Source organism: Tsukamurella asaccharolytica (assembly GCF_007858435.1).
Lineage (GTDB): Bacteria > Actinomycetota > Actinomycetes > Mycobacteriales > Mycobacteriaceae > Tsukamurella > Tsukamurella asaccharolytica.
Genome location: NZ_VIGW01000004.1, coordinates 167700 through 224694 on the forward strand (window position 1 = coordinate 167700; position 56995 = coordinate 224694).

At 70.7% G+C, this 56995-nt stretch carries 53 protein-coding genes and 1 pseudogene (2 of these 54 only partly in view); 32 read left to right on the forward strand and 22 right to left on the reverse strand.

The features are described 5' to 3' along the window. Positions 1-1033 carry the 3' portion of an ATP-dependent DNA helicase RecG gene (locus FK529_RS09920; RefSeq protein ID WP_146560824.1) on the forward strand. Its footprint begins 1325 nt before the window's first position, so only the last 1033 of its 2358 coding nucleotides appear in the window; its start codon lies off the left edge, out of view; the stop codon is at positions 1031-1033. On the opposite strand, the gene FK529_RS09925 is transcribed toward FK529_RS09920, so the two are convergent. The 9 genes from FK529_RS09925 to FK529_RS09965 form a co-directional block, all read right to left on the reverse strand. Continuing rightward, positions 1030-1662, reverse strand: coding sequence for a TetR/AcrR family transcriptional regulator (locus tag FK529_RS09925; protein ID WP_193559681.1), 633 nt, complete (start codon positions 1660-1662; stop codon positions 1030-1032). The two genes, FK529_RS09920 and FK529_RS09925, sit on opposite strands and share 4 nt — an antisense overlap. A gap of 10 nt (positions 1663-1672) precedes the next feature. After that, entirely contained in the window at positions 1673-2518 is an 846-nt protein-coding gene (locus FK529_RS09930) for an enoyl-CoA hydratase family protein (RefSeq protein ID WP_146560825.1), read from the reverse strand. A gap of 10 nt (positions 2519-2528) precedes the next feature. Then, positions 2529-3707: an acyl-CoA dehydrogenase family protein gene (locus tag FK529_RS09935; RefSeq protein WP_146560826.1), complete on the reverse strand. Its 1179-nt coding sequence runs from the start codon at positions 3705-3707 to the stop codon at positions 2529-2531. Further along, entirely contained in the window at positions 3704-5668 is a 1965-nt protein-coding gene (locus FK529_RS09940) for an ATP-binding protein (protein ID WP_146560827.1), read from the reverse strand. Before FK529_RS09940 ends, FK529_RS09935 begins: the two co-directional genes overlap by 4 nt. A gap of 8 nt (positions 5669-5676) precedes the next feature. Beyond that, positions 5677-7266 carry an acyl-CoA carboxylase subunit beta gene (locus FK529_RS09945; protein ID WP_146560828.1) on the reverse strand — a complete coding sequence of 530 codons (1590 nt, stop codon included), beginning with the start codon at positions 7264-7266 and terminating at the stop codon, positions 5677-5679. A 49-nt stretch (positions 7267-7315) separates the two neighbouring features. After that, complete coding sequence (locus FK529_RS09950; RefSeq protein WP_146560829.1) at positions 7316-8488, reverse strand: acyl-CoA dehydrogenase family protein; 1173 nt, start codon at positions 8486-8488, stop codon at positions 7316-7318. Then, positions 8485-10227 (reverse strand): acyclic terpene utilization AtuA family protein, encoded by a 1743-nt coding sequence (locus FK529_RS09955; protein ID WP_146560830.1) that lies wholly within the window; start codon positions 10225-10227, stop codon positions 8485-8487. Before FK529_RS09955 ends, FK529_RS09950 begins: the two co-directional genes overlap by 4 nt. Then, positions 10224-11006 carry a TIGR03084 family metal-binding protein gene (locus tag FK529_RS09960; RefSeq protein ID WP_146560831.1) on the reverse strand — a complete coding sequence of 261 codons (783 nt, stop codon included), beginning with the start codon at positions 11004-11006 and terminating at the stop codon, positions 10224-10226. Before FK529_RS09960 ends, FK529_RS09955 begins: the two co-directional genes overlap by 4 nt. A 64-nt stretch (positions 11007-11070) precedes the next feature. Next, a complete protein-coding gene (locus FK529_RS09965) occupies positions 11071-11799 on the reverse strand; it encodes an HNH endonuclease family protein (protein ID WP_231703023.1) in 729 nt (242 codons plus the stop codon). 55 nt (positions 11800-11854) lie between these two features. Between FK529_RS09965 and FK529_RS09970 the strand changes: the two genes are divergently transcribed. From FK529_RS09970 to holA, 13 genes are all read left to right on the forward strand, one after another. Beyond that, on the forward strand, positions 11855-13141 hold the full coding sequence (locus FK529_RS09970; protein ID WP_146560832.1) for a glutamate-5-semialdehyde dehydrogenase: 1287 nt from the start codon (positions 11855-11857) through the stop codon (positions 13139-13141). 47 nt (positions 13142-13188) lie between these two features. Continuing rightward, positions 13189-13638 (forward strand): SRPBCC family protein, encoded by a 450-nt coding sequence (locus FK529_RS09975; protein ID WP_146560833.1) that lies wholly within the window; start codon positions 13189-13191, stop codon positions 13636-13638. A 115-nt stretch (positions 13639-13753) separates the two neighbouring features. Beyond that, on the forward strand, positions 13754-14647 hold the full coding sequence (locus tag FK529_RS09980) for an AAA family ATPase (protein ID WP_146561043.1): 894 nt from the start codon (positions 13754-13756) through the stop codon (positions 14645-14647). After that, positions 14644-16140 (forward strand): vWA domain-containing protein, encoded by a 1497-nt coding sequence (locus FK529_RS09985; RefSeq protein WP_331456322.1) that lies wholly within the window; start codon positions 14644-14646, stop codon positions 16138-16140. The genes FK529_RS09980 and FK529_RS09985 overlap by 4 nt, the downstream gene beginning before the upstream one ends. 31 nt (positions 16141-16171) lie before the next feature. Then, positions 16172-16819: a nicotinate-nucleotide adenylyltransferase gene (gene nadD, locus FK529_RS09990; RefSeq protein WP_146560834.1), complete on the forward strand. Its 648-nt coding sequence runs from the start codon at positions 16172-16174 to the stop codon at positions 16817-16819. Beyond that, positions 16816-17232 (forward strand): ribosome silencing factor, encoded by a 417-nt coding sequence (gene rsfS / locus FK529_RS09995; protein ID WP_146560835.1) that lies wholly within the window; start codon positions 16816-16818, stop codon positions 17230-17232. The genes nadD and rsfS overlap by 4 nt, the downstream gene beginning before the upstream one ends. Continuing rightward, entirely contained in the window at positions 17232-17921 is a 690-nt protein-coding gene (locus FK529_RS10000) for a histidine phosphatase family protein (protein ID WP_146560836.1), read from the forward strand. The genes rsfS and FK529_RS10000 overlap by 1 nt, the downstream gene beginning before the upstream one ends. Further along, positions 17918-18646, forward strand: coding sequence for a diglucosylglycerate octanoyltransferase (gene octT / locus FK529_RS10005; protein WP_146560837.1), 729 nt, complete (start codon positions 17918-17920; stop codon positions 18644-18646). Before FK529_RS10000 ends, octT begins: the two co-directional genes overlap by 4 nt. Next, positions 18643-19497: a DegV family protein gene (locus FK529_RS10010; RefSeq protein ID WP_146560838.1), complete on the forward strand. Its 855-nt coding sequence runs from the start codon at positions 18643-18645 to the stop codon at positions 19495-19497. Before octT ends, FK529_RS10010 begins: the two co-directional genes overlap by 4 nt. 126 nt (positions 19498-19623) lie before the next feature. Beyond that, complete coding sequence (locus FK529_RS10015) at positions 19624-20412, forward strand: SLBB domain-containing protein (protein WP_146560839.1); 789 nt, start codon at positions 19624-19626, stop codon at positions 20410-20412. Then, positions 20409-20594, forward strand: a complete 186-nt coding sequence (locus FK529_RS10020) for a ComEA family DNA-binding protein (protein WP_146560840.1) — start codon at positions 20409-20411, stop codon at positions 20592-20594. The genes FK529_RS10015 and FK529_RS10020 overlap by 4 nt, the downstream gene beginning before the upstream one ends. A 1-nt stretch (position 20595) precedes the next feature. Beyond that, on the forward strand, positions 20596-22209 hold the full coding sequence (locus FK529_RS10025; protein ID WP_146560841.1) for a ComEC/Rec2 family competence protein: 1614 nt from the start codon (positions 20596-20598) through the stop codon (positions 22207-22209). Next, positions 22124-23065 (forward strand): DNA polymerase III subunit delta, encoded by a 942-nt coding sequence (gene holA, locus FK529_RS10030; RefSeq protein ID WP_166436402.1) that lies wholly within the window; start codon positions 22124-22126, stop codon positions 23063-23065. Before FK529_RS10025 ends, holA begins: the two co-directional genes overlap by 86 nt. Before the next feature lie 92 nt (positions 23066-23157). Here the strand turns inward: holA and rpsT are convergent, their stop codons facing one another. After that, entirely contained in the window at positions 23158-23418 is a 261-nt protein-coding gene (gene rpsT / locus FK529_RS10035; protein WP_146560843.1) for a 30S ribosomal protein S20, read from the reverse strand. Positions 23419-23751: 333 nt separating this feature from the next. On the opposite strand from rpsT, the gene FK529_RS10040 reads away from it, so the two are divergent. The 5 genes and pseudogenes from FK529_RS10040 to FK529_RS10060 all read left to right on the forward strand — a co-directional run. Further along, positions 23752-25287, forward strand: a complete 1536-nt coding sequence (locus tag FK529_RS10040) for a circularly permuted type 2 ATP-grasp protein (protein WP_231703037.1) — start codon at positions 23752-23754, stop codon at positions 25285-25287. Continuing rightward, positions 25274-26257 carry an alpha-E domain-containing protein gene (locus tag FK529_RS10045; protein ID WP_146560845.1) on the forward strand — a complete coding sequence of 328 codons (984 nt, stop codon included), beginning with the start codon at positions 25274-25276 and terminating at the stop codon, positions 26255-26257. Before FK529_RS10040 ends, FK529_RS10045 begins: the two co-directional genes overlap by 14 nt. Beyond that, the gene (locus tag FK529_RS10050) at positions 26254-27096 is read left to right on the forward strand and encodes a transglutaminase family protein (RefSeq protein ID WP_146560846.1); all 843 of its coding nucleotides are present in this window, start codon (positions 26254-26256) and stop codon (positions 27094-27096) included. Before FK529_RS10045 ends, FK529_RS10050 begins: the two co-directional genes overlap by 4 nt. 114 nt (positions 27097-27210) lie before the next feature. Next, positions 27211-27897 (forward strand): type 1 glutamine amidotransferase domain-containing protein, encoded by a 687-nt coding sequence (locus FK529_RS10055; protein WP_146560847.1) that lies wholly within the window; start codon positions 27211-27213, stop codon positions 27895-27897. 9 nt (positions 27898-27906) lie between these two features. Continuing rightward, positions 27907-28062, forward strand: a pseudogene (locus tag FK529_RS10060) (RidA family protein); the annotation flags it as partial. 2 nt (positions 28063-28064) lie between these two features. On the opposite strand, the gene FK529_RS10065 reads toward FK529_RS10060, so the two are convergent. Continuing rightward, positions 28065-28679, reverse strand: coding sequence for a type II toxin-antitoxin system PemK/MazF family toxin (locus tag FK529_RS10065; RefSeq protein ID WP_146560848.1), 615 nt, complete (start codon positions 28677-28679; stop codon positions 28065-28067). Between the two features lie 103 nt (positions 28680-28782). Here FK529_RS10065 and FK529_RS10070 point away from each other — a divergent pair, with 103 nt between their 5' ends. Both FK529_RS10070 and FK529_RS10075 read left to right on the forward strand, forming a co-directional pair. Next, the gene (locus tag FK529_RS10070) at positions 28783-29394 is read left to right on the forward strand and encodes a maleylpyruvate isomerase family mycothiol-dependent enzyme (RefSeq protein WP_146560849.1); all 612 of its coding nucleotides are present in this window, start codon (positions 28783-28785) and stop codon (positions 29392-29394) included. Positions 29395-29402: 8 nt separating this feature from the next. After that, on the forward strand, positions 29403-30350 hold the full coding sequence (locus tag FK529_RS10075) for an RNA polymerase subunit sigma-70 (protein WP_158635095.1): 948 nt from the start codon (positions 29403-29405) through the stop codon (positions 30348-30350). 10 nt (positions 30351-30360) lie between these two features. Here the strand turns inward: FK529_RS10075 and FK529_RS10080 are convergent, their stop codons facing one another. Genes FK529_RS10080 through betT form a run of 3 tightly spaced genes read right to left on the reverse strand, consistent with a single transcriptional unit; the run spans position 30361 to position 35606 of the window. Beyond that, the gene (locus FK529_RS10080) at positions 30361-31944 is read right to left on the reverse strand and encodes a GMC family oxidoreductase (RefSeq protein ID WP_146560851.1); all 1584 of its coding nucleotides are present in this window, start codon (positions 31942-31944) and stop codon (positions 30361-30363) included. Further along, positions 31945-33459: an aldehyde dehydrogenase family protein gene (locus FK529_RS10085; protein ID WP_146560852.1), complete on the reverse strand. Its 1515-nt coding sequence runs from the start codon at positions 33457-33459 to the stop codon at positions 31945-31947. It abuts the gene before it with no gap. Continuing rightward, complete coding sequence (gene betT, locus FK529_RS10090; protein ID WP_146560853.1) at positions 33456-35606, reverse strand: choline BCCT transporter BetT; 2151 nt, start codon at positions 35604-35606, stop codon at positions 33456-33458. The genes FK529_RS10085 and betT overlap by 4 nt, the downstream gene beginning before the upstream one ends. Before the next feature lie 134 nt (positions 35607-35740). On the opposite strand from betT, the gene lepA reads away from it, so the two are divergent. Together lepA and FK529_RS10100 are read left to right on the forward strand one after the other, a co-directional pair. After that, positions 35741-37594: a translation elongation factor 4 gene (lepA, locus tag FK529_RS10095; protein WP_166436404.1), complete on the forward strand. Its 1854-nt coding sequence runs from the start codon at positions 35741-35743 to the stop codon at positions 37592-37594. Between the two features lie 10 nt (positions 37595-37604). Then, positions 37605-38543 (forward strand): cation diffusion facilitator family transporter, encoded by a 939-nt coding sequence (locus FK529_RS10100; protein WP_231703024.1) that lies wholly within the window; start codon positions 37605-37607, stop codon positions 38541-38543. Between the two features lie 41 nt (positions 38544-38584). Here the strand turns inward: FK529_RS10100 and FK529_RS10105 are convergent, their stop codons facing one another. Next, the gene (locus tag FK529_RS10105) at positions 38585-39694 is read right to left on the reverse strand and encodes a winged helix DNA-binding domain-containing protein (RefSeq protein WP_146560855.1); all 1110 of its coding nucleotides are present in this window, start codon (positions 39692-39694) and stop codon (positions 38585-38587) included. Between the two features lie 95 nt (positions 39695-39789). Between FK529_RS10105 and FK529_RS10110 the strand changes: the two genes are divergently transcribed. Both FK529_RS10110 and FK529_RS10115 read left to right on the forward strand, forming a co-directional pair. Continuing rightward, entirely contained in the window at positions 39790-40698 is a 909-nt protein-coding gene (locus tag FK529_RS10110; RefSeq protein WP_438947188.1) for an NAD(P)H-dependent flavin oxidoreductase, read from the forward strand. Next, positions 40698-41351: a pentapeptide repeat-containing protein gene (locus FK529_RS10115; protein ID WP_146560857.1), complete on the forward strand. Its 654-nt coding sequence runs from the start codon at positions 40698-40700 to the stop codon at positions 41349-41351. The genes FK529_RS10110 and FK529_RS10115 overlap by 1 nt, the downstream gene beginning before the upstream one ends. Positions 41352-41355: 4 nt before the next feature. Here the strand turns inward: FK529_RS10115 and FK529_RS10120 are convergent, their stop codons facing one another. After that, positions 41356-41694, reverse strand: a complete 339-nt coding sequence (locus tag FK529_RS10120; protein WP_146560858.1) for a hypothetical protein — start codon at positions 41692-41694, stop codon at positions 41356-41358. Then, positions 41691-42083, reverse strand: a complete 393-nt coding sequence (locus tag FK529_RS10125; RefSeq protein WP_146560859.1) for a hypothetical protein — start codon at positions 42081-42083, stop codon at positions 41691-41693. Before FK529_RS10125 ends, FK529_RS10120 begins: the two co-directional genes overlap by 4 nt. Positions 42084-42200: 117 nt before the next feature. Here FK529_RS10125 and FK529_RS10130 point away from each other — a divergent pair, with 117 nt between their 5' ends. Beyond that, positions 42201-44237, forward strand: coding sequence for a M3 family metallopeptidase (locus FK529_RS10130; protein WP_146560860.1), 2037 nt, complete (start codon positions 42201-42203; stop codon positions 44235-44237). A gap of 26 nt (positions 44238-44263) precedes the next feature. On the opposite strand, the gene FK529_RS10135 is transcribed toward FK529_RS10130, so the two are convergent. Next, a complete protein-coding gene (locus FK529_RS10135) occupies positions 44264-46381 on the reverse strand; it encodes an MMPL family transporter (protein WP_146560861.1) in 2118 nt (705 codons plus the stop codon). Positions 46382-46453: 72 nt separating this feature from the next. On the opposite strand from FK529_RS10135, the gene FK529_RS10140 reads away from it, so the two are divergent. Further along, positions 46454-46915: a MarR family winged helix-turn-helix transcriptional regulator gene (locus tag FK529_RS10140; RefSeq protein ID WP_146560862.1), complete on the forward strand. Its 462-nt coding sequence runs from the start codon at positions 46454-46456 to the stop codon at positions 46913-46915. A 71-nt stretch (positions 46916-46986) separates the two neighbouring features. Here FK529_RS10140 and FK529_RS10145 read toward each other — a convergent pair whose 3' ends face one another. From FK529_RS10145 to FK529_RS10160, 4 genes are all read right to left on the reverse strand, one after another. After that, a complete protein-coding gene (locus tag FK529_RS10145) occupies positions 46987-47727 on the reverse strand; it encodes an aminoglycoside phosphotransferase family protein (protein WP_146560863.1) in 741 nt (246 codons plus the stop codon). Between the two features lie 52 nt (positions 47728-47779). Further along, positions 47780-47959, reverse strand: a complete 180-nt coding sequence (locus tag FK529_RS10150; protein WP_146560864.1) for a hypothetical protein — start codon at positions 47957-47959, stop codon at positions 47780-47782. 66 nt (positions 47960-48025) lie between these two features. Beyond that, the gene (locus FK529_RS10155; RefSeq protein ID WP_146560865.1) at positions 48026-51088 is read right to left on the reverse strand and encodes an alpha-mannosidase; all 3063 of its coding nucleotides are present in this window, start codon (positions 51086-51088) and stop codon (positions 48026-48028) included. An 18-nt stretch (positions 51089-51106) separates the two neighbouring features. Next, a complete protein-coding gene (locus FK529_RS10160; RefSeq protein ID WP_146560866.1) occupies positions 51107-53101 on the reverse strand; it encodes a glycoside hydrolase family 15 protein in 1995 nt (664 codons plus the stop codon). A gap of 58 nt (positions 53102-53159) precedes the next feature. On the opposite strand from FK529_RS10160, the gene FK529_RS10165 reads away from it, so the two are divergent. From FK529_RS10165 to FK529_RS10185, 5 genes are all read left to right on the forward strand, one after another. Beyond that, positions 53160-53396: a hypothetical protein gene (locus FK529_RS10165; RefSeq protein ID WP_146560867.1), complete on the forward strand. Its 237-nt coding sequence runs from the start codon at positions 53160-53162 to the stop codon at positions 53394-53396. A gap of 191 nt (positions 53397-53587) precedes the next feature. Beyond that, positions 53588-54646 carry a sulfate ABC transporter substrate-binding protein gene (locus tag FK529_RS10170; RefSeq protein ID WP_146561050.1) on the forward strand — a complete coding sequence of 353 codons (1059 nt, stop codon included), beginning with the start codon at positions 53588-53590 and terminating at the stop codon, positions 54644-54646. Further along, complete coding sequence (gene cysT, locus FK529_RS10175) at positions 54646-55437, forward strand: sulfate ABC transporter permease subunit CysT (RefSeq protein ID WP_146561052.1); 792 nt, start codon at positions 54646-54648, stop codon at positions 55435-55437. The genes FK529_RS10170 and cysT overlap by 1 nt, the downstream gene beginning before the upstream one ends. Beyond that, a complete protein-coding gene (gene cysW, locus FK529_RS10180; RefSeq protein WP_146560868.1) occupies positions 55434-56252 on the forward strand; it encodes a sulfate ABC transporter permease subunit CysW in 819 nt (272 codons plus the stop codon). The genes cysT and cysW overlap by 4 nt, the downstream gene beginning before the upstream one ends. Further along, positions 56242-56995 carry the 5' portion of a sulfate/molybdate ABC transporter ATP-binding protein gene (locus tag FK529_RS10185; RefSeq protein ID WP_146560869.1) on the forward strand. It continues 245 nt past the right edge of the window, so only the first 754 of its 999 coding nucleotides appear in the window; the start codon lies at positions 56242-56244; its stop codon lies off the right edge, out of view. The genes cysW and FK529_RS10185 overlap by 11 nt, the downstream gene beginning before the upstream one ends.

A 56995-nucleotide genomic window follows, 5' to 3' on the forward strand; every position in this document is an offset into this window, starting at 1 on the left:
CGACCGGCTGCGGCGCAAGGGCACCGGTTCCTCGGACGACGACACGGCCGCTGAATCGATGCCCCACCTGCTCGTGATGACGGCGACGCCGATCCCGCGCACCGTCGCGCTGGCGCAGTTCGGCGACATGGCCACGTCCGTGCTGCGGGAACTACCCCGCGGTCGGCAGCCGATCCAGACCTCGGTCGTGCCCGAGGACCGGGAGACGTGGGTCGCGCGGGCCTGGGCGCGGGTCGACGAGGAGGTCCGCGCCGGCCGCCAGGTCTACGTGGTGTGCCCGCGGATCGGCGATGACGCGACCGGAGAGCAGGCGAAGGCCGGCTTCACCGACGAGGACTACGTCTTCGACACGCCGCCGGCCCCACCGAAGGCGCAGGCGCGGAGCGCTTCCCGCGACGATCCTGAACAGGAGGAGGCCAAGCCGAAGACCGTGTCTGCGATCGAGATGTACGACCAGCTGTCCGCCGGGCCCCTCGGCGAGCACCGGATCGCACTCCTGCACGGGCGGCTCCCCGCCGAGGAGAAGTCGGAGATCATGGCGGCCTTCGCCGCCGGCGAGATCGACGTGCTGGTCGCCACCACCGTGATCGAGGTCGGCGTCGACGTCGCGAACGCCACCACGATGGTCGTGCGCGACGCCGACCGGTTCGGCATCAGCCAGTTGCACCAGCTGCGCGGCCGCGTCGGCCGTGGCGGGCTGCCCGGGTTGTGCCTGCTCATCACCGCGTCCGGGTCGGAGCGCACGCTGGAGCGGCTGCACAAGGTCGCCGAGACCGTCGACGGCTTCGCCCTCGCCCAGCTCGATCTCGAGCACCGCGGCTTCGGCGACATCCTCGGCGTCGACCAGTCCGGCCTCGCGCGGCGCCTGAGCTTCCTCGACCTGGCGCAGGACGGCGACGTGCTGCAGGCCGCCCGCGACCTCGCCTTCGAGATCGTCCGCGAGGACCCGGAACTCGAGCGGCATGCGGCGCTGCGCGCCATGAACGAGGTCATCCTCGGCGGCGACCGCGGCGACTACCTCGACAAGGCCTAGGGCCCCGGCGTCGGCTCAGCGCGCGCGACTACCGAGGCGAGTTGCCGGCCCCAGAAGTCGACGACCTGCTCGCGCCGGGCCGCGTCGTCGGAGAGCAGGTCCGCGAGGCCGAGGCCGCGAGCGAGATCCAGCGTCGCCTGCACTGCGCGCCGGGCCTCCTCGTCGTCTCGGCTCACGCCGAGCAATCGCATGGCGAGGGCGAAGACCTCGCGGGAGTGCTTGTTCTCGAAGGGCAGCATCCGCTCGCGCAGCGCGTCGTCGCTCGCGGCGGCAGTCCAGACGTGCAGGGCGGCCTTGAACAGGTCGTCGGTGTAGTACTCGACGATGAGCCGGGCCACGCCGAACGGGCGGTCGGGCCCGTCGGGCACCGCCGCGCCGGCCTGCGCCACCTGATCGAGCCGCTGCTCGCCCATGTATTCCAGCGCGGCGCTGATCAAATCCTCGCGCGTGGGGAAGTGGTGCTGCGCGGCGCCGCGCGAGACGCCCGCCTGCCGCGCCACGCTACCCACGGTGGTGGCGGTCCATCCGCGCGCGGCGAGCGACGCGATGGTGGTCTCCAACAGGCGCTGCCTGGTCTCCCGGCTGCGGGACTGCTGGGGTGCGCGGATGGGTGGGCGGAGGGAGGTCATCGCCAACAGCCTATTCCGCCGGTAGCGGTTCGGCCCAGCTCGGCGCGCGCTTCTGCAGGAACGCGGTGATCCCCTCGATGGATTCGGCGGAGCCGAACAGCCGCGCCGACTGCTCCCCGAGGGAGTCGGCTCGCTCGTCGAAGGAGCGCAGCACGTCGTGCCACAGAATCTGCTTGGTCTCCCGCAGGCCCTGCGGGCTGCACAGCCGCAGCTCGGCCAGCTGCTCCGCGACCGCTGCCGCCGGGTCCGCGACCGCCGCGGTGATGAGGCCGTGACCGGCGGCCTCCGCCGCGTCGAACCTGCGGCCCGTGAGCAGCAGTGTGGAGGCGACCCGGGAGGGCAGGTGCGGCAGCAGGACCAGCGAGACCATCGCCGGTGCGACGCCGATCCGCGCCTCCGTCACCGCGAACGACGCGGCGGGACCGGCGAAGACGAAGTCGCACGCGCCGATGAGGCCGAAACCGCCGGCCCGGACGTGGCCGTCGATCTGGGCGATCACCGGCTTCGGGCACTCGATGATGCCGCGCATGGCGCCGATCATCGCCAGGGTGCGCGACTTCGCGCCGGAACCGTTCGGCCCGCTCGCTCCGCTCCCGGCGCCGGAACCGTTCGGCCCGCTCGCTCCGCTCCCGGCGCCGGACGCCGCCTCCTTGAGGTCAGCACCCGCGCAGAAGGTCGTGCCGGTGTGCGTGAGCACCACGGCGCGGGCCGCGTCGTCCGCGGCCGCTCGCTCCAAACCTGCGCGCAGGTCGGCCAAGAGCCGCTGCGAGATCGCGTTCCGGTTGTGCGGGCTGTCGATCGTCAGATACGCGGCGCCGTTGCGCGTCTCGTACCGGATCAGGGCATCGTCGGTCATGGGTCGCCTACTAGTAGCTCTTGGGCAGGCCGAGGGTGTGCTCGGAGATGAAGTTGAGCACCATCTCGCGGCTGACCGGGGCGATACGGAACAGGCGCGAGGCCACCAGCATCTGCGCGAGGCCGTACTCGGTGGTGAGGCCGTTGCCGCCGAGCGAATGGATCGCCCGGTCCACCGCCTTGGCTCCGGCCTCGCCGCCGGCGAACTTCGCCATGTTCGCGGCCTCGGCGGCGGCGAACTCCTCGCCGGCGTCGTACAGCGTGGCGGCCTTCTGCAGCATCAGCCTCGCCAACTCGGTCTCCACCTTCAACTCGGCGAGCGGATGCGCGATGGCCTGGTGCGCGCCGATCGGAACCTTGAAGACGGTGCGCTCCTTGGCGTACGCCACGGCACGGTCGATCGCGTACCGGGCGGAGCCCACGGAACCCGCCGCGGCCATGATGCGCTCCGGGTTGAGCCCGGCGAAGAGCTGCGCGATGGCGGCGTCGGGCTCGCCGACGAGCGCCTCGGCGGGCAGCCGGACGTCGTCGAAGAACAGCGTCCACTGCGACTCCGGCAGGCCCACCTCCATGGGGATCTTCGTCTTCTGCAGGCCGGGCGAATCGGTGGGCATGAGGAACAGCGCGGGGCGCAGCTTCCCGGTCTTGGCGTCCTCGGAGCGGGAGACGACGAGGATCACGTCGGCCAACTCGACACCGGAGATGAAGGTCTTCTGGCCCGAGATGATCCAGTCGGAGCCGTCGCGGCGGGCCGTGGTGGTGATCCGGTGGCTGTTGCTGCCGGCGTCGGGCTCGGTGATCGCGAAGGCGGCGATCGTCTCGCCCGAGGCGATACCCGGCAGCCAGCGCTGCTTCTGCTCCTCGGTGCCGAACTTGGAGATGATGGTGCCGTTGATCGCGGGGGAGACCACCAGCATGAGCAGCGACGAGCCGACCGCGGCCAACTCCTCGCCGACGATGCCCAGCTCGTACATCCCGGCGCCCCCGCCGCCGTACTGCTCGGCGATGTTCACGCCGATCAGGCCGAGATCGCCCGCGGCCTTCCAGAGTTCGGTGGGGCCCTCGCCGGCCGCGATCTTCTCCCGCATGTACTCGGGGCCGAACTTCCTACCGAGCTCGGAGACCGTCGTGCGGAGCGCCTGGCGCTCCGCGGACTCGATGACATCCATAGCGATGCTGGTGGTGCTCATTCCTTGTTGTCTCCCGTATCTTCCAGCACGGCGACGACGGCGCCGGCATCGATGTTCTGACCGACCGCGACCGCGATCTCGGTGATGACGCCGTCGGCCGGGGCCGAAATGGCGTGCTCCATCTTCATGGCCTCCATCCACAGCACGGGCTGACCGGCGGTGACGTTCTCGCCGACCTGCGCGCCGATCCGCGTGATCACGCCGGGCATCGGTGCGAGCAGCGAGCCGGCGGCCGCCGCGGCGTCGGCGGAGGGCAGCGGATCCACGAGTGTGAGCGTCGCCGCTCCGCGTGCGGTCTCCACTTCGACCACCGTCTGATCGCCGGGATAGGCGGTCACGGCGACGGTGCGCCGCAGGCCGTCCCGTTCGATCGCGACGGTGGCCCGCCCGCCGTCGTCGACAACGGAGGCGACCACGGACCCGTCGGCCGCGAACTCCTGCTCGCCCGAGCGGAACTCCGGCACCAGGGTGCGGGCGCCGAGGTTGCGCCATCCCGGCGCGACGTGCGGCAGCGGGCTCGCGGCGGCGCCCCGTCGGTCCAGGACGGCACCGGCGGCGGACGCGGCCTCGGCCAGCTCGTCCTCGCCCAGCAGCGGAGCAGCGAGACGCGCGAGCCGATCCCCGGTGAGGAAGTCGGTGGCGAAGTCGCCCGCCTTGAAGTCCGCGTCCCCGAGGATCCGCACCAGAAGGTCACGGTTGGTGGTGAGGCCGTGGATCACCGCCTTACGCAGCGCGGCCTCGGTGATCGCGAGCGCCTGCGCCCGGGTGGGGGCGTAGCCGATCACCTTCGCGAGCATCGGGTCGTAGAAGACCTCGACGACGCTGTCACGCGGAGCGAGCGCGCTGTCGAGGCGGATGCCGGGGCGGTCCGGTCCGGAGAACTCGCTGACGACGCCGGGGACCTCGAACCGGTGCACGGTTCCGGCGGCGGGGCGCCAATCATTGGCGGGGTCCTCGGCGTAGAGGCGGGCCTCGATCGCCCAGCCCCGGGTGGCGGGCGGCTCGGGTGACGGCAGCGGCAGGCCGGCCGCGACGTCGAACTGCAGGCCCACCAGGTCGAGGCCGGTGGTGGCCTCGGTGACGGGGTGCTCCACCTGCAGGCGGGTGTTGACCTCGAGGAAGAAGAACTCGCCGGCGTCAGTGGCGAGGAACTCGACGGTGCCCGCGCCGGTGTAGCCGATGGCCTTCGCGGCGTTGGCGGCCGCCTCGTACAGGGCCGTCCGCATGGCGGGGTGGCGCTCGACCAGCGGCGACGGGGCCTCCTCGAGCACCTTCTGGTGGCGGCGCTGGATCGAGCACTCACGCTCGCCCACGGCCCAGACGGTGCCCTGCGAGTCGGCCATGACCTGGACCTCGATGTGCCGCCCGCGTTCGAGGTAGCGCTCGCAGAAGACGGTGCCGTCGCCGAAGGCGGACTTGGCCTCCCGCTCGGCGGCGGCCAGGTCGTCCTCGAGCTCGGCGCGGGTGCGGACCACCCGCATGCCCCGCCCGCCGCCGCCGGCGGAGGCCTTGACCAGTACCGGGAAGTCGCTGTCGGAGACCTGGTCCGGTGTCAGGTTGGTGAGCATCGGCACGCCGGCGTCGGCCAGCCGCGCCTTCGCGGCGACCTTCGAGCCCATCGCGCTGATGGCCTCGGGCGACGGGCCGATCCAGACGATGCCCGCGTCCTGGACGGCCGCGGCGAACTCGGCGTTCTCCGAGAGGAAACCGTAGCCGGGGTGGATCGCCTGCGCACCGGTGGCCTTCGCGGCGGCGATGATCTCCTCGCCCCGCAGGTAGGTATCGGCGGGGGACTCGCCGGGAAGGCGCACGGCCTCGTCGGCCTCGGCGACGTGCGGCGCGCTCGCATCCGGATCGGAGTAGACGGCGACGGCGCGCAGGCCGCGGGCGTGGGCCGCGGCGATGACGCGGCGGGCGATCTCGCCACGGTTCGCGACGAGGACGGAGTCGAATGTCGTCATAGAGTTCCTCACATCCGGAAGACGCCGAAGGCGTCGGTGCCGTGGACGGGGCCGTTGTGGATGGCCGAGAGGGCCATGCCGAGAACGGTGCGGGTGTCGCGCGGGTCGATGATGCCGTCGTCGTAGAGCATCCCGGACATGAAGGCCGGCAGGGACTCCTTGTCGATCTGCGTCTCGATCGCGGTGCGCATGCCGTCGACGAACGCGGGGTCCATCGCCTGGCCGCGGGAGGCGGCGGAGGCCGCGGCCACCTCGGTGACCACGTCGGCGAGCTGCTTGGCGCCCATGACTGCGGAACGGGCGCTGGGCCAGGAGAACAGGAACCGCGGGTTGAAGGCGCGGCCCGCCATGCCGTAGTGGCCGGCGCCGTAGGAGGCGCCCGCGATGAGGGAGAGGTGCGGCACCTCCGAGTTGGAGACGGCGTTGATCATCATCGAGCCGTGCTTGATCATGCCGCCGCGCTCGTACTCGGCGCCCACCATGTAGCCGGTGGTGTTGTGAATGAACAGCAGTGGTGTGTCGTAGCGGTTCGCCAGCTGGATGAACTGTGTGGCCTTCTGCGCCTCCTCGGAGAACAGGACGCCGCGGGCGTTGGCGAGGATGCCGATGGGGTAGCCGTGTAGATCCGCCCACCCGGTGGTGAGCGAGCCGCCGTAGAGCGGCTTGAACTCGTCGTAGTCGGAGTCGTCGACGATGTGGGCGATGATCTCCCGCGGGTCGAAGGGGATCTTCAGGTCGTCCGGGACGATGTCGAGCAGGCCCTCGGCGTCGTAGCGCGGGGGCTTGACCAGGCTCGACGGCGCCGTGCCCTGCTTGCGCCAGTTGAGCCGCTTGACGATCGAGCGCGCGATCCGCGCCGCGTCGAGTTCGTCGCTGGCCAAGTAGTCGCCGAGGCCCGAGGTGCGCGAGTGCATCTCGGCGCCGCCGAGGGTCTCGTCGTCGGAGATCTCGCCCGTCGCGGCCTTCACCAGGGGAGGACCGGCGAGGAAGACCTTGGAGCGCTCCTTGATCATCACGACGTGATCGCTCATGCCGGGGATGTAGGCGCCGCCCGCGGTGGAGTTGCCGTACACGACGGAGATCGTGGGGATGCCGGCCTTCGACAGCTGTGTGAGGTTGCGGAACATCGCGCCGCCGGGGACGAAGACCTCCTTCTGCGTGGGCAGATCGGCGCCGCCGGACTCGACCAGCGAGAGCACCGGCAGGTGGTTCTCCTTCGCGATGTCGTTGAGGCGCAGCGACTTGCGCAACGTCCAGGGGTTCGAGGTGCCGCCCTTCACGGTGGGATCGTTGGCGACCACCATCACCTCGACCCCCTCGACCACGCCGATGCCGCCCACGACCGAGGCGCCGACCTGGAAGTCGCTGCCCCACGCGGCGAGCGGCATCAGCTCGAGGAAGGGCGAGGCGGGATCGAGCACGCTGTCGATGCGCTCGCGGGCGGTGAGCTTGCCGCGACCCCGGTGCCGCTCGACGTACTTCTCGCCGCCCCCAGCGAGGGCCTTGTCGAACTCGGTGGTGAGGTCGGCGAGTTTGCCGAGCATGGTCTCGCGGTACGCGGCCGCATCGGGCGAGGGGGTGCTGCGGAGCACCGTCATGGGTGGAGTCCTTTGCCGTCGTGTGCGCCCGGGGCGCGGTGTGCGGGAATCACTTGTAGCCGAGGCGGTTGGCCGCGAGCGTGGTGAGGATCTGGGTGGTGCCGCCGCCGATGCCGAGGATGCGGACGTCGCGGTAGTGCCGGGAGACCTCGTACTCGGACATGTAGCCGTGGCCGCCGAAGAGCTGCACCGCCTCGTTCGCGACCCACTCGCCGCACTCCACGGCGGTGTTCTTCGCGAAGCACGCCTGCGGCACGAGCTCCGCAGCCGCGGCGGGGCCGCCGGATTCGAGGGCCTCTGCGTACAGGTCGGCGACGTGCCGGCTGTACACGCGGGCCACCTCGATCTTCCGCCGCATCTCGGTGACCGTGTTCTGCACCGCCTGGCGGGTGATGAGCGGGGCGCCGAAGGTCTCGCGGTCGCGCACCCAGTCGAGCGTGAGATCGAGGCAGCGCTGCGCGTGGGAGTAGGCCTGCACCGCCAGCGCGAGGCGCTCGGTGACGAATGCCGCGCCGATGAGGAGGAAACCGCTGCCCTCGGGGCCGACCAGGTTCTCGGCCGGGACCCGCACATCGGTGAAGGAGAGTTCGGCCGTGTCCGAGGCGTGCCAGCCCAGCTTCTTCAGCGGTGCGCTCACCTCGAATCCGTCCAGGCCCTTGGGAATCACCAGCAGGCTGATCCCGCCGGCGCCCTCGCCACCGGTGCGGACAGCCGTGACCACCCAGTCCGCCCGGACCCCGGAGGTGATGAACGTCTTGGCGCCGTTGACGACGTAGTGGTCGCCGTCCTTCCGGGCGGTGGTCGTCAGGTGTCCGACGTCGGAGCCGCCGGTCGGCTCGGTGATGGCGAGCGAGCTGATCTTCTCGCCGGCGAGGACGGGAGCGACCCACTTCTGCTTCTGCTCGTCGGTCCCGGCGAGGATGATGTGCGGCACGGAGATACCGCAGGTGAACAGCGAGGCGAACAGGCCGCCGGAGCCGCCCGCCTCGTGCATCGCCTCGCAGACGATGAGCGCATCGCGGGGGTCGCCGTCCCCGCCGCCGACCGCCTCGGGGAAGGAGACGCCGAGGAGGCCGAGATCGCCCGCCTTCTTGTGGAGCTCGCGGGGAAGCAGCCCGCCGGCCTCCCACTCATCGAGGTGGGGGAGGATCTCGCGCTCGGTGAATGCGGTCACGGTCGCGCGTAGCGCGCGTCGCTCCTCGGAATCCCACAGGTCCGTCATGCCATCTCCTTCGTGGTGTCGTCCGCAGGCACCAGGCCGACGGGCAGGTCGACGAAGCGGCCGCGGAGCCACTCGCCGACGCCCTTGGCCTGCGGGTCGAAACGGTAGCCGTGGGCTACGCCCTTGCCGAGCAGGTCCTCGATGACGAAGTTGAGCGCCTTGAGGTTCGGTAGCTCGTAGCGACGGAGAGGCAGGTTCGCGGTCTCCGGAAGGAGTTCGCGCAGAGCCTGTTCGGTGATATTGCTGCGTAGCCATTCGTAGGCCGCATCGGATTCCGCCCAGACGCCGACGTTGGCACTGCCGCCCTTGTCGCCGCTGCGCGCGCCGAAGACGGTGCCGAGCGGGACGCGGACCGTCGGGCCGGCCGGGCGGGCGGCGTCCGCCCCCGGCTGGGGCGGATCGACGGCGAGTTCCTGGACCACCTCGGGCGGGGCGATGTCGACGACGGTGCCGTCGGGGCGGTGGGCGCGGTGCGGGACCTCCTCGTTGGGCACGTACACCGCCTGGTACACGCCGTACGGGCCGCCGCGCGACGGGGGCGCCGTGGGGGAAGCGCCGGGGTAGGTGGCGAGCGTGAGTTCCACGGCGGCGGAGCTGAAGGCGCGACCGACGCGGTTCGGGTCCGCGTCCCATGCCACGGCGGTCAGCGTGGCCGATGCCGCCGCCTGGGTGGTGGCATCCGGGTGATCGGTGCGCGCGAGGCGGAACTGCAGCTCCGATGGTGCGCCGCCGCTGCGATCGAGCGCGTCGCGGAGCTGCGCCTCCAACAACGCGGCCTTGCGCTCGATCTCGAGGCCGGTGAGCAGGAAGGCGATCTCGTTGCGGAAGCCGCCCAGCGTGGTGGTCGCGACCTTGGTGGTGGTCGGCGGCGCCTCGCCGCGGACTCCGCTGACGGTGACCCGGTCCGGCCCGTCCTGGGCGAGCGTCATGGAATCGAGTCGCAGCGTCACGTCGGGGTTCGCGTACCGCTGGCCCGTGACCTCGTAGAGCAACTGCGCGGTGACCGTGCCGACCTCCACGACGCCGCCCGTGCCCGGCTGCTTGGTGATGGTGAAGGAGCCGTCGGCGGCGATCTCGGCGATCGGGAAACCGGGGTGCAGGAGCTGCTCGATCGGGTGGCGGTCGAAGAAGGCGTAATTGCCGCCCGTGGCCTGGGTGCCGCACTCGATGATGTGGCCCGCGGCGACGGCGCCGGCCAGCTCGTCGAAGTCGGTGCGCTGCCAGCCGAACTCGGCGATCGCCGGTCCCAGGATCACGGAGGCGTCGGTGACCCGGCCCGTGATCACGATGTCGGCGCCTGCGGTGAGGCAGTCGGCGATGCCGAACGCGCCGAGATAGGCGTTGGCGGTCACCGCGTTCGGCACACCGAGCTCGGCGGACCGGGCGAGGAGGTCGTCACCGTCGACCCAGCCGACCTTGAGATCGGTGCCGGATTCGGCGACGGCCTTCTCGACGGCGGCCGCGAGTCCCCCAGGGTTGAGGCCGCCGGCGTTGACGACGACCTTGGTGCCGCGCTCGGCGAGGACGTCGAGGTGCGGGGTGAGGTGCCGCAGGAAGGTCTTGGCGTAGCCGAGGTCGGCGTCCTTGAGGCGGTCGCGGCCGAGGATGAGCATGGTGAGTTCGGCGAGGTAATCGCCGGTGAGGTAGTCCACGGGGGGACCGGCGAGCATCTCGCCGATCGCCGCCGCGCGGTCGCCGTAGAAGCCGGAGATGTTGGCGACGCTGATGGTGCGGCTCATCGACGTTCCCCCTGCGGGGCGCGGCCGGCGCCGGGTGCGCCCGCGAAGCATTGCGCGATGGTGAGCCAGTGGCCGGCGTCCGCCCCTGTGGCCACCAGATCGGTGTCGGCGACGTTGATGCGCTGGGTCGCGAGCCGGCAGAAGTCCTCGAGCGAGCCGGTGACGCGTTGCGCTGCGTCGCCGGGGCCGAAGGTGACCTCCGCGCCGTCGGCGGCGACGAGAAAGACGTCGAAGGGTTCGGCCGGCGGCGTCTCGCCGTTCACCGTGTACGCGAAATCGCGGGTCTTGTAGGCGATCTTCGCGACGTGCGGTAGGGCCTCGGGGGTGTCGAGCTCGGTGCCGGCCGCGTCGGCGATGTCCAGCCCGTGCGCCCAGGTCTCCATGAGGCGCGCGTTCGCCATGGTGGAGGGTCGCATGGGCGGGCCGAACCAGGGCAGCGGCGCGCCGGGATCGGCTGCGCGAAGCGCGTCGGCGAGGTCGGCGCGGGCGCGGTCCCACCGGGCCCGCAGGTCCGGGTCGGCGGCCAGCTCGACGGCGCCGGCGTCGACGAAGCCCATCGGGTCGGCCATCGCGTCCTTCAGGATCGCGGCGAAGCCGTCGGGGTCGGTGGCGGCGACGAGGGAGACCTCGTCGGTCCAGGCCAGGTGGGCGACCTGGTGGGCGACGGTCCAGCCCTCGGCGGGCGTGGAGATCGACCAGTCGGGGAGCGAATCCGCGATGGCGGCGAGGGCGGCCGAGGTGGACTCGAGCGCGTCGAACACGGGGACTGGGGTGGGCACGCCCACACTCTGTCAGTCGCACGCGAAAAAAACAAGCAGCAATGCTTGTTTGCAGTGTCGCGGGTCAGGAGCAGGTCTCCGCCGCCTGATCGATGACGGCCGCTGACGAGCGATCCACGGACAGGCCGTATTCGCGGGCGACGAAAGCGAATTGGCGGACGTACTGGCAGTGGAAGCGCTCGTTCGACGGCATCCAGCGGCCCGGGGGAGAGTCGCGCTTGTTCTCGTTCGCCGGGCCGTCGACCGCGACGAGGTTGCGCGGGTCGTTGGCGAAGGCGGTGCGTTTCGCGTCGTCCCACGACCAGGCGCCCATGTCCCAGGCGTAGGCCAGCGCGACGACGTGGTCGATCTGAACCTTGGCCGAGGTCTTCGCGCCGCGTTCGAACCGGATCGTCGCGCCGCCGTAGGGATCGGCCAGCACGCCCGTCGCGACGGCGCGAGGGCAGCTCGACGTGCGCACGTAGGACTTGTCCTTCAGGTCCCGGTCGAGCACGTCGTTGCGGGTGTCGCAGCCGTTGCGCCCGAGTGGCGCCGATTGGTCGTCGGTCCACGCCTGGCCGAAGGCGGCGCGGCGATAGGGCTGCGGCGCGCGCTCCCGGGCCGCGACGATCCGGACTCCCGCCAGCGGCGCACCGTCGGGCGCCTGCGCCGACGGCGACGGGCCCGGGGCGGGCTCCGCCGAGGACCGGTCGCGGAGGGCGCCGACGGCGACGAAAACCGCCGTCGCGACGACCAGGACGAGCGAGATCCACGCCTGCCGCGAGAGGCTGCGGGCGGTTCTCCGGCGGGACACGAGCGCAAGGTAACACCGCCCACCGACAGTTCGGCCGTGCACGTATTCTCGGACCATGAGCACGCCCACCACCTCCGATACCGCCACCGACGCCGAACGGCAGGCCGCGATCGCCGCGGTCGAGGAGGCTGCCCGTGCCGCCCGCGCCGCGTCGAAGCAGCTGATCACGCTGACCACGGAGCAGAAGAACGTCGCGCTGCACGCTGCGGCCGACGCCCTGCTGGCGAACAAGGACCGCATCCTCGGCGCGAACGCCGAGGACGTCGAGCGGGCCCGCGCCGCCGGCACCGAGGAGTCCCTGATCGACCGGCTCGCGCTCACCGCGGCCCGGGTCGACGGCATCGCCTCCGGCCTGCGTCAGGTCGCCGGCCTGCCGGACCCCGTCGGGAACGTCCTGCGCGGCTCGACCCTGCCCAACGGCCTCGAGCTGCGGCAGGTCGCCGTGCCGCTCGGCGTGGTCGGCATCGTCTACGAGGCCCGCCCCAACGTCACCGTCGACGCCTTCGGTCTCACGCTCAAGTCGGGCAACGCCGTGCTGCTGCGCGGCTCCAGCTCCGCGGCATCGTCGAACGCCTCCCTGGTGGCCGTGCTGCGCGAGTCCCTGGAGACAAGCGGGATCACGCCCGACGCCGTCGCGCTGCTCTCGGCGGACTCCCGCGCCAGCGTCACCGCGCTGATCCGCGCCCGTGGCCTCGTCGACGTGGTCATCCCGCGCGGCGGCGCCGGGCTCATCGCGGCCGTCGTGCGCGACGCGACCGTGCCCACCATCGAGACCGGCACGGGAAACTGTCACATCTACGTCCATCCCGCTGCCGACCTCGACATGGCGGAGGAGATCGTGCTCAACGCCAAGACCCGCCGGCCCAGCGTCTGCAACACCGTCGAGACCGTGCTCGTGGACCGCGCGCTGGCCGAGACCTTCCTGCCCCGCCTGTTGGGCACCTTCCAGGCGGAGGGCGTGGTCGTGCACGGCGACGAGACCGGCATGGTGCCCGCCACCGAGACCGACTGGGCCGATGAGTACCTCAGCCTCGACGTCGCGGTGAAGCTCGTCGACGGGTTGGATGCGGCGATCGAGCACATCGACCGTTATGGCACCGGGCACACCGAGGCGATCGTGACCGGCGATCTCGCGGCCGCCCGCGCCTTCACCACCCGCGTCGATGCCGCCGCGGTCATGGTCAACGCCTCCACCGCCTTCACCGACGGCGAGCAGTTCGGGTTCGGCGCCGAGATCGGCATCTCGACCCAGAAACTGCACGCCCGTGGCCCGATGGGACTGCCCGAGCTCACCTCCACCAAGTGGATCGCGTGGGGCGACGGACACGTACGGCCCCGGTAATTCCGACCCCGGTCACGAGCGGGGATCTGCCCGGTAGGTTGTCGGACATGGCAATCAACGAGTCCCTCGAATTCGACATCGACGCCCCGGTCGCGCTGGTCCTCGACACGCTCGCGGACGTCGACGCGCTGCCGGACTGGTCGTCGGCGCACAGCAACGTCAAGGTCGTCGAGCGCGACGCGAACGGCCGCCCCAGCGTGGTGGACGCATCCGTCGGCCTGCTGATGTTCAGCGACAACCTGACCTTCGATTACGCCTTCACCGACGTCAGCTGCAAGTGGGATACCCGCAATGAGGGCACTGCCGTGCGCAGCCAGGGCGGCATCTACGAGCTCGCGCCCAAGGGCGACGATCAGACCCACGTCAAGGTCACGATGTATCTCGATCCGAAGGTCAAGGCCCCCGGATTCGTGGTGAAGAAGGGCATCAAGCTCGCCATGGACATCGTCAAGAACGGCCTCACCAAGGAGGTCCTGAAGCGCAAGGCCGCCGCGTGAGGACGCGCCGCCCGGTGTAGTCGTCCGCAGGGGTGTGAAGATTGAGTGCAGAGACCGCGTCGACGGGCTTCGTGAAGGAGGCCCTCAAACGGAAGGCTGCACCCTGAGCACCGACATCACGACCCCTGCGCCCACCGCGTTGTTCACCAGCGTGGACGACGTCGCCGCGGCGCTGCGCGAGACCGGCTACATCCCGTCGGTCGCCACCGCCACGGCCGTCTTCCTCGCCGACCGGCTGGGCAAGCCGCTCCTGGTGGAGGGCCCCGCCGGCGTCGGCAAGACCGAGCTGGCCCGCGCATGCGCGCAGGCCCGCGGCGCCCGGTTCGTCCGCCTGCAGTGCTACGAGGGCATCGACGAGGCGCGCGCCCTGTACGAGTGGAACCACGCGAAGCAGATCCTGCGCATCCAGTCGACCGGCGGTGGCGGCGACTGGGACGAGACCAAACAGGACGTCTTCTCCGAGGAGTTCCTCCTGCCGCGCCCCCTCCTGCAGGCCGTGCGCGACGGCGGACCGTCGGTTCTGCTCATCGACGAGGCCGACAAGGCCGACCTCGAGTTCGAGGGCCTGCTGCTCGAGGTCCTCTCCGACTACGCGGTGACGGTGCCCGAGCTCGGGACCATCGTCGCCGAGCGCAAGCCGCTGGTGTTCCTCACCTCCAACGCCACCCGCGAGCTGTCGGAGGCGCTCAAGCGCCGCTGCCTCTACTTGCACATCGACTTCCCCGACGCCGAGCTGGAGCTGTCGATCATCCGCAGTCGCGTCCCCGACCTGCCGACCGAGGTGGCCCAGCAGCTGCTGCGCGTCATCTCCACGCTGCGCGGCCTGGACCTGAAGAAGAAGCCGTCGGTCTCGGAGACGCTGGACTGGTGCCGCACGCTGCTGGCGCTCGGCATCACCGGCAGCGCCAGCGGCTCCATCGACACGGCGGCGCTCCGCTCGACGCTCGGGGTGGTGCTCAAGCACCAGATCGACATCGAGACCGCCGCCGCGGCGCTGGGCCTGTCGTGACCTCCGTGCAGGGTCCGGGCACCGGCACGCCGCTGGATGCGCACCTGCACGCCTTCGTCCGCACGCTGCGCGAGCGCGGCATGGCGATCGGCCCCGGCGAGGCGATCACCGCGGCCGAGGTGCTGACGGTGCTCGACCTTTCCGACCGCGCCCAGCTCCGCGAGGGTCTCGCCGCAGTCCTGCTGCGGGAGCAGATGCACCGCAAAACCTTCGACGTGATCTTCGACCTCTACTTCCCCGTCCGGGGCGGCTTCGGAACCCTGTCCGACGGTGCCGCGGGCGCCTCCGGTAGTGGCGGCGAAGGCTGCTCCGGCGTGCCCGGGGACCCCGATCGGCTGACGATGCCCGCCGCCGGCACCCCGCCCGACCCGGACGCGGTCCGCGAGGCGCTGCGCCAGGAGGCAATCGCCGCGCTCGTCGCGGGCGGCGACCACGACGGCATCGCCGGCCAGATCGTCGAGCAGCTGGGCGAGTACAACTCCGCCACCGGCACCGCCTTCTCCTCGTACCAGGCGCTCAAGGCGCTCAACCCGCAGACGCTCATCGCCGCAATCGCCGACGGCCTCCTCGCCGCCGCGGGCGAGGACGGCGCCGCGCCCGGCAGCTTCGAGTACGAGTCCGCCCGCCGGGTGGCCCGCTCGCGCGTGGCCGGGCTCACGGAGCGGGTCACCGAGCTCACCTCGGTCGCCATGGCCGCCCGACGGGGGCCCGAGGCCGTCGCGAAGTACGCCGCACCGCAGCTGCCGGAGAACATTGCCTTCTTCGCCGCCACCCGCACCGAACTGCACCGCATGGAGCAGACCGTGCGGCCTCTGGCCCGGCAACTGTCCACGCGCCTGCTGGTGCGGCGGCGCCGCGCCCGCCGGGGGCCGATCGACCTGCGGCGCACGCTGCGGCAGTCGATGTCGACCGGCGGCGTGCCGATCGACCTGGCGCACCGTCGGCCCCGGCCCACCAAGCCCGAACTCGTGCTGCTGTGCGATCTCTCGGGCTCGGTCGCCGGGTTCTCCAACTTCACGCTGCTGCTCACGCACGCGCTCAGCGCCGAATTCTCCAAGATCCGGGTGTTCGGCTTCGTCGACTCCGTGGACGAGATCACCGACTACATCGATCCCTCCCGCACGCTCACCGTGGACACCGTCGTGAACATGTTCGACCGCGTGATCCGGGAGACCGACGTCGCGCGGTTCGGCGGCTCCGACTACGGCAACATGCTGCGGACCTTCGTTCGCGACTTCCCCGAGGCTGTCACGCACCGCGGCACGCTGCTCATCCTCGGCGACGCCCGGTCCAACCACACCGACCCGGCGCTCGCGGAGCTCGACGAGCTCGTCCAGAGGGCGCGGCACGCCTTCTGGCTCAACCCCGAGCGGAGGGCCTCGTGGGGGACCGGCGACTCGGTCGCGGACAAGTACGGGCGGCTGATCGACATGTACGAGTGCCGCACCGCGGGGCAGCTGGCCGACGTCATCGGGCGCCTGCTGCCCGTCTGATCCGTCGGCGGGACGCATAGAATGGGCGGTTATGCGTGAGTCCAGCACCGCCGGTCGCCGTCGCCTCGGCGTCATGGGTGGGACCTTCGACCCGATCCACCACGGGCACCTCGTGGCCGCCAGCGAGGTGGCGGACCGGTTCGACCTCGACGAGGTGATCTTCGTCCCGACCGGCCGTCCGTGGCAGAAGAACGAGGTCACGCCCGCCGAGGACCGGTACCTGATGACGGTCATCGCGACCGCCTCGAACCCGCGTTTCTCCGTGAGCCGTGTGGACATCGACCGCGGCGGCGACACCTACACCGTCGACACGCTGCGCGACCTGCGGCGGCAGAACCCCGACGCCGAACTGTTCTTCATCACCGGCGCCGATGCCCTCGCGTCGATCCTCAGCTGGCAGGACTGGGAGGAGCTGTTCGGCCTCGCCACCTTCATCGGCGTCTCGCGGCCCGGCTACCAACTGGCCGCGGATCACCTGTCGGACGTGCCGAAGGATAGATTGTTCCTCGTGGAGGTGCCCGCGCTGGCCATCTCGTCGACCGACTGTCGCGCGCGTGCCGACGCCGGACGGCCCGTCTGGTACCTGGTACCCGATGGCGTGGTGCAGTACATCGCCAAGCGCGCTCTCTACCAGAGCCGCCCGGCGCCGGACAAGACCGTGAACCCAGGAGGATCATGACCGCATCCGATCAGGCCCGTACGCTCGCCACCGTCGCGGCCCGCGCGGCCGACGACAAGCTCGCGAGCGACGTCGTCGTGCTCGACGTCTCCGAGCAGCTCGTGCTGACGGAGGCCTTCGTCATCGCGTCCGCGAGCAACGAGCGGCAGGTGAACGCGATCGTCGAGGAGGTCGAGGACAAGCTCCGCGAGGCCGGCGTCAAGCCCACCCGACGCGAGGGTGCCCGCGAGGGGCGCTGGGCGCTACTGGACTTCCTCGACATCGTCGTGCACGTCTTCCACGAGGAGGAGCGCGAGTACTACGCGCTCGAGAAGCTGTGGAAGGACTGTCCGCGCATCGAGGTCGAGGGCCTGGGTGAGCACGCCCCGACCGACGGCTCCGCGGGCACCGACGGGGACCGCGAGGACGCCTGATGCACGTGGAGGACGGTCTCGACTCGTCGATCGAGCGCCTGACCCCGACCGTGCGCCGGCTCATCCTGCTCCGGCACGGCCAGACCGCGTCGAACGCCGAGGGCCGCATGCAGGGCCAGCTCGACACCGACCTCACCGACCTGGGGCGGCGCCAGGCCGCGGCGGCCGCCGACGCGCTCGGCGACCGCGACCCCGTCGCCATCGTCAGCTCCGACCTGCGGCGCGCGCGGGACACCGCGGACGCGCTCGCCGCGGTGACCGGCGGCACCGTCGAGACCGACATCCGGTTGCGGGAGACCATGCTGGGCGACTGGCAGGGGATGACTCACGGCGAGGTCGACGCCTACATGCCCGGGGCGCGACTGCGCTGGCGCGACGCACCCGAGTGGGCGCCACCCGGCGGTGAGGCTCGCGTGGACGTCGCGGCTCGCGCGTACCCGCTGGTGGAGGAGCTGATCGAGCGGCTGCCCGAGTGGGGCGACTCCGAGCGCCCCGTCGTGCTCGTCGCGCACGGCGGCCTCGTCGCGGCCCTCACCGCCCGCCTACTGGACCTTCCGGTCACGTCGTGGCCGATCCTCGGTGGCCTCGGCAACTGCAGCTGGGTGCAGCTCTCCGGGCACGGCGACGTGCCGCGCTGGCGGCTCGACGTGTGGAACGCGTCGTCGGATGTGGCTCCCGAGGTCCAGTGAGCGACGCCCCGGCCGGCACGCTCCTGGTGCTCAGCGATTCCCTGGGCTTCTACGGACCCGAGGGTGCGCTGCCGACCTCCGACCCGCGGATCTGGCCCAACCTGGTGGCCGCCGAGCTGGGCCTGCGCTGCGAGCTCTTCGCCCGCGTCGGTTGGACCACGCGCGACGGCTGGTGGTGCATCACGCAGGACCCGCGGGTCTGGGCGGTCGTGCCCACCGTCGAGGCGGCGGTGCTGGCGCTCGGCGGCATGGACTCGCTGCCCTCGCCGCTGCCCACCGCGATCCGCGAGCAGATCCGCTACCTGCGGCCCGCGTCGCTGCGGGCTCGCGCCCGCGACGGCTACGCGACGATCCAGAAGGTGTTCGCGCCCGTGGGCTGGCCGATGGCGCTGCCGCCGAAGGTCACCATCGACTACCTCGGCAAGACCTACGACTCTCTGCGCGCGCTGCGGCCGGAGGCGCCGATCGCGCTCGTCGAACCGCCCACGCATCGTGCGCTGGCCTACTCCTTCGCGCACCCGGGGTGGGCGCGCACGCAGCGGGCGATGCGCGCGTGGTCGGACGGAGCCGGGGTGCCGACCGCGCCCGTGCGTGACCTGTGCGACTGGTCGTTCGACCTGGGGATCAATAACATCGACGGGATCCACTGGTCGTTCGAGATGCACGAGCGGGTGGCGCAGCGGGTGCTGCGCGCCCTGCGTGGTGCGGAAGGGGGTGCGCGATGAGCGTCGTCGTGGTGACCGATGCCTCGGCCGCGATCGCCCCCGAGCGCGTCGCCGAGTTGGGCATCCACGTCCTGCCGCTGCATGTCCTGTCGGGCGAGAGCGAGTACATCGACTACGGCACCGGCTATCAGGCGGAGCGTTTCGTCAAGGAGGGCGTCACCACCTCGGGCCCGTCGGTGGGCGAGGTCCGGGAGGTGCTCGCCGCGGCGGTCGCCGAGGCCGACGGCGCCGGGGTCGTGGTGATCACGATGAGTTCGCAGCTGAGCTCGACGTACTCCACCGCGGTCACGCAGGCGGCGCTCATCGACGCGGACATCACGGTGATCGACTCGCGCAGCATCGACATGGCCATGGGCTTCGGCGTCCTTGAGGCCGCGCGACTGGCCCGCGCCGGTGCGTCCGCGGGCGAGGTCGCCGAGGCCGCGCGCCGGGTCCTCGACGGTGCGGAGGGCTTCTTCTGCGTCGCGACGCTCGACCACCTGCGGGCCGGCGGCCGCGTGAGCGCATTGGCGAAGCTGCTGGGCGGCGCGTTGCAGATCGTGCCCGTGCTGCGGCTGCAGGACGGTCGGATCGTCTCCGAGCGCAACACCCGTACCGTCTCCCGCGCGCGGGACCAGCTCGCCGCGCTCGCCTCACGGCACCTGGGAAACCGGCCCGCCCGGGTGGCGGTGCACCACGTCGAGGCCCCCGAGGCCGCGGAGCGTGTCGCGGAGCTCGTCCGCGGCGAGTTTCCGCAGCTCGTGGAGCTGGTGATCGGGCCGTTCGGCGGCACCATCGCCGCGCACCTCGGCCCCGGCGCGGTGGGCGTCGCCGTCGCGCCGGCGCTGGCCGACGGGGCGGATTCCGCCTAGCACACCGCGACGACGGTGCCGGCGCGCCGGAGCGGTTTCTCCACAGGTTCGGGGTTTTCCACAGGCGCAGTGATTCCCGGGCCGTGGCGGCGTTCCGACGGTGCCCCCGGGCCTACGGTTCGACGCATGAACGGCGAACGAGAAGCGGCGCCCGGGGCCGGCGCAACGGACGATCAGGTCTTCGCGCGACCCGCCTGGCTGGACGAGTTCGCGCCGGATCGGGTGGAGGGCCCCGAGCGGCGCGACGGCGGGTGGCCGGACGACGATGCCGCCCGCGCGCCCGGCCCGTCCCGGCGGGTGCGCATCGAGGACGACGACTTCTGGGACGATCAGGAGCCCACCGGGTGGCGCTCGACGGTCGAGAAGGTGCGGACGACGCCGCGGGCCGCGATCGCTCTCGTCGTGGTGGGGCTGGTCGCCGCCGTCGTCGCGGCGGTGGCGGTGCTCGGACCAGCGCGCGAGGGCGGCGGGCAGTACCCGATGGTCGACTTCGCGGGCGCGTCGTCGTCGGTGGAGCCGTCCTCGTCGACGGGGCCGGCATCGCCGTCAGCGAGACCGGCGTCGGTCTCGGCGGGGGCCGGCGCTGCGCCCGCGCCGGGCGCGGCACCGTCCGAGCTGGTCGTGGCGGTCGTCGGGCTGGTGCGCGCGCCCGGACTGCACCGCCTGCGGGCGGGCGCGAGGGTGGCCGACGCGCTCACCGCCGCTCGCGGCGCCCTCGGCGGGGCCGATACCGCCAGCCTGAATCTGGCGCAGCCGTTGCGGGACGGTGATCAGGTGGTCGTCGGCGTCGTCGATCCGAAGGCCGGCGTGACTCTCCGCAGCTCCGTGCGTCCGGGAAACCCAGTGGCCGGGGCGACGGCGGGAACGTCGGCGGGGCCCGCGACCGGCACCGGGCCGCCGCGGCCGGTGCGGTGAACATCAACACCGCGAGCGCGACCGAGCTCGACCGGCTCCCCGGCGTCGGCGCGGCGACCGCGGCCGCGATCATCGCGTACCGCGACAAGAACGGGCCCTTCCGCACCGTCGACGACCTGGGGAAGGTCAGCGGCATCGGCGACGCGAAGCTCGCCAAGATCAAGCCGATGGCCACGGTGTGACGTGGACGAGAGGCTCGACCTGCGACTGCTCCCGGCGGGAATCGTCTGCTGGTCGGCCGCCGCACTCGCGCTGACTTCAGCAACCATCGCGTGGTGGATCACCGGCGCGCTGGCGGCGCTCGCGGTGGGCGCGGTGGCCTTCCGGCGGCGCGACCCGCGGCCGCTGGCTCAGGCGGTGTGCCTCGTGGTGGCTGCCGCGGCGGGATTGGGCGCGGGGGTTGCGGCCTCGGTCGCCGTGCGCGTGCACGACAGGGAGCGCGCCGCTATCGCCACATTCGACGGCGCGGGCCCGGTCGAAGTGGTGCTGGAGGTCGACGAGTGGCCGCGGCAGCGGTCCGGGGATCCCGGCGGGCATCTCGATGCGTCGCGGGTGCTCGTGCCCGCCACCGCGCTCGTGGTGCGGACCGATGTCGCGGTGCCGGCGCGCGGCGGAGTGCTCCTGCTCGGCGCGACACAGGATCTCGGCCCGCTGGTCCCGGGCGAGCGGGTGGCGATCCGCGCGACCGTGCTGCGGAGCACGCGGCCGGGGCTCGTCGCGGCCGTCCTCGTCGGGTCCGGGGAACCGACGGTGCTCGGACGCGCGCCGCCGTACTTCCGGGCCGCCGCCGCGGTCCGTCGCGCGCTCGCCGCGGTGTCCGCCGGAGCACTGCCCGTGGACGCCGCCGGGCTGCTGCCCGCGCTGGTGCTCGGCGACGAGTCCTCGACGCTTCCGACGGTGCGCGGCGACTTCCAGGACTCGGGTCTGACGCACCTCACGGCCGTGAGCGGCGCAAACTTCGCGATCATCGCGCTGTGCGTGCTCGGCCTGTGTGCGGCGGTGGGCCTGCCGCTCGCCGTGCGGGCCGCGGTCACGACGGTGGCGATCGTCGCCTTCGTCGGGCTGGTGGGGCCCACCGGATCCGTGGTGCGGGCCGCGGTGATGGGCCTCGTGGGCGTGGCGGCGCTCGCACTGCGGCGCGGGAGGCAGCCGCTCGTCGCGCTGTTCGCTGCGATCGTCGTGCTCATGCTGGTCCGGCCGGCGCTGGCCCGCGACATCGGTTTCGCGCTGTCGGTGGCGGCGACGGCGGGGCTGGTGCTGTGGTCGCCCGTGCTGCGCGACCGGCTGGTCGCGGCGCGGATTCCGGACACGCTGGCGGGTCTGCTGGCGGTGACGTTCGTGGCGCAGGTGGTGACCTTGCCGCTCGTCATCGCGTTCTCGGGTCGGGTGCCGCTCGGCGGGATAGCGGCGAACCTGCTGGCGGGGCCGGTGATCCCGGTCGTCACCGTGGTGGGGACGCTCGCAGCGATGGCGGCACCGATCGCGTCGCCCGTGGCCGCGCTGGCCGTGCGGGCGACGGGGCCGGAGCTGTGGTGGGTGATCGCCGTCGCCCGGTGGTGCGCTCGGATCGGTGTGGTCGACGTGCCGGGCGGCGCCGTCACCGCGGCGGCGCTCGTCGTGGCGGGCGTCGTCGTCGGTGGGGTCTGGAAGTATGGGAGCCGTGGTGGACAGCGCGCGCGTACACGTGGTGGTGGGGACCGAGGGCCTCCTGGTGGAGCGGGCGGTCTCGGCGATCGTCGAGTCGGCGCGCGCGACCGCGGGCGACGGCGGGATGGGGCTCCCGGGCGGCGCGGGTGACGCAGTGCCGGTCACCCGGATCCGCGCCGGTGACGTCGATCAGTCCGAACTGGTGGAGCTGCTGAGCCCGTCGCTGTTCGCCGAGGAGCGCATCGTCGTCCTCGAGTCCGCGGCCGAGGCAGGCAAGGCCCCCGTGGATCTCATCGTCGAGGCGGCGAAGAACCCCCCGGACGGCATCACCCTGGTGATCGAGCACAGCGGCGGCGGCCGGGCGAAGTCCATGGTCGCGGCGCTGAAGAAGGCGGGCGCCGAGCTCGTCGAGGTGCCCACGATCACCTCCGCGCGCGACCGGGCCGACTTCGCGAAGTCGGAGTTCCGGGCGCAGAAGGTGCGCGTCTCCGACGAGCTGGTGGATCTGCTGGTGGACTCCGTCGGCAAGGACCTGCGGGAGCTCGCCGCGGCCATCGCCCAACTCGTCGCGGACACCGGCGGCCGGGTTGACCTCGCCGCGGTGCACCGTTACTACGCCGGCCGCGCCGAGGTCACGGGCTTCGAGATCGCCGACAAGGCCGTCGCGGGGCAGGTCGCGGCCGCGCTGGAGGCCCTGCGCTGGGCGCAGCACCGTGGCACGCCGCACGTGCTCATCGCTGACGCTCTCGCGGACGCGGTGCACTCCGTCGCGCGGATCCGCGGCCTGGGCCGCACTCCGGACCAGTACCGGGACGCGGGGGAGCTGGGCATGGCGCCGTGGAAGGTCAAGAAGATGACCCAGGTCGCGCGGCGGTGGCGCCCCGAGAACGTGGCCGGCGCGCTACAGGCCGTGGCCGCCGCGAACGCGGACGTCAAGGGCCAGGCGGCCGACCCCGACTACGCGTTGGAGCTGGCCGTCCGGAAGGTCGCCACGCTCGCGGGCTGAGTGGACATACGCGAAAACCGCGCCGCACCAGTGCCGGCCCGCGTGGTGCCGGTGGGTGGTGCGGCGCGGTGATACGCGCGTCTAGCGGAAGATCAGAGCTTGTTGAGGGCCAGCGCGAGGGCCGACTTCTTGTTGGCGGCCTGGTTGGCGTGGATGACGCCGGCGCTGGCGGCCTTGTCGAGCTGGCGGCTGGTGCTCACGAGGAGCTCGCCGGCCTTGGCCTTGTCCCCGGCCTCGACGGCCTCGCGGAAGTGGCGGATGGCGGTGCGCAGCGACGACTTCGCCGACTGGTTGCGCAGGCGGTTGCGCTCATTGGTCTTGATCCGCTTGATCTGGGACTTGATGTTGGCCACGCGTTCAAACTCTCTTGTCTCGAAAAGGGGAAGCCGGTACTGACTGCCGACGCACCAGGTTACCAGCGGGCCGGAGACAACCCAAATCGTGGTACCGCCTGCGGGAACGGTGCCCGACACCCACATTGCCACGCCGTGAACGGGAGTGCTGCCGAAACCGTGCCGGTGCGGCACGATGGCCGGGTGACCCCGCAGAAACAGGCCAAGTCCGGCAGCTCGGGACGCTCAGCGTCCGCGACGCGGAAACAGGCCGCCGCCCCCCGACTGTCCGACGAGGCGCCCCTCTTCGCGGGCTACGACGACGCAGCGTCTTTCGGGCGAGCGTTCGACGAGATGTTCGCGGACGACGGCACCGTCCGCACCCCGTACAAGCGGATCTACGGCGCTCTCTCCTCGGCCGACGAGTCCGACCTCGCGGCCCGCGTCGACGCCCTGGGCGCCGCCTTCATCGACCAGGGCATCACCTTCTCGCTGGAGGGGCGCGAGCGGCCCTTCCCGCTCGACCTGGTGCCGCGCGTCATCGCTGCCGCGGAATGGAACCGCCTCGAGAAGGGCATCAAGCAGCGCGTGCAGGCGCTGGAGATGTTCCTCGACGACATCTACTCCGAGCAGGAGATCCTCCGCGACGGTGTCGTGCCCAAGCGTCTGGTCACCTCGTGCGCCCACTTCCACCGGCAGGCCGCGGGCATCCGCCCGCCGAACGGCGTGCGCATCCACGTCGCCGGCATCGACCTCATCCGCGACGCGGAGGGCACCTTCCGCGTGCTGGAGGACAACCTGCGGTCCCCGTCGGGCGTGAGTTACGTGATGGAGAATCGCCGGACGATGGCGCAGGTCTTCCCCGACCTGTTCCAGCGGCACCGGGTGCGCGCCGTCGCCGACTACAGCTCGCACCTGCTGCGGGCCCTGCGCCGCTCCGCGGCCTCCAACGAGGCCGATCCGACGGTCGTCGTGCTCACCCCGGGCATGGCGAACTCGGCCTACTTCGAGCACTCACTGCTCGCCCGCCAGATGGGTGTGGAGCTGGTCGAGGGCCGGGACCTCTTCTGCCGCGACAACGTGGTCTACATGCGTACGACGAGCGGCGAGCAGCAGGTCGACGTCATCTACCGCCGCATCGACGACGAATACCTCGACCCGATGCAGTTCCTTCCCAACTCGGTGCTCGGAGTCGCGGGCCTGCTCAACGCGGCGCGCGCGGGCAACGTGGTGATCAGCTCCGCGGTCGGCAACGGCGTGGCCGACGACAAGCTCACTTACACCTATGTGCCCGACATCATCGACTACTACCTCGGCGAGAAACCGCTGCTGCAGAACGTTGACACGCTGCGCTGCTGGCTCGACGACGAGTGCGAGGAGGTGCTCGACCGCATCGACGAGCTGGTCATCAAGCCCGTCGAGGGCTCCGGGGGGTACGGCATCGTCTTCGGACCCGACGCGGGCGAGAAGGAACTCGCGGCCATCCGCCGTAAGGTCGTCGCGGATCCCCGCGGCTGGATCGCACAGCCGGTCATGCAGCTGTCGACGGTGCCGACCAAGATCGGCGAGCGGGCCCGCCCGCGTCACGTCGACCTGCGGCCCTTCGCCGTCAACGACGGCGACGACGTCTGGGTGCTGCCCGGCGGCCTCACCCGTGTCGCGTTGCCCGAGGGCTCCCTCGTGGTGAATTCCAGCCAGGGCGGCGGCTCCAAGGACACCTGGGTGCTCGCGGCCCGCTCTTCGGTGGCCGAGGCGGAGCTCGAGGGCGTGGAGGTGGTCCCGAGCCGCGATCTCGCCGAACAGCAGCAGGTGGAGCTCGGCCCCGAGCTCAGCTCGCAGGACCAACAGCAACAGCAGGCACGAGAGGAGGCCCCTGATGCTCGCGCGTAACGCCGAGGCGCTGTACTGGATCGGCCGGTACGCCGAACGCGCCGACGACACCGCCCGCATGCTCGACGTGACCGTGCACCAGTTCCTCGAGGACGCCACCGTCGACGAGGACCGGGTGTCCCGGCAGCTGGTCCGCGTCCTCGGCATCCCCGAGCCGCCCGCCGACCAGCCGCTGGACCTGCGCTCGGTCACCGAGGTCGTCGCCTACAACCGCGACCCGGGCAGCGGGTCGATCGCCGCGACCGTCGCCTCGGCCCGCGAGAACGCCCGCGGCGCACGCGAGGTCACCAGCTCCGAGATGTGGGAGTGCCTGAACGCCACCTACAACGGCCTCGCCGAGCGCGAGCGCGCCGCCCGGCGGCTAGGCCCTCACGAGTTCCTCAACTACATCAAGAACCGCGCCGCGATGTTCTCCGGACTCACCGACTCCACCCTCTCGCGCGACGAGGGCTACCGGTTCCTGCTCCTGGGGCGGTCCATCGAGCGGATGGACATGGCGGTGCGCCTGCTCCTCTCGCGCGCCGGCGACCGGGCGAACGCGCCCACCTGGGTCACGGTGCTCCGCGCGACGGGTGCACACGACACCTACCTCCGCACCCATCGCGGCGTGCTCGACGCCACCCGCGTCGTGGAGTTCATCCTCGTCGACCGGCTGTTCCCGCGGTCGGTGATCCACGCGCTCACCACGGCGGAGGAGTGCCTGAACGCCATCGAAGGCGGGCGCGAGGGTCGGCTCGGGACCCGCACCGAGGCGCAGCGTCTCCTCGGCCGCGCCCGCGGCGAGCTCGAGTTCCTCGCCCCCGGTGAGCTTCTCGAGGACCTGCAGCGGCGGCTCCTCGCGCTGCAGGAGCTCGGGCAGGCCGCCGGCGAGGCCGTCACCGCCCGCTACTTCCACGTGACGCCCTACGTAGCCTGGACCGACGCCCGCGCCCGCGGCGAGATCGACACCATCCTGGAGGGGGAGCTGTGAGCTGGCGTCTTCGAGTCGTGCACTCCACCGGTTTCGGCTACAACGCACCGGTCACCTCGTCGTACAACGAGGCCCGCCTGACGCCGCGCAGCGACCAGCGGCAGAACGTCATCCTCAACCGCGTGGAGACGGTGCCCGCCACCCGCGCCTACCGCTACACGGACTACTGGGGGACCGCGGTCACCGCGTTCGACCTGCACGCCCCGCACACCGCGCTCGAGGTCACCGGCGCCTCGGTCGTCGAGACCGAGGCGGCCGATGACGCCGGCGACGTGGTCCTGTGGGAGGAGCTGGCTACCGACCGCGTGCGCGACCGGTTCGACGAGCTCCTCAGCTACACGGACTACGTGCCCAAACACCGCAAGCTCACGGCCCAGGCGAAGAAGCTGGTCAAGGACCTGGAGCCCGACGAGGCAGTACTCGCGGTGTGTCGCTGGGTGCACGAGGAGCTGGACTACGTGCCCGGGACCACCGGCGTGCACTCGTCGGCGATCGACGCCTGGGACGAGCGCAAGGGCGTGTGCCAGGATTACGCGCACCTCACGCTGCTCCTGCTGCGCAGCATCGGTATTCCGGCTCGGTACGTCTCGGGGTATCTGCACCCGCAGCGCGACGCGGAGATCGGGTCGACGGTGGCGGGGGAGTCGCACGCCTGGATCGAGGCGTGGACGGGGCAATGGCGCGGCTACGACCCGACCAACGACGTCCCGATCGGCGAGCGGCACGTCTCGGTCGGCGTGGGCCGCGACTACGCCGACGTCCCGCCCCTGCGCGGCGTCATCGCCGGTGGCGGGGCCTCGGACCTCGACGTCGTCGTGGAGATCACGCGCCTCGCGTGACGTCGCCCGGACATGGCGCACCCGCGCGCATCAGCTGCGATGTGTGCATTGCTTACATGAGTGCGAGCCGGTAATGTAAGCATCGTTAACCGCAGTCGTCTCCGGGAGACCGTCATGCCGAAGCGCATTCTCAACGTCGTCACCAACGTCGGTCACTACAACGACCCGTCGCACGAGACGGGCCTGTGGCTCTCCGAGCTGACCCACGCCTGGCACGTTTTCGAGGACGCCGGATTCGACCAAGTGCTGGTCAGCCCCAACGGTGGCGCGGTGCCGCTGGAACCGCGGTCGCTGAAGTTCCCCAACTACGACAAGACCGCCAAGGCGTGGCGCGCGGACCCCGCGCGGATGGCCCTGCTCGAGGACACGCGCAACCCCGAGGAGATCGACTCGGCGGACTTCGACGCGATCTACTTCACCGGCGGCCACGCCGTGATGTACGACTTCCCGGACAGCGAGGGACTCCAGCGGATCAGCCGCGAGATCTTCGAGCGCGGCGGCATCGTCTCCTCGGTCTGCCACGGCTACTGCGGCCTGCTCAATACGAAGCTCTCGAACGGCGAGTACCTCGTCTCCGGCCGGAAGGTCACCGGCTTCGCCTGGCAGGAGGAGGTCCTGGCGCGGGTCGACAAGCTGGTCCCGTACAACGCCGAGGAGGAGATGAAGAAGCGGGGCGCGCTCTACGAGAAGGCCAAGCTCCCGTTCGTCTCCTACGCCGTCGTCGACGGCAACCTGGTCACCGGCCAGAACCCGGGCTCGGCCAAGGAGACCGCCCAGAAGGTCGCGGCGCAGCTCGGATAGCGGTGTGACGCTTCAGGCTCGCAGTCCGACCTCGTCGTGGCGTGGGACGTCGTGCGCGCCGCCTTCGGCGACCACGACGTCCCCAGCACGCTTCTCGGCGTCACCGTGCTCGGCTACGACGATCAGCTCGTCGAATTGGAGGCCGTCGCAGCCGTCGTGGACTGAGGTCAGGTCCAGCCGTAGTCGTCCCGCAGGCGTTGCGCGACGGCGTCGAAACGCCGCCGATCCAGGACGGCGCCTTCGCGGCGGATCCCGTCCTCGGGGACGTCGAGGACGCGATCGAGCCGCACCCAGGAGGGACGTTGCTCGGCGTCCCACGGCCCCGAGCCGATGCCGACCCATTCCGGATCGCCCTGGTGCCGCTCCTGGCTGGACAACATCAGCCCGAGCAGGCTGTTCACGGAGCGACCGACCACCAGCACCGGCCTGTCCTTCCCCTGGCCCGCGTTCGGCCCCGACGTCTCCTCGAACTCCACCCAGGTCCACACGATCTCCCCCGGGTCTGCCTGGCCGTCGAGCTGCGGCGCGTAGAAGACGCCGCGCGCCATGAGCGCGGTGGGCGTGGACGTGCGGGTCACGGGCCTGCCGGGCGTGAACTCCTTGGGCTCCGACGGCGCCTCCAGGCCGAGCGCCTGGTTCACCGTCTGCGTGACCACCTGGGTGATCGCCGCGCGCCCCGCGCGGACCGGAGGACTGTTCACGACCTGCGCGGCGAGCCGCGGCCCGTGCTCGCGCGCGAGCTTGGCCGCCACCGCCGTGAATCGGGTGAAGTCGTTCGCCATGTCCCCCAGGATAGGCCCGCACCCTCGGCGGCCGCGTGCGACGAATCCTGGCGACCCCACTCGTATGTACCTGTGACGATCGATTCCGAGCACAGGAGCACGCATGACCACCCGCACCGATACCGACCTGTACGACGCCACCGTCGCCGAGCGCGCCCGGATGGCCGAGCTCCTCGACGCCCTCACTCCCGATCAGTGGGCTGCCGACTCGCTGTGCGCGGGCTGGCGGGTCCGCGAGGTGGTCGCCCACCTGAACATGACCGACACCCAGACGCAGGAGGACTTCGTCGCCGCCCTCACCGCGGCGGGCGGCGACGTGAACCTCGCCGTCGACCGGACCGCCCGCGGTGATGTCGCCCGCTTCTCCGACGCAGAGCTGCTCGCGACCCAGAAGGCCCGCGTCGCGAGTCGGTGGACGCCCGGCCCCGGGGCGACACAGGGCGCCCTCGCGCACGAGGTGATCCACGGCCTCGACATCACGATCCCGCTCGGCTTGCCAGGACCGGCGCCCGAGGTACTCGCGGCGACAGTGGCGGGAGCGACCGCGGAGGGCCTCGCGTTCTTCGGCGTCGATCTCACGGGCCTGCGCCTGATCGCCGAGGACTCGGACCTGGTCCTCGGCGACGGTCCGAGGGCCGTCCTGTTGCCGACCCTGACGATCGTGCTGATCGCGACAGGCCGACACCCGGTTCCGGCGCGGGACGCCGTGGGATGATCGCGGGTGTGGCGGGGGTCGACGAGGCGGTGCTCGGCGAGGATGTCCTCGCCGAGCTGCGTCCTGAGCTGGTTCGCTACTGCTACCGGATGATCGGCGACGGTGCGGGTGCCGAGGACGCCGCGCAGGAGGTCCTCCTCCGGTTGTGGCGCGCGCGGGCGACCTACGATCCGGCGCGTGCGAGCGTCCGGACCTGGGCGTACGCGATCGCGTCCCGGTACTGCATCGACCTGCTGCGCGCCGCTCCGCGCAAGGCCCTCCCGACGGACCTGTCGGAGCGGAACGGCGCGGGGGACCAGGCGTCCGCGGAGCTGCGGCCCGGCAGCTGGATCACGCCCCTCCCGGACGCCGCCGACGATCCGGCGGCGGCAGCCGAGCGGCACGAGACGATCCGGATGGCCTTCGTCGCGGCGCTGCAGCACCTCACGCCGTCCCAGCGCGCAGTGCTGGTCCTGCGCGACGTCTACGGGCACAGCGCGGCGGAGACCGCGTCGATGCTGGGGATCAGCGCCGCCGCCGCGCACTCGTCGCTGCAGCGCGCGCGGAAGGTGCTCGCGGCGGGTCCGGCACCGTCGGACGTCCCGGCCCCCGACGTGGACCAGCGGCTCCTCGACGGTTTCGTCCGCGCCTTCGAGCGGCACGACGTCGCCGGCCTGGCGGCCCTCCTTGCGGAGGACGTGGTCTTCTCCATGCCGCCCGTCGCGTTCTGGCTGCGGGGCGCCGCCGACTACGCGGCGCTGTTCGGCTCGGGCGACGCGTGTGCCGGCCACCGGCTCGTCGCGACGACGGCGAACGGCGCCCCGGCGTTCGGGCAGTACGAGCCGGGCGACGAGGACGGCATGCGCCCGTTCGCCCTCGTGGTCCTCGAGTCCGACGGTGCCCGGATCACCCGGGTGACCACGTGCCTCGACCAGGCGGACCGGTTCGAGGCCTTCGGCCTCCCCGCCCGCCTGTAGCGTCCGAAGGTCAGCTGCCCGAGACGAGCTCCGCGCACCGCTCGCCCACCAGCATCACGGTGATGTTCGGGTTCACCGTGGTGTGCGCGGGGAAGACGGACGCGTCCGCCACGCGCAGCCCCGCGGTGCCCTTGACCCGCAGCTCGGGGTCCAGCGGCGACATCGGGTCGTCGACCGCGCCCATCCGCACCGTTCCGGCGGGGTGGTACACGGTGTTGTGGGTGCGTCGGATGTAGTCGGCGAGCTCGGCGTCGGTCTGCGCGCCGGGTCCCGGGTACAGCTCCCGCTGGATCCAGTCCTTGAGCGGCCCCGCCTCGGCGATCTCGCGCGCCTTACGGATGCCCGCGATCATCACCTTCATGTCGTGCCCCTCGGGGTCGGTGAAGTACCGCGGGTCGACCTTGGGCTTGTCCCGGAAGTCCCGCGACCGCAGCCGGACGGTGCCGCGCGAGCGCGCGTGCGTGACGTTCGGGGTGAGGCAGAAGGTGTTCTCCGCAGTCGGATAGCCCTGCCGCAGCGTGTGCATGTCGAAAGGCACGCTGCCGTAGTGCATCATCAGGTCCGGCCGGTCCAGGCCGTACTCGGTGGGGGTGAAGATCCCGATCTCCCACCACTGCGTGGACTCGCGGACCATGGGACGGCTCGTCTCGAAGCCGATCACGCCCTCCGGATGATCCTGCAGGTTTGCGCCCACCCCGGGGGAGTCGACGAGCACGTCGACGCCGTTCTCGCGCAGGTGATCCGCGGGGCCGATCCCGGACAGCATGAGCAGTTTCGGCGAGTCGATCGCGCCCGCACTCACGATCACCTCGCGGCGCGCGCCCACGAACGTGGTGCGCCCGAAGGCGTTGTCGGTGACGTCGACGCCCGTCGCACGCGGCACCTCGCCGGTGGTGTCGAAGACGACGCGCTTGGCCCAGGCGCCCGTGCGGATCGTGAGGTTCTGCCGGTCCAGCACCGGGTGCAGGTAGCTCACCGAGGACGACGCGCGCGTCCCGTCCGCGCGGCGGTTGATCTGGAAGAAACCGGCGCCGTTGATCACCGTCTCGCCCGCGTTGAATGCTGTCCGCGGGATGCCCACCGCCTCACAGGCGTCCAGCAGCGCCACACCGCAGGGATCCCTCGGCGGCACCGACATGATGTGCACCGGTCCGGTCCGTCCGTGATGCTCGCCGGGGGCGTCGTTGGTCTCGATCGTCGGGTAGAGGCGGTACACCGAATCCGCGCCCCATCCGGCGGCGCCGTGATCGCGCTCCCACGCGTCCAGGTCCTCGCGCGGCGCCCAGAAGGCGATGCAGCTGTTGTGGGAGCTGCAGCCGCCCAACACCTTCGCCCGGGCGTGCCGCAGGAAGGAGTTGCCGTTCTCCTGGGGCTCGATCGGGTAGTCCCAGTCGTAGCCCGATTCCAGTAGCTCCATCCACCGGTCGAGCCGCAGGATCGCCTCGTCGCCCACGTCCGACGGTCCCGCCTCCAGCAGGCAGACCGTCACGGTCGGGTCCTCGGACAGGCGCGCGGCGACGGCGGCGCCGGCCGATCCGGCGCCCACCACCACGTAGTCGAAGACGTCCTCGTCCCGTGTGTGCGCAGCGCTCACTTACGCGTCCTTCCGCTCGGCGAACCATCCGGTCACGGACGGCCGCAGGTTCTCGTACACGTGCTTGGCTTCGAGGTACTCGCCGAGGCCGGTGGGCCCGAGCTCGCGTCCGATGCCCGAGGCGCCGAAGCCGCCCCACTCCGCTTGGGGGAGGTACGGGCCGAAATCGTTGATCCAGACGGTGCCGTGCCGCAGCCGGCGTGCCACCCGCTTGGCCCGACCTCCGTCGGCGGACCACACCGCACCTGCGAGGCCGTACTCGGTGTCGTTGGCGATCGCCACGGCCTCGTCCTCGGTCGTGAAGGTCTCGACGGTGACCGTGGGTCCGAAGGCCTCGTCGTGGACGCAGGCCATCGACGGGTCGCACTGGTCCAGCACCGTCGGAAGGTAGAAGTAGCCCCGGTCCAGGGAACCCGAACCCTGATCGCCCGTGGCGAAGGCGCCGCCCGTGCGGACCACCGCCCCGTCCTCGCGGGCCTTCTCGACGTAGGCGTGCACCTTGTCGCGGTGCGCGGCGGAGATCAGGGGCCCGGTCTCGGTGCCGTCGGCGTAGGGGAGGCCCTGCCGGATGCCCTCGGCGCGGCGGACCAGTTCGTCGACGAAGACGTCGTGCACCGGCGCTTCGACCACCAGGCGTGCGCCGGCGGAACAGACCTGACCTGAGTGCAGGAAGGCGGCGTTGAGCGCGTTGTCGACCGCAGCGGCGAGTCCCTCGGGGGTGGCGCAGGCGTCCGCGAAGATCACGTTGGGGTTCTTGCCGCCCAGTTCGAGCGCGACCTTCTTCACGGTGGCGGCGGCGTTCGCGGCGATGATCCGCCCGGTCACGAGGCCGCCGGTGAAGGAGACCAGATCGACGTCGGCGTGGGTCGAGAGTGGCGCGCCGGCCTGTGCTCCCGCGCCGAGCACGAGGTTGGCGACGCCGTCGGGCAGTCCGACCTCCTGGAGCACCGTCATCAGCAGGATCGAGGTGTGCGGAGTGAGCTCGGAGGGTTTGAGCACGAAGGTGTCCCCGGCCGCGAGGGCAGGTGCGACCTTCCATGCGGCCTGCAGGAGCGGGTAGTTCCAGGGCGTGATCATGCCGCACACGCCGACGGGCTCGTAGACGATCTGCGAGGCGACGTCGGCGGAGCCGGCGTCCACGATGCGGCCGCTGTCCTGCCCGGCCAGCTTGCCGAAGTAGCGGAAGCAGGCGGCGATGTCGGCCATGTCGAGCTCGGACTCGTACAGGCGCTTGCCCGTGTCGAGGGTCTCGGCGCGGGCGAACTCGTCGCGGCGGCGATCGAGCGCGTCGGCGACGGCGAGCAGCAGGTCGCCCCGCTCTGCCGCGGGGGTGTGCGGCCAGGGGCCGGTGTCGAAGGCGCGGCGCGCCGCGGCGATCGCGGCCTCGGTGTCGGCGGCGGTCGCCTCGTCGACGATGCCGACCTCGGTGCCGTCGGCGGGGCAGACGATGGTGCGGGTACCGCCGGTCTCGCTGTGGCGCCAGGCGCCGTCGATGAACAGGGTCGGTTCGGTCATGCGGGAGTCCCTTCGGGTTCCGTGGACGCGTCGGCGCCGGGATCGGTACGGGGGTCGGTGGATTCGTCGTGGTGGTCGCCGGCGGCGCGGCGCAGGTGCAGGTAGCCGAGATGCCGTTCGTACTGGTCGAGGATGTCGCCGATGATCTGCTCGCGGGTGTACCCGCCCAGCGTGTAGCCCTGTGAGCCCTCGGCGAGGTAGACCTCGCAGCGGAAGTAGCGGTCGCCGGAGCGCTGCGCGAGGATCGCGTAGCTCGGCGCCGGCGCGGAGACGGGCCACACGCAGTACTCGAAATGCGGCTCGCCCGCCAGGTCGACCTTGAGTGTGGGCGAGGGGAGCGTCTCGCTACGGCCCGATTCGTCGACCGTGGCGGTCACGCCTTCGGCGGCGAATTCCGCTGCGACGTCCCGCATCGCGGGCGCCACCGAGTTCTCGAGGAATCTCAGCGTGGCAGTCCGGCCGGGGTACTGGACCGTCGCGAGTAGCCGGCGTCGCCAGCCGCCCGGCTCGCCGCTGCCGCGCCCGGCCGCGAGCGACTTCGGCAGGGAGGTGCGGTAACTGTCGAGCTTGTAGGACTCGGTGTGCAACGCCCGGAGCAGCGCGAGGCCCACCAGGGCCAGCACGAAGGAGAAGGGCAGGCCCATGATGATCGTGGCCCTCTGCAGAGTCGCGATCGAGCCCTCGCTGCCCGCGAACAGCATCGCGAGGGTGAGCAGGCCGATGGCGAACGACCAGAAGACGCGGGTGCTGCGCGCGCAATCGGCCATCGGGTCCTCCAGCCTACTGGTGAAATTGCCCATCACCAGGGAGCCGGAGTCCGCGCTGGTGACGTAGAACAGCAGGCCCGTGATGGTCGCGACGGCGAGCAGCAGCGGTGCGCCGGGGTACTTCTCGAGCAGCGAGTAGAAGCCCACCTCCGGGGTCGAGGCGGTGGCCTCGGCGAAGTCCCTGTCGCCGCGGGCGACCTCGAGTGCGCTGTTCCCGAACACCGAGATCCACACGAGGATGAAGCTGAAGGGCACGACCAGGACGCCGAGGACGAATTGGCGCAAGGTGCGGCCGCGCGAGATTCGGGCGAGGAACAGCCCGACGAACGGCGCCCAGGCGACCCACCAGGCCCAGAAGAACAACGTCCACGAGTCGAGCCAGCCGCGGGCGTCGTTGCCCGCTGTTTCGGGGTTGACCTGATCCCACGCGAACGTGTCCATGGTGCGGTCGAGGAAGGTCGAAAGGTAGTCGCCGGTGTTCTGCACCAAGCCGTTGAGCAGGAAGTCGGACCGGCCCGCCACCAGGATGTAGACCAGAAGGAGGATCGCCAGGATCACGTTGAGCTCGCTGAGCCGCCGGATGCCCTTGTCGACGCCGGAGGTCGCGGAGATCGTCGCGACGATCACCGAGAGCACGATGAGGCCGATCTGCGCGGCCTTGCCCTGCGGGATACCGAACAGCTCGTGCAGGCCGTAGTTGAGCTGGACGATGCCGATGCCCAGGGACGTGGCGATTCCGAAGATCGTGCCCAGCACGGCGGCCACGTCGACCGCGTCGCCGAGCCGGCCGTGGACTCGCTTGCCGAGGATGGGATACAGCGCGGCGCGGATGGTGAGCGGGAGGTTGTGGCGGAAGGCGAAGTAGGCCAGTGCCCCGCCCATCAGCGCGTACATCGCCCAGCCGGTGAGGCCGTAGTGGAAGACGGTCCACGTGACGGCCTCGCGGGCGGCGTGGTTGGTCTCCCCGACGCCGACCGGGGGATTGAGGTAGTGGCTCACGGGCTCGGCGACGGAGAAGAACATGAGGTCGATGCCGATCCCGGCGGCGAACAGCATCGACGTCCACGTGAAGAGGCTGTACTCGGGGCGCGATTCCTCCGGGCCGAGCCGGTAGTTCCCGTAGCGGCTGAGGCCGATGAAGACGACGACGCCGACGATCGCGGTCGCGAGGAGGAAGTACCACCAGCCGAACCAGCGGGTGATGACCTCGACCACGCCGCTGATCACGCTCTCCGCGGTCTCGGGGGAGGCGAGTGCCCAGAGGGCGAGGGCGAGGACCGAGCCCGCGGCGGCGACGAAGACCCGGCGGTTCACGGAGCTCGTCGGTGTCGGTGTGGCTTCGGCGGGTTCCGCTGTTCGTGAGGATGCGCGATCACTCATGGCCTTCGACGTTACCGCGACGGGGGTGAACGGGGACGAAGTCGCGGGACTGCGTCACCGCGGTACGACTGCGCGACGCGGCATGAGAAACTGAAGGGTGACGTGTGCCGGGAACCCGGCCAGCCGCCCGAGGAGTGAGACCGATTCCCAGCTTCGCCGACGAGACCTTCACCGACCCCTCGCGTATCCGCAACTTTTCGATCATCGCGCACATCGACCACGGCAAGTCGACCCTGGCCGATCGGATGCTGCAGATCACGGGGGTGGTCGAGGCGCGCGCCATGCGGGCGCAGTACCTCGACCGGATGGACATCGAGCGCGAGCGCGGCATCACCATCAAGGCGCAGAACGTGCGGTTGCCCTGGTCCGTGGAGGGTGAGGACTACGTCCTCCACATGATCGACACGCCGGGCCACGTGGACTTCACCTACGAGGTCTCCCGCGCGCTCGAGGCGTGCGAGGGCGCGATCCTGCTGGTCGACGCCGCGCAGGGCATCGAGGCGCAGACCCTCGCCAACCTGTACCTGGCGATGGACAAGGACCTGGAGATCATCCCGGTCCTGAACAAGATCGACCTGCCCGCCGCCGACCCCGACCGGTACGCCGAGGAGATCGCGCACATCATCGGCTGCGAGCCCGGCGACGTGTTGCGCGTCTCCGGAAAGACCGGCGAGGGCGTCGACGCCCTGCTCGATCGCGTGGTGAAGAAGGTGCCGCCGCCCGTCGGCGACGCGGACGCACCGGCCCGCGCGATGATCTTCGACTCGGTGTACGACACCTATCGCGGTGTCGTCACCTACATCCGTGTGGTGGACGGCAAGATCGTCCCGCGCGAGAAGATCCAGATGATGTCGACGGGTGCCACCCACGAGCTCCTCGAGGTGGGCATCGTCTCGCCCGAGCCGAAGGCCTCCAAGGGGCTCGGTGTCGGCGAGGTCGGTTATCTCATCACCGGCGTGAAGGACGTGCGGCAGTCGAAGGTGGGCGACACCGTGACGACCGCGCGCAAGGGCGCCGAGACGCCGCTCACCGGCTATCAGGAGCCGCGGCCGATGGTCTACTCGGGTCTCTACCCCGTGGACGGCTCGGATTACCCGGCGCTGCGTGAGGCGCTCGACAAGCTGCAGCTCAACGACGCCGCGCTGACCTACGAGCCGGAGACGTCCGTGGCCCTCGGCTTCGGCTTCCGGTGCGGCTTCCTCGGGCTGCTGCACATGGAGATCACCCGCGAGCGGCTGCAGCGCGAGTTCGGACTGGACCTGATCTCGACCGCGCCGAACGTGGTCTACCGCGTGGTGGGCGAGGACGGCAAGGAGCTCACCGTCACCAACCCGTCGGACTGGCCCGACGGCAAGCTGCGCGAGACCTACGAGCCGATCACCAAGACGACGATCATCGCGCCCAGCGAGTTCGTCGGCACCATCATGGAGTTGTGCCAGGCGCGCCGAGGCGAGCTCGGCGGCATGGACTACCTGTCCGAGAGTCGGGTCGAGCTGCGCTACACGCTGCCGATGGCGGAGATCATCTTCGACTTCTTCGATTCGCTGAAGTCGCGCACCCGCGGCTACGCCTCGCTCGACTACGAGGAGGCCGGCGAGCAGCAGTCCGATCTGGTCAAGGTCGACATCCTGCTGCAGGGCGAGGCCGTCGACGCCTTCAGCGCGATCGTGCACCGCGACGGTGCGCAGGCCTACGGCAACAAGATGACCGTCAAGCTCAAGGAGCTCATTCCGCGCCAGCAGTTCGAGGTGCCGGTGCAGGCCGCCATCGGTTCGAAGATCATCGCGCGAGAGAACATCCGCGCCATTCGCAAGGACGTGCTCGCCAAGTGCTACGGCGGCGACATCAGCCGGAAGCGCAAGCTGCTCGAGAAGCAGAAGGAGGGCAAGAAGCGCATGAAGACCATCGGCCGGGTGGACGTGCCGCAGGAGGCCTTCGTCGCCGCGCTGTCGTCCGACGCCTCGGCGGACAAGCCGAAGGGCAAGTAATATCCCGTTGGTGACCGCACCTTCAGACCCGGTGAACCCGGGCGCGGGTCCGCGCACCCGGCAGGACCTGTCCCGCTTCGCTTTGCTCTCGATCGTGGTCTCGCTGGTCGTGATCGGACTGAAGATCCTCGCCTGGCGTCTCACGGGATCCGTGGGCCTGCTCTCCGACGCCGCCGAGTCGGCGGTGAATCTGGTCGCGGCGATCGCCGCGTTCGTGGCGCTCAAGGTGGTGGCCAAGCCGGCGGATCACGATCACAACTTCGGGCACACCAAGGCGGAGTACTTCTCGGCGGTGCTCGAGGGCGTGATGATCGTGATCGCGGCAGTGGTCATCCTCGTCTCCGCGATCGACCGGCTACGCAATCCGCAGGCGCTCGAACAGGTGGGGCTGGGTCTCGCGATCTCGGTCGCGGCGACGGTGCTCAACGGTCTCGTCGGGTTCTACCTCATCAGAGTGGGGCGGCGGCATCGTTCGCTCGCTCTGGAGGCGGACGGGAAGCACCTGCTCACGGACGTCTGGACCACGGTCGGCGTGATCGTGGGCGTGCTGCTCGTCGCGCTCACGGGATGGCTGCCGCTGGACCCGCTGATCGCCATCGCGGTGGCGGTGAACATCCTCGTGGTCGGCGCTCGGCTGGTGTGGCAATCCGGCGCCGGCCTCATGGACGCCGCGCTGCCGGTCGAGGAACGGGCGCAGATCGACGCGGTACTCGACCGTCACCGGGCCTCGGGCATCGACTTCCACGACATCCGGACCCGCGAGTCCGGGCATGAGCGCTTCGTCCAGCTGCACATGCTCGTGCCCGGTGAGTGGACCGTGCAACGCGCGCACGACGTGACGGAGGAGGTCGAGAGCGACCTGTCCGCCGTGTTCGACGACCTGCGGATCACGGTGCACATCGAGCCGATCGACGACCCCCGCGCGTACGAGACCTGGCGCCTCGACTGAGACGGAGCCGTCACGGGGCGGAGCCGTCGAACGCGGCCGGACTAGGCCAGGACCGCGTCCTTCCCGAGGAACCGTCCGTAGTCACGGACGGGGCCGGTGAGGCGGCGCTTCGCCGCCGCGGAGATCCTCGTGAACGGCTCGATGGTGACGGTCACCGTCTTCGCCGTGGTCCTCTTGCTCCACACGCCCACGATCTCGCCATCGACGACCACCAGCGGCTTGAAGACAGCGTTGCGGCCGGGCACGATCCGGTTGAGGTGGGCCTCGTCGAGCTGCGGTGCACGGGAACCGTATCCGATGATGTACTCGTCGAAGCCGGGGAGCAGGAGGGGGCGGGCCAGGGCCTCGTCGATCTGCGCGTCCGTCAGGTCGACGGTGCCGGGCGTCACGAGATAACGGGTGCCCGCGAGGCTCACCTGTTCGACGGCGCCGCCCGCAGCAGCTATGCCCTCGTCCACTGCGCCCATCGGGAGGTACGCCCACTTCCCGATGTCCTGCCGGGTCACGGGGCCCCGGGCGGCGACGAACCGGGAGACCGCCTCGCCGAGGGCGTGCTCCGGTTCCCGGGGATCGGAGACCCAGTCGTCGGCCAGGGCGAAGACGTCCGTCGTCGGCACGGGATCCGCGAAGACGATCGCCATCAGTTCGGTGAGGTCACGCAGGATGTGGCCCGTCTGCGCGTTGTCCAGGGGCAGTCCGGCGTCCGCGCAGGCGGCGACGAGTTCGGGGCGGGTGCGCGCGGCGCCGCCCGCGAGTTCCGCACGGATGATCCGCTCGGCGTCCGTCATCATCGCCTCGGTGATCCCCAGCTGCGGGCGGCGCTTCGCGGCCTCGGCGCGCGAGCGCACGGTGAGCGCGGCGCTGAGCCAGTGCAGATCCTCCGGCGCAGTGATCTGCAGGGTGCCCCGCGCGGGCCGGTTGCGGGTGATCCTCCGCTCCGCGAGATCGGCGAGGACCGCCGCATCGTCGGGGTGCTCGGACGCGCGGAGCGAGAGCGCGAACCGCGCCGCGGCGCCGTCCTGGGCCTGGATCGCGAGCATGCCGCGGGCGGCGTCCGGTGCGGTGCGCCAGTCCCGGACGCCAGGCACGAGTCCCTGCGCGCGGAGGCGGAGCGCGCGAATGCGGCGGATCTCAGGATCGACGGTGCCCATGGGCGGAATCCTGCCACGGGCGTAGCCTCGTCGGTGTGTGGAACACCTGGCTGACACGCACCCTGGACATCGATCTGCCGATCCTCGGCGCACCCATGGGCGGCCGCGCCGGCGGTGAACTCGCGGGGCAGGTGACGGCCGCGGGCGGGCTGGGCATGATCGGCGCGGCGCGGTACGCCACGCCCGAGTGGATCGACGAGCAGGCGCGGGTGATCCGGGCCGCCGCGGGCGCGGGGGCGCCGCTCGCCTTCGGCTTGCAGACGTGGTCGCTCGCGGACAGTCCCGAACTGCTGGACTCTGTGCTCGCCGCGCAGCCGACGTTGGTCTCCTTGTCGTTCGGCGATCCCGCACCGTTCGTCCAGCGGGTCCAGGACGCCGGGGCCGTGGTGATCTCGCAGGTCAACTCGGTGGAGGACCTGCGCGAGGTCGAGGCTGCGGGCGTCGACGCCGTCGTCGCGCAGGGCGGCGAGGCGGGCGGGCACACCGGTCGGATCGCGACGCTGCCCCTGCTCCAGGAGGTGCTGCGCGCGACCGGGCTTCCCGTGCTCGCCGCCGGCGGGATCGGAACCGGTGCGGGCCTGGCAGCGGTCCTTGCCGCCGGCGCGCAGGGAGCGCTCATCGGCACCGCCCTGCTCGCTTCGCCCGAGACCGTCGGACCCGATTACGCGATTCCGGCGCTGCTCAAGGCGCGGAGCGCGGACACCGTGTACACCGACGTCTTCGACAAGGCCCGGCACCAGCCCTGGCCCACGCGATGGTTCGGGCGGGCGCTCACCAACGACTTCACTGCGCGATGGCACGACGGGGACGGCGCTGAGGCCTCGTCCGGCTCGGAGGAGGCGGTCAGCGCCGCCTACGACGGTGAGATGCCGGAGGTCGGGGTCGTGTACGCCGGGCAGGCCGCGGGCCTGGTCGACGAGATACGCCCCGCCCGGGAGGTGATCGAGTCCATCGCCGCGGACGCGGAAGCCCGGCTCCGAGCCGTCACAGGGGTGCTCGGTTGATGGCGGGCCTCGCCGTACCGAAGATCTCTCCGCTGCGTCTCGCCGGTCTCGAGGAGGGACTCGCCGATGAACTGATGCCGGGGGATGCGGAGGACCGCCGCCGTTTCGCCGGACCCACCGTCAAGGGGCGCGATCTCAGCGGGATCACGTTCAGCGAGTGCGAGCTCGCGGGATGGGAGGTCCGCGACGCGGTCTTCACCGAGTCCTCCTTCCTCGAGACCCGGATCACCGGCCTGTTCGCCACGGGATTCCGCGCCTCCCGCTCCACGTTCCGGCAGGTCGAGGTCGATGATGCCCGGATCGGCGCCGTCGAGCTCATGGACGCCACGCTGCGCTCCGTGGTGTTCACCGATGTGCGGCTGGGGTTCGTGAACCTGCGGGGCGCCGGCCTCACCGACGTGGCCTTCAGGGGCTGCATGCTCGACGGGATCGACGCCGCCGACGCGACGTTGACCCGGGTCGCCTTCGAGGACTGCACGGCGGGCGAGATCGACGTCTCCCGGGCGAAGCTGCAGCACGTCGACCTGCGCGGACTACAGGTCGAGCGGATCCGCGGGGTCGAGGGCATCGCGGGGGCCACCATGTCGCACCTGCAGGTGGTCGGCCTGGCGGAGGTCTTCGCCGCGCACTTGGGCATTAACGTCACGGACTGATCGATCACCAGATCGGTACGGCGAGCCATGCGCCGACCTTCCACCCGACCACGGTGAAGACGAGACCGACGAACGGCCAACCGATGGTGGTCCTCCCGTCGTCGAGCGCGCGGCAGTAGCCGACGAGCGCGATGAGCGCGCCGAGCCCTGCGCCGCCGGCGGCGATGGCGATTCCGAGCTCGGGCCACCCCGTCGACGTGCAGTCGCTCCAGGCGCACGGGTCGGAAGCCATGGCGAACCCGAGCGAGGCCCACAGGATCGCGAAGAGGTCCGCGGCGCCCAGCACGCAGAGGAGCAGCCCTCCGATGATCGGATCGAGGACCGACCGCTCGGGCCGGCTCACAGCGACATCGCCGCGTTCGCCATGCCCGCCGTGAGGACGGTGCAGAGCACGACGAGGCCGATGCCGACGAGCGGCCAGTAGAACCAGTACCGGCGGCGGCGGGCCTGGAGCACGGTACCGACGAAGGCGCCGACGACGATCGCGGCGATCCCTCCCCACTGGAGATAGATCGCCCGCCCGGCCGCCTCCGCCGCGGCGCACGGCCCGTCGATGGGACAGCCGTCGGCGGCCATCGCGTAGAACCCTGCGAACATCGCCGCGAGGTACGCGATGACGAGCAACAGGATCCACAGCACGGTGCCTGCAGCGACGTCCGCCGCCGCGGACCGCCGCGTCCGCGGAGCGGGCTCCGTCGTGATCAGGGTGGGGAGTGCAATCGGATCGCTCATGGGAATGAGCATCGCGCGAGGTCGCCCGCACGGAATCCGTGGAACTACTCAGGTGCGGTCCGTGATCTCCCCGCCTTCTCCGCGAGGGGAGCCGGGCGGGAGCGGTAGGTTCGAGGGGTGACCGTCGACGCCGTTCTCGCCCCCAGCGCCCTCCCCTTCGCCCTGCCGGACTTCGCCGCGTTCGCGGACGCCGACTACGAGGCGGCGTTCGGCGAGGGCTTCGCCCGGCACCGTCGGGACGTCACGGCGATAACCGAGAACACCGAGCCCGCCACCTTCGCGAACACCGTCGAGGCGATGGAACGTGCTGGTCAGGACCTGGGGCGGGTGGCCGCCGTGTTCTTCTCGCTGACCTCCACCGACCGCACCGACGCGCTCGAGGCCGCCCAGGCGGCGATCTCGCCGCGGTGGTCGGCGCACTTCGATTCGATCCTGATGGATGCCGCGTTGTTCGCCCGCATCGACGAGCTGCACTCCCGGCGTGGCGAGCTCGGCCTCGACGACGAGCAGCTTCGGCTCCTGGAGCGCTACCACCTGCGCTTCACCCGCGCGGGCGCCGGCCTCGACGGTGCCGCACAGGATCGACTCCGCGCGATCAACACTGAGCTCGCTGAGCTCACCACGGAGTTCTCCCGCCGGACGCTCGCGGAGACCAACGCCTCCGCCGTGCATTTCGCGACGGAGGCGGAGCTCGACGGTCTGGACGCCGACACCGTTGCCGCCGCACGCACCGCGGCCGAGGAGGCCGGACGCGACGGATTCCTCCTGGCCCTCGGATATCCGCTCAATCAGCCGAACCTCGCCCGGTTGACCGATCGGGACTCCCGGCGGAAGGTCTTCGAGGCATCGTCGGAGCGGAACACGCGCGGCGACGCGAACGACACGCGCGAACTGATCGCCCGCGTCGCCGCCCTGCGGGCCGAGCGGGCCGCGCTCTTCGGGTACCCGCATCACGCGGCGTATCAGATCGCAGATCAGACGGCGGGGTCCGCCGAGGCCGCCCTCGGGATGCTGCGGGACCTCGCGGTGCCGGCTGCACGGAACGCCGCGGCCGAGCGCGCCGAACTGGAGGAACTGGCAGGGCATCCGATCGAGGCCTGGGACTGGCCGTACTACGCACGCCTCGCCGAGCAGCGCGCGCAGGCCGGGGACGGGGGTGCGGAGGGCCCGCAGCTCAGCGACTTCTTCGCGCTCGACGCGGTGGTCGAGAATGGCGTCTTCGAGGCCGCGTCCCGCATGTACGGGCTCGGTTTCGCCGAGCGCACCGATCTCGCACTGCATCACCCGGATGCGCGCGCGTGGCAGGTCACGGGGTCCGACGGAGCGCCGCTCGGCCTGTTCATCGGTGATTACTTCGCGCGCCCCAGCAAGCGGGGCGGCGCGTGGATGACGAGTTTCGTCGATCAGTCCCGTCTGCTGGACGCGCAGCCCGTGATCATCAACGTCTGCAACTTCGTCCGGCCACCTGCGGGGCGGCCCGCCCTGCTCACGCGCGACGAGGTGACCACGGTCTTCCACGAGTTCGGGCATGCGCTCCACGGACTGCTCTCGGACGTGACCTACCCGTACTTCTCGGGCACCAGCGTCCCGCGCGATTTCGTGGAGTTCCCCTCGCAGTTCAACGAGATGTTCGCCGCCTGGCCGACGATCCTCGACGGCTACGCCCGGCACCACGAGACGGGCGCACCGCTACCCGACGGACTGCGGCGGTCGGTGCTCGAGCCCGGGACGCGCGGCGAGGGATTCGGCACCGTCGAGTACCTGTCGGCGGCCGTGATCGATCTGGCCTGGCACACGATCGAGCCGGGTACGATCGTCGCCGACGTGAACGCCTTCGAGGCGAAAGCGCTGGCCGATGCGGGACTCGACGTTGCCGGCGTGCCGCCGCGGTACCGCGGGCCGTTCTTCAACCACATCTTCTCGGGCGGATACAGTGCCGGGTACTACAGCTACATCTGGTCCGAGGTGCTGGATGCCGACGCCTCCGCCTGGTTCGCCGCGCACGACGGGCCGACCCGCGAGAACGGCGAGAAGCTGCGTGCTGCAGTGCTGTCCCGCGGTGGCAGCGTGGATGCCTCGCAGGCCTACCGCGACTTCCGCGGCGCCGACCCCGACATCACACCCCTCCTGGAGCGTCGCGGGCTGACCACGTAGGACCGGAGTTTCCGCCGGTGCCGGGGTCAGGGGCGGCTATCCGTGTCCTGTGCTGTTCCGTGCAGGCTCGGCGGGGTGGGCCACCAGATCCGTTCTCCCACGAGCGTGAACATCGCCGGGACCACGATGGTGCGGACGAGGAAGGTGTCGAGCAGAATACCGAGGCCGACGATGATGCCGAGCTGGGTGAGGGTGATGAGCGGGAGCACGCCGAGGACCGCGAAGACTGCAGCGAGAACAACACCTGCACTCGTGATCACCGCTCCGGTCGCGGACACGGCGCGTTTCATCGCCTCAGGCACGGGGTGGCGCGCGCTCTCCTCTTGTGCCCGCGCGACGAGAAAGATCGTGTAGTCCACGCCGAGGGCGACCAGGAAGAGGAACGCGAACAGCACCGTGTTGTTGTCGAGCGCGGGGAATCCGAAGACGGTCTCGCCGACGAAGGTGCCGAGACCGATCGCCGCCACCGTGCTGGCGACCGTCGCGAGAACGAGCAGGATCGGAGCTATCGCCGAACGCAACAAGGCGTAGAGGACCAGGAGGACGACCACCAGGATCAGTGGGATGGTGAGTGCGCGGTCGGCTGCGGCGGCGTCTCGGGTGTCGAGAGCCCGCGCGTCGCTACCTCCCACCAGGGCGTCGGCTTGGGAAATCGCGCCCAGGCGTTCTCTCATACCCGCGACGGTGTCGAAGGCGGCCTCGGTCGCGGGGGCTGATGTGAGGATGACGCTCCAGCGGCTGTAGCCAGTGGGTGAGGTACCGCTCGGTATCACCCGGTCGACTCCGGGCGTCTCGCGCAACGTGTTCTGGACCGCCTCCGCTGCCGAGGTTCGAGCGACGACCACTGTGGGATCCGCCTCACCGGCGGGGAAGTGTTCGTCGACGACAGCGAATCCGGTCACGGAGTCGGCGGCGACGCGGAACTGCTCGGTTTGGCTGAGCCCGATCGAGGTGCCGATCAATCCGAGTGTGCAGACGACGAGCAGTGCCGCGGCGGCGAACAGGGACCTGGCCGGGTTCGCGACCACCGCATCGGCTATCCGATGCCAGGGACCGGTGGAGTGCAAGTCGGCGTCCTCGACGTCGAGTGACGGATCGACGCGGGGGATGAACGGCCAAAAGAGCTTTCGACCGAAGATGCCGAGCGCAGGGGGGAGTACGAACAGTGCGAACACCATCGCCAGGAGTAACCCTGCCGCGGCCGCTGCTCCGAGGCTGCGCGTGTTCGGCAAGGCGGCGAACAACAGTGTCGTCAACGCGAGCACCACAGTGAGATTGCTTGCCAGAATGGCCGGTCCTGCACGCCGCACCGCTGCCCGCAGGGCCGCTCGGTGGTCTTCCCGACGACGTAGCTCATCCCGATATCGGGAGATCATGAGAAGGGCGTAATTCGTGCCCGCGCCGAAGACGAGCACGCTGGTGATGCCGGACGTGGATCCGTCGAAGGTCAGCCCGGTGGCTTCCGACAACGCGGTGCCAACGGAGATCGCAACACGGTCGGCGACCGCGATGATCACCAATGGCACAAGCCACAACACCGGCGAACGGTAGGTGACGATCAACAGCAGAGCCACCACGAGCGCAGTGACGGCGAGCAGGGTCACGTTCGCGCCGGAGAACGAGTCCGCGATGTCGGCGGCGAACGCAGGTCCCCCGGTCACGTGCGCGGACAGGGGCGCCGGCAGACCCGCACGCGCGGACTCCCTGAGCGAACTCACGGTGTCGCGGAGCGGGAACCCGCTGATCTCCGCGGACACGGGGACGGTGACGAGCGCGGCCTTGCCGTCGGGTGACACTATCAACGGCGGGCCCGCGGGCTCTGCTGCCGTCGATCGATCCACGGCGAGCATGCGCTCCCGCGCGGCAGTCACCGCGGCGGTGTCCGTGTCGGTGAGGCGGGCGCCGTCCGTACGGTCGACCACGAGAATCGCGGTACCCACCTCGGCATCGGGAAACTGCGCGAGGTAAGCGTCGATGCGGGCGGACTGTGCCGAGTTCGGCAGCGTGTTCGGCGATTCGTCGGCGGAGGAGTTGCCGCCGACGAAGCCTATGATCGCGCCGCCGAGCAGAAGAAGTACGACGCCGATCACCCACGCCCTTTGTCCGGAAACGAGCTTCGCGTACCGGTCCCACCATGCCGTCATGAGGACAGTCTCTCAGAAACTGAGATAAATGCGCAATGGCGTCCGGCGAGTGCCCCGAACTAGCCTTGGTTCATGATGAGGGTGGATCTCGAGTCAGCGCTGACGTCCGACGTTCAGGCGCTTTCCGCTGCGTCGGACCAACTCAGCAGGGTGTTCGCCACGCAACACAGCCTGTCGGCGAACGATTTTCAGGCCCTGCTGCGCGTCCTCGTCGCCGAGCGTGACGGGCAACCACTGACTGTCGGGCGGCTGGGGCGCTCGCTCCGGATATCTTCTGCGGCAACGACCTACCTCGTGGATCGCCTGATCAAGTCTGGGCACATCCGTCGCGAGCCCCACCCGACCGATCAGCGGAGTACCGTCCTGTTGTACGACGATCACGGCATGCAGGTGGCGCAGGAGTTCTTCGGTCCGCTGGCCGCGCTCACGCACTCCGCCCTCGCGACCTTCTCCGACGAGGACCTCGCGATCGCCCACGAGGTCTTCACTGTTCTCATCGGCACAGTGCGCGGCCACGAATCCCGCCTGTCCTAGCGCTCGCGCCACCGGATTCGGGGTGGACGCCCTGGCTCGGCGTGTGTCCGTCGTCGTGGTGCGGGACGGCTTCAGCCCGCCAGTCGGCGCAGGACGTCGAATTCGCAGCCGGGCGCGGACGGGTCGTAGTCGTGCTGGACGAGCCAGCGTGAGACCAGTAGGCAACGCATCGACCACCATCCCCGCACGACGGCGCGGTCGACGTCGCCCCCGTAGCCGGTGGCGACGGCCGCCAGGCGATCGGGATGACCGAGAGTGAGGGTCGCCAGGTCGTGGAGGGGGTCGCCGCGACCCGCCTCTGACCAGTCGATGATGCCGGTCACGGTATCGTCGTCGACGAAGACGTGCTCCACCTGAAGGTCGCCGTGGATGAACGCCGGCGTCCACGGGCGGAGCACGGAACGTGCGATCTCGCGGTTCTGTGTGATGACCCGCTGGGGGAGCGCGCTGTGCTCGAGGAGCCACGCGCACTCGGCGTCGAGTTCTCGGCCGAGTCGCGTGGCCGATGGCCCGTGCCACGGTGGAAGCGGTGCGTCGTGGAGCGCTCGGATCGCCGTCCCGGCGGCGACCCACGCTGATGTGGGGGCGGTGTCCGGCCGGCCGAGCGAGCCGAGCGCGTGGCCGCGCAAAGCTTCGATCGCCAGCACCGGCGGCGCATGCCAGCGCACAGTGGGTGTCGGCACGGGCGCGAGCTGCATCGCCTCGATCTCCCTGCGGGCGTGCGCCGGGTCGCCGTCGACCTTCAGGTAGAGGTCACCGACGCGCAGGGTCGCGCGGGAGCTGTGAGCGACCACTACGTCGACGGTGTCCACCCACCGATCATGACGCAACCGCGTCCGCGCGGGCCACGGGATTTCCGTGGCGTCAGGACACGATCACGCCTCGCGGGTCGGTGCGGCCCTCCCGATCGGCGACAGCGCGACGGATGTCCCGGGCTCGGAAGTCCAAGCCGTCACGGTCGCTCGTCAGCCAGACGAGGAAGACTACGAATGTGATCAGTGCCAGCACGCTGAGCATGTCGACCTCCTTGGTCTCAAGAGTCACGTTCGATAGTGATGAACCATCAAGCTATCACCGTGATTCCGGACGATCGAGGTGACGCTGAGCACGTCAGCGCTGAAAGCGCAGCGTGACGAGCCGGAAGGGGCGCAGCGTGATTCGCATCTCACCTGCGGGCTCGGGGTCGGCGATCGGGCGCTCGAGCAGGTCGGTGCGGACCACGGCTTCGTGCTCGAATTCGGCGTGCACCGTGGCGCTCGCACGGGTGCCGCGGGATTCGTACAGGCGCACGACCACATCGCCGGAGCCGTCCTCCGCCAGCTTGACCGCCTCGACGACGACGCCGGGATGATCGACGGAGATCAGCGGGGCGACCGCTGTGGCGCCGGTCGCGGTGCGCGGCGCGAGATTGCGGCGGTAGCCCTCCTCGACGGCGTCGCCGATCGTCGCGTTCGGTCGCACCGAGACGGCGAGCCGGTGCCCGCCCTGGTCCGTCTCGGGATCGGGGTACCGGGGCGCGCGGAGTAGGGACAGTCGCACGACGGTGCCGGAGGCGCCCGGTGTTGCGGTGCCGGAGGCGCCCGGTGTTGCGGTGCCGGAGGCGCCCGCGGTCTCGGCATGGGAATCCGCGGTGAGTCGGGTGATGTCGTGGCCGTAGGTGGAGTCGTTCGCGACGGCGACGCCGTAATCGGGCTCGCCCACGTGCACCCAGCGGTGCGCGCAGATCTCGAACTTCGCGGCGTCCCACGAGGTGTTGGTGTGCGTCGGCCGGAAGACATGGCCGAATTGAGTCTCCGCGGCGCTGCGGTCGGCGTGCACGGCGAACGGGAAGGTCAGCTTGAGCAACTTCTGCCGCTCGTGCCAGTCGATGTCGCAGGCGATGTCGAGGGCGGGTGATCCGGAGCGCAGGCTGATCCGTTGGGTGATCGTCGAATCGCCGAAGCTGCGGCGGACCACGACCGCTTCCCCGTCGACGGCGACGGAATCCGCATCGACCAGGTCGGTGACGTCGCGACGGTAGAAGGCGTCGATGTCCCAGGCCTCCCAGTGGTTCGGGATGTCGCGGTGAAGCTGGAGCAGATTCCCCGGTGCGGCCATCGCCTCTCGGCCGGTGGCGGCGTCGACCAGCGAGACCAGCAGGCCGCGGGCGTCGATCTTCGCGGAGATCACACCGTTGTCGAGACGGAATCCCTGGTCCGTGGCCGTCGGAGACACGGAACCCGCTGCGGCGATCACGGCGGCGCCCATCGCCGGCACCCCGTCACGGCTGTGCGGGGCCGCATTGAACACGAGGGTCCCGCCGGACGAGGAGGAAACCGTCCGCGCCGGACCGGGGTCCGCGAGCGCCTCCAGGGCCGCAGCGATGATCCGTTCCAGTCGCTTCGCCACCGCGGCGTAGTTGCGCTCCGCGTCCTTGTGCACCCACGCGATGGAGCTGCCGGGGAGGATGTCGTGGAACTGCTGCAGCAGCACCAGGTGCCAGATCTCCTCGAGTTCCTCGGCCGGGTAGGTGAATCCGGCACGCACGGCGGCGGTCGCGGCCCACAGTTCGGCCTCGCGCAACAGGTGCTCGCTGCGGCGGTTGCCCTGCTTCGTCTTCGCCTGGGAGGTGTAGGTGCCCCGGTGGAACTCGAGGTACAGCTCACCCACCCACCGCGGCGGGGTGGGCAGCTCGGCGGCGGCGGCGTCGAAGAACTCCGCGGGCGAGGCGACCTCGACGGTCGGGGAACCCTCGAGCGAGGCGGTGCGAGCTGCGGCCGCGAGCATCTCCCGGGTGGGGCCGCCGCCGCCGTCGCCCCACCCGAACGGGACGAGCGAGCGCGTGCCCGCGCCCTGTTCCCGGTAGTTCTTCTGCGCCCGTGCGAGATCCGCCCCGGAGAGGTCCGAGTTGTACTTATCGACGGGCGGGAAGTGCGTGAACAACGCCGTGCCGTCGATCCCCTCCCAGAGGAATGTCGAATGCGGCATCCGGTTGGTCTGGTTCCACGACAGCTTCTGCGTGAGGAAGTACCGCGACCCCGCGGCGGCGACGATCTGCGGCATCGCCGCGGAGTAGCCGAAGGAATCGGGGAGCCAGGCCTCCGGGGTGTCGATCCCGAACTCCTGCAGGAAGAACCGCTTGCCGGCGACGAACTGTCGCGCCATCGCCTCGCCGCCCGGCATGTTCGTATCGGCCTCGACCCACATGCCGCCGACGGGTACGAAACGTCCCGCCGCGACGTGGTCCTTGATCCGCCCGAAGAGGTCGGGGTAGCGGTCGCGGACCCACGCGAACTGCTGCGCCGAGGAGCACGCGAAGCGGAAGGACGGATCGCGGTCCATGAGGTCCACGACGTTGGCGAACGTTCGTGCGCACTTGCGGGCCGTCTCGCGGACCGGCCACAACCAGGCGGAGTCGATGTGTGCGTGGCCCACCGCAGTGATCCGGTGCGCCGAGCCGTAGGCGGGCGAGGCCAGCGCGGACGCCAGGGCCGCCCGGCCCGCCGCGGCGGTGCCGGCCACGTCGTGCGGATCCACGGCGTCGAGCATCCGCTCCAGCGCGCGGAGTACCTCGTGCCGTCGGGGCAGGTCGAAGGGTAGTTCGTGCATGAGACCGTTCAGCGTCCACACGTCCTGCTGCAGCTCCCACACCGTGCGGTCGCGCAACGCCAGATCGATGGTGCCGAGCCGGTACAGCGGACCGTCGCCCGCGGTCTCCCGGTCGCCGAGGTGCGTGGGCGAGACGAAATCGCCGCCCAGATCGGGGTTGGCGGCGGCCTCGATGTACAGGTCGATGGGCTCGCCCGGCTCCACCGGGACGTAGGCGTTGAAGGGCGAGATCCCCTTGACGACGGTGCCGTCCGCCCGGTACGCGAGCCCCTCGGCGTTGAAGCCGGGGCCGCCCGTGAAGCCGAGCTCCACGCGGAGCTCGAGGGCACCGTCGGCCTCCGTCCAGTCCGCCGGTGGCGCCCCGGTCACGTGGAGCCACAGCGTGGACCAGGGCGCGCCCCACGGGGTGCCGGGGGTGATGGGCGCGTACTCCTGCGCTACCGCCTCGGCGAAGGGCACCGGCTCGCCCGGCGCCGCCCACGCGGACACGGTGACCGGGGCGGAGCGCGCGTACACCGCCCCGTTCAGGAACTCCCGGGTGAACCGGTCGAGGCGCTCTTCGGTCAGCCTTCGGTCGTCGTGCATGACTGCACGGTACTTCCGTCAGGGCGCCTGGTGTGCGGGAAGGAACGCGGACGCGTCGTGCCCGGCTTCCTCGGCCCGGATCACGTGCACCACCGCGTTGATCAGCGCCAGGTGGGTGAACGCTTGCGGGAAGTTCCCGAGATGTTTGCCCGACTTCGGGTCGATCTCCTCCGCGTACAGCTTGAGCGGCGACGAGTACGCCAGCAGCCGCTCGCACAGCGCGCGGGCACGGGCCGTCTCGCCGATCTCCACCAGTGCCGAGACCAGCCAGAACGAGCAGATCGTGAACGTACCCTCCTCGCCGTGGAGGCCGTCGTCGGTCTCCTCCACGCGGTAGCGGAGCACGAGCCCGTCCTCGGTGAGCTCGTCGGCGATCGCGAGTACCGTCGCCCGCACGCGCGGATCGTCCGACGGGAGGAACCGCAGCAGCGGCACCAGCAGCAGCGAGGCGTCGAGCGCGGTCGCGCCGTAGCGCTGGACGAAGACGCCGCGCGAATCCACGCCGTGCTCCAGGATGTCGGCCTTGATGACCTCCGCCTTCTGCGCCCACTCGCGGGCGTAGTCGTCCTCGCCATGGAGCGCCGCGAGCTTGGCCCCGCGGTCGAGCGCGACCCAGCACATGACCTTCGAGCTGGTGAAGTGCTGCGGCTCCCCGCGGACCTCCCAGATGCCGCGGTCGGGTTCGCGCCAGTGCTTGAGGGCCTCCTCGACCTGCTCCTTGAGCACCGGCCACAGGGTCTCCGGGATGCGCTCGGAGGACTTGGTGTTCAGATACACCGAGTCCAGCATGGTGCCCCAGATGTCGTGCTGTCGCTGGTCGAACGCACCGTTGCCGACTCGGACGGGCCGCGCACCGTCGTACCCCGAGAGGTGACTGAGTTCCTCCTCGACCAGGGTGCGTTCCCCGCCGACCCCGTACATGACCTGCAGGGGATGCCGCTCGCCGTTGTTGGCGCCCGAGACATCGGCGATGAAGGAGAAGAAGTCCTCGGCTTCCCGGTCGAGGCCCAGCGTGTACAGGCCCCAGAGCGCGAACGTGGAGTCGCGCACCCAGGCGTAGCGGTAGTCCCAGTTGCGCACGCCGCCCGGCGTCTCCGGGAGCGAGGTGGTGGACGCCGCGAGCAGCGCGCCCGTGGGGGAGTAGGTCAGGCCCTTGAGGGTGAGCGCCGAGCGCTGCAGGTACGTGCGCCACGGATGGTCGGGGAACTGGCCGCGGTTGATCCACTGCCGCCACGATTCCGCAGTCGCCCACATCTTCTGTGTCGCCTCGGGGAAGGTCTGTGGCACCGGGTGCTTGCTCCACGACAGCGCGACGAAGACCTCGTCGCCCTCCTTGAGCCGGGTGTGTGCGCGCGCCTCCCGGCCCTCCAGCCCCAGTCGCATGTTCGTGGTGAGCTTGAGCTCCGGGTTCACCCCGAAGTCCGTGCGGGCCCGCGCGACGGCCTCGCCGTAGCCGTCGGCGGAGTAGCTCCACTCGGCGCCGGCGCGGTTGTAGTCGAACGCGGGCTCGCAGTTGAGCTGCAGTTCGACGGTGCCGGAGACGCAGCGGGCGGTGCGGAGCAGGATGTGCTCGGCGTCCCAGTCCGTCGGGGTCCGACGGTGCGTGCGCGATCGGGTGTTCGTGTCGTGCCAGGGCCCCATCACGAGGGCGTCGCGCACGATCAGCCAGCCCGTCGAGGTCTGCCACGTGGTCTCCAGCATGAGGCTGCCGGGGAGGTAGCGGCGATCGACCGGAACCTTCACCCCGTACGGCCCGAGGCGGAAGGCGCCGGCACCGCGGTCGAGGATCGCGCCGAAGACGCTGGGGGAGTCGGGGCGGGGGATGCACATCCACTCGACGCTGCCGTCGCGCGCAACCAGGCAGGTGTTCTCGCAGTCCGAGAGGAAGGCGTAGTCGTGGATGGGAGGGAACGCGCCGTCACCCTTCGGCGGAGCATCGGTGACGAGCGCGTCCAAACCGAGCGTGTCGGGGCCGTTAGCGTCGGGTGCGGGGGCGTCGTTCTTCGCTGCCATGCACACCATGATGAGGCACGGCGGTGGGTTCGCGCACGGCGGTCGCTAGGCTGGACGGGTGCATCGACTAGCGCAGTGGTGGGACTCGGTGGAGCTGTGGCTCACCGGTCTGCCCTATGTGCTGCAGGTCAGCCTGGTCGTGGTTGTGCTCGCAATGATCGCAATGCTGGTGGTGCGCGTCCTCTGCGCCCTCATCGATCGCGTCGCCGACGTGCTGGACGCCCGCCTCGCGCGGTCCGGTCGCGGCGACGTCACTGGTCAGCGTGCCGGAGAAGGGAATGACGAGAGTGTCTGAGACTGGCGGCGGGTGGCGGGCACTGGTGCCCAAGTCGAAGGTGACGCTCGCGTTGATCGCCCTGCTGGTGCTCCTCGTGGTCGCGTGGGCGCTGCTCCGCTGACGATTCTCCGTACGATTCTCGCCTGACCCTGTCCCGAGGAGAACGGCGAGACGTGATTCGACCCAGCTTCCGCGGCCGTGCCCTGAGCATGGTCGCGCTCGCCCTGACCGTTCTCCTCACGGCGTGCGGCGGCGGCTCCACCGACGACCCGCACGGCGTCGACATCTCCAGCGGCGACAAGCGGGTGAACCTCGTCGCCTTCGCCGTGCCCAAGCCCGCCTTCGACGTGGCCATCCCGCTGTTCCGTGAGACCAATCCGGACGTGGGCTTCTCGCAGTCCTACGGCGCTTCCGGCGACCAGTCCCGCAAGGTCGCGCGGCACGTGCCCGCCGATGTCGTCAACCTGTCCGTCGCGCCCGACGTGACCCGCATCGTCAAGGCCGGTCTCATCGACAAGGACTGGGACAAGGCGTACCCGCGCAAGTCGGTGCCCTTCACCTCCCTCGTGGCCGTCGTGGTGCGGCCCGGCAATCCCAAGGGCATCCGTGACTGGGCGGACCTGCTCAAGCCCGGCGTCGAGGTGGTGACCCCGAATCCGGCGAGTTCCGGCTCGGCCAAGTGGAACTTGCTCGCGCCCTACGCCGCGCTGTCGAACGGCGGCCAGGAACCGGAGAAGGGTCTCGCCTTCGTCAAGGAGCTCATCCGCGATCACACGACGGTGAGTCCCGGGTCCGGCCGGGATGCGACCTCCGCGTTCGAATCGGGCCAGGGTGACGTGCTGCTCAGCTACGAGAGCGAGGCCGTTCTGTTGCAGCGGCAGAGCGAGCAGGACGGCAAGCCCAAGCCCGAGTACTTCATCCCGCCGCAGTCCTTCCGGATCGACCTGCCGGTGGCCGTCGTGAACACGGCTCAGTCGCTCGATGCCGCGAACCGCTTCGTCGGCTTCCTGTTCTCGCCCGAGGCGCAGCGCGCCATCCCGCGATCCGGCTTCCGGGCGAGCGACCCGGCGATCGCCGCCGAGACCGCGAACCTGTTCCCGGCGCAGCCGCAGCGACTGTGGACCATCGACGAACTCGGCGCTGTCCTCGGGAAGGGGACCGGCGCGAAGAACGGCGGCAAGGACCTCACCGGGTGGCCGGCCGTCGACGCGGCCCTGTTCGGCGACAAGGGCGCGATCGCCGCCGTGTACAAGAGCGGCGGCAAGTGATGCGAAGTTTCGTCAACCCGCTGCGCATCGGCATCGCCTGGCTGTGGATCTCGTTGATCGTGCTGCTGCCGATCGCGGCGATCACGACCAAGGCCTTCGACAACGGCTGGTCCGGCTTCTGGGACGCGCTGACGGCGAAGAACGCCGTCGCCACGCTGGTGATCACCGTGTGGGTCTCCCTGCTGGTGACCCTGATCAATGTGGTGATGGGCACGATCATCGCCTGGGTGCTGGTCCGCGACGACTTCCCCGGCAAGGGCGTGGTCAACGCTCTGATCGACCTGCCTTTCGCCCTGCCGACGATCGTCGCGTCGATCGTCCTGCTCTCGCTGTACGGGCCGGACAGTCCCGTGGGGCTGACGCTCAACGCGACCCAACCGGCGGTCGTCATCGCACTGGCTTTCGTCACGCTGCCCTTCGTGGTGCGGCAGGTGCAGCCGGTTCTCATCGAGCTCGACCGCGAGGTCGAGGAGGCCGCCGCCTCGCTGGGCGCGCCCAATCGGGTGATCACGGCGAAGATCATCATCCCCACGCTGCTGCCGGCGATCCTCTCCGGTGCCGGCCTCGCCTTCACCCGCGCGATCGGTGAGTTCGGATCGATCGTCCTGGTGGGCGGGAACATTCCCGGTGAGACACAGGTCGCCTCGCAGTACATCCAGCAGCAGCTCGAGGTCGACAACCAGGTGGCCGCTTCCGCCGTGTCGGTCGCGCTGCTCGCGATCGCCTTCGTGCTGTTGGCGGTGATGCGGTTCGTCGGATCGAGGACCGCGAAGAGGGAGGAGCAGGAGTGAATCTCTCGAGGAGGACCGTACTGGGCTTGCGGTCCATCGCGCTGCTGTACCTGCTGGTGTTGCTGGTGCTACCCATCAGCGTGATCCTGTACCGCTCGTTCGAGCGCGGGTTCGGCGAGTTCTGGGCCTGGATCACGACTCCCGCCGCGATCTCGGCGTTGCAGCTCTCGCTGCTCATCGTCGCGATCGTCGTGCCGCTCAACGTGATCTTCGGCGTGCTCGTCGCGCTCGCTCTCGCCCGCGGGAAGTTCCGCGGCAAGGCCGCGCTGCAGGCGGCGGTCGACCTACCCTTCGCGGTCTCGCCGGTCGTGGTGGGCGTCGCGCTGATCATGCTCTGGGGCGTGGGCGGATGGTTCGGCGGCATCGAGTCGCTCGGCTTCCGGGTCATCTTCGGGCTGCCCGGTATGGTGCTCGCCACGCTCTTCGTGACCCTGCCCTTCGTGGTGCGCGAAGTGGAGCCGGTGCTCCACGAGATCGGGCAGGACCAGGAGCAAGCGGCCGCGACGCTCGGCGCGAGCCCCTGGCAGACCTTCTGGCGGATCACGCTGCCGGCCATCCGGTGGGGCCTGACCTACGGCGTGGTGCTGACCATCGCCCGCGCGCTGGGCGAGTACGGCGCCGTGCTCATGGTCTCGTCCAACTTTCCCGGCATATCGCAGACGCTCACCCTTCTGGTGAGCTCCCGCGACCACGACGACCACAACACCTTCGGGGCGTACGCCGCCGCGACACTGCTCATGCTGCTGGCGCTCATCACGCTGGTGGCGATGTCTCTGCTCGACGCGACCCGCAGGAGGAACCGCGATGACGATTAACGTGGTGGGAGCCAACAAGCGCTACGGCGACTTCGCAGCCCTCGACGATGTCTCCCTGGAGATCCCGGACGGCTCGCTGACCGCGTTGCTCGGTCCCTCGGGATCCGGCAAATCGACGCTGCTGCGCTCGATCGCCGGCCTCGACCGGCTCGATTCGGGCCTCGTCGAGATCAACGGCGTCGACGTCACCTACGCGACACCGCAGCGGCGCGACATCGGCTTCGTCTTCCAGCACTACGCCGCGTTCAAGCACATGAACGTGCGGGAGAACGTCGCGTTCGGGCTCAAGATCCGCAAGCGCCCCGCTGCCGAGGTGAAGGCCAAGGTCGACGGACTGCTCGAGGTCGTGGGACTCGCCGGCTTCCAGAACCGGTACCCGGCGCAGCTGTCCGGCGGCCAGCGGCAGCGCATGGCGTTGGCCCGCGCCCTCGCCGTCGACCCGCAGGTGCTGCTGCTCGACGAGCCCTTCGGCGCGCTCGACGCGAAGGTCCGCGATGAGCTGCGCTCCTGGCTCCGCCGACTGCACGACGAGGTGCACGTGACCACGGTGATCGTGACCCACGACCAGCAGGAGGCGCTCGACATCGCCGACCGGATCGCGGTGCTCAACAAGGGCCGGATCGAGCAGGTGGGTACGCCCGCGGACGTTTACGATCGCCCGGAGACCGAGTTCGTCATGTCGTTCCTCGGCTCGGTGGCGCGGCTCAACGGCGAGCTGGTGCGCCCGCACGACATCCGCGTCG

Excerpts from the sequence above, each read along its gene's own strand:
- FK529_RS09925 (WP_193559681.1), bottom strand. The coding sequence starts at position 1,662 with ATGACCTCCCTCCGCCCACCCATCCGCGCACCCCAGCAGTCCCGCAGC.
- FK529_RS09930 (WP_146560825.1), bottom strand. The coding sequence starts at position 2,518 with ATGACCGACGATGCCCTGATCCGGTACGAGACGCGCAACGGCGCCGCG.
- FK529_RS09935 (WP_146560826.1), bottom strand. The coding sequence starts at position 3,707 with ATGAGCACCACCAGCATCGCTATGGATGTCATCGAGTCCGCGGAGCGC.
- FK529_RS09940 (WP_146560827.1), bottom strand. The coding sequence starts at position 5,668 with ATGACGACATTCGACTCCGTCCTCGTCGCGAACCGTGGCGAGATCGCC.
- FK529_RS09945 (WP_146560828.1), bottom strand. The coding sequence starts at position 7,266 with ATGACGGTGCTCCGCAGCACCCCCTCGCCCGATGCGGCCGCGTACCGC.
- FK529_RS09950 (WP_146560829.1), bottom strand. The coding sequence starts at position 8,488 with ATGACGGACCTGTGGGATTCCGAGGAGCGACGCGCGCTACGCGCGACC.
- FK529_RS09955 (WP_146560830.1), bottom strand. The coding sequence starts at position 10,227 with ATGAGCCGCACCATCAGCGTCGCCAACATCTCCGGCTTCTACGGCGAC.
- FK529_RS09970 (WP_146560832.1), top strand. The coding sequence starts at position 11,855 with ATGAGCACGCCCACCACCTCCGATACCGCCACCGACGCCGAACGGCAG.
- FK529_RS09975 (WP_146560833.1), top strand. The coding sequence starts at position 13,189 with ATGGCAATCAACGAGTCCCTCGAATTCGACATCGACGCCCCGGTCGCG.
- nadD (WP_146560834.1), top strand. The coding sequence starts at position 16,172 with ATGCGTGAGTCCAGCACCGCCGGTCGCCGTCGCCTCGGCGTCATGGGT.
- rsfS (WP_146560835.1), top strand. The coding sequence starts at position 16,816 with ATGACCGCATCCGATCAGGCCCGTACGCTCGCCACCGTCGCGGCCCGC.
- FK529_RS10000 (WP_146560836.1), top strand. The coding sequence starts at position 17,232 with ATGCACGTGGAGGACGGTCTCGACTCGTCGATCGAGCGCCTGACCCCG.
- FK529_RS10010 (WP_146560838.1), top strand. The coding sequence starts at position 18,643 with ATGAGCGTCGTCGTGGTGACCGATGCCTCGGCCGCGATCGCCCCCGAG.
- FK529_RS10015 (WP_146560839.1), top strand. The coding sequence starts at position 19,624 with ATGAACGGCGAACGAGAAGCGGCGCCCGGGGCCGGCGCAACGGACGAT.
- FK529_RS10040 (WP_231703037.1), top strand. The coding sequence starts at position 23,752 with ATGTTCGCGGACGACGGCACCGTCCGCACCCCGTACAAGCGGATCTAC.
- FK529_RS10045 (WP_146560845.1), top strand. The coding sequence starts at position 25,274 with ATGCTCGCGCGTAACGCCGAGGCGCTGTACTGGATCGGCCGGTACGCC.
- FK529_RS10055 (WP_146560847.1), top strand. The coding sequence starts at position 27,211 with ATGCCGAAGCGCATTCTCAACGTCGTCACCAACGTCGGTCACTACAAC.
- FK529_RS10065 (WP_146560848.1), bottom strand. The coding sequence starts at position 28,679 with ATGGCGAACGACTTCACCCGATTCACGGCGGTGGCGGCCAAGCTCGCG.
- FK529_RS10070 (WP_146560849.1), top strand. The coding sequence starts at position 28,783 with ATGACCACCCGCACCGATACCGACCTGTACGACGCCACCGTCGCCGAG.
- FK529_RS10085 (WP_146560852.1), bottom strand. The coding sequence starts at position 33,459 with ATGACCGAACCGACCCTGTTCATCGACGGCGCCTGGCGCCACAGCGAG.
- betT (WP_146560853.1), bottom strand. The coding sequence starts at position 35,606 with ATGAGTGATCGCGCATCCTCACGAACAGCGGAACCCGCCGAAGCCACA.
- FK529_RS10105 (WP_146560855.1), bottom strand. The coding sequence starts at position 39,694 with ATGGGCACCGTCGATCCTGAGATCCGCCGCATTCGCGCGCTCCGCCTC.
- FK529_RS10110 (WP_438947188.1), top strand. The coding sequence starts at position 39,790 with ATGGGCGGCCGCGCCGGCGGTGAACTCGCGGGGCAGGTGACGGCCGCG.
- FK529_RS10115 (WP_146560857.1), top strand. The coding sequence starts at position 40,698 with ATGGCGGGCCTCGCCGTACCGAAGATCTCTCCGCTGCGTCTCGCCGGT.
- FK529_RS10125 (WP_146560859.1), bottom strand. The coding sequence starts at position 42,083 with ATGAGCGATCCGATTGCACTCCCCACCCTGATCACGACGGAGCCCGCT.
- FK529_RS10135 (WP_146560861.1), bottom strand. The coding sequence starts at position 46,381 with ATGACGGCATGGTGGGACCGGTACGCGAAGCTCGTTTCCGGACAAAGG.
- FK529_RS10140 (WP_146560862.1), top strand. The coding sequence starts at position 46,454 with ATGATGAGGGTGGATCTCGAGTCAGCGCTGACGTCCGACGTTCAGGCG.
- FK529_RS10155 (WP_146560865.1), bottom strand. The coding sequence starts at position 51,088 with ATGCACGACGACCGAAGGCTGACCGAAGAGCGCCTCGACCGGTTCACC.
- FK529_RS10160 (WP_146560866.1), bottom strand. The coding sequence starts at position 53,101 with ATGGCAGCGAAGAACGACGCCCCCGCACCCGACGCTAACGGCCCCGAC.
- FK529_RS10170 (WP_146561050.1), top strand. The coding sequence starts at position 53,588 with ATGGTCGCGCTCGCCCTGACCGTTCTCCTCACGGCGTGCGGCGGCGGC.
- cysT (WP_146561052.1), top strand. The coding sequence starts at position 54,646 with ATGCGAAGTTTCGTCAACCCGCTGCGCATCGGCATCGCCTGGCTGTGG.